We start from the raw sequence: 57,671 nt of genomic DNA, 5'->3' as shown, positions 1-57,671 counted from the left end.
GGTATAAGCAACCCTAGAGAACTTATTAAACCTTGCATCAGTTGACCTAAATGTGAAACAAACTCTGGTAATATCTTGCTAAGTCCATGAAATAAAAATGGGTCCAGTATTTTAAAACCTTCAGTTGCAATCTCGTATAAAACAATTATTCCTACAAAAATCAGAATCATGCCTAATCTATCTTTAATAAATTTTTTCATGCCACCGCTCCTTATTGAATTATTCTATTGGGATTTAAAAAGTTCATGTAAAAGATAAGCTTGGTATGCAGCTGCATACCAAGCTTATCACAGCTGATTATATAATTAAGATTTACAGATTATTTTTATTAAAAGCCTCCAATTTCTTCTTGAAGAAGTCGCTATTTGGATAGTCCTTAATCAAAGAATCTAACGCTGCTTTATAATTGTTGGTTTCGATATGATCTTCAACTTTGACTTTAGGATCAGTTATGTATCCAAAAGACTGCATCTTTTGCCACATTTTTATTATGCTGTTTTTATATGGATCTGTATCATACTTCATGTGTGGACTAAGTAAAAAGCTTTTTGCTGTTTCAGGAGACATATCCAACTTTTTAGTTGTTAATTCAACAACTCTATCCATACCCCCATCTTTCTGCATCGCTTCTTCAGCTCTCAAATATGCACGAAGTAGCTTTTGTATCGCTTCAGGATTTTCTTTAAGCCAGCTTGTTTTTGCAATCATACGACAGCAAGAGTGATTCGGCCATAGTTCATCAGGCCACATAACAACTTTCATTCCTGCTTTAGCGATTTGAAGCTCAAAACCTGTAGATACTGAACCGAAATCCGCTTGTCCAGTACGTACCGCTTCCATAACATCTGTGTTCTTTTTCATTTCAATAAAAGTAACATCTTTTTTTAAGTCAAATCCTGCATCATGTAGAATACCCTTCAGTACGATGTCAGGAGTTCCACCTCTCATAATTGCAATCTTCTTGCCGCGGAAATCTTCTACGCTTTTATATGTTGTATTAGGATTTGCAAAAACAGGAGTTGCACCAATAATCATATAGCCACCGAACATAGTGAAATCTTGACCGTTTGCAATCTGAATCAAAGGTCCCCCGGTGCCATATGTGGAAATAACATCTACCTGACCTGAACTTAAGGCTTGAAATGCATCTGACCCGTTATTAATGTAAGTAAGCTCAACATCAACACCTTCCTCTTTTAGGTATCCCTTGTCCTCAGCAAGGAATTGAAATACTTGGCCAGAGGTTGCCTGTGCTGCTAGTTTAATCTTATGGGTAGTCTTTTTATCAGAACTAGTTGTAGTACTTGTGTTTGCAGATTTTGTGGAACAAGCTGTTAGAGAGAATAGTGTTAGCGTTAATAGTGCTACAGTTTTTATAATTTTCTTCACTTTCATACCTCTTTTCATATTTTATTATTGGTTTTTAGTTCTATCTCATTATTGATGATTTTTATTAGTTCATATCGCAACTGCATAGCCTGAGGATCATCATATATTGTTTTTCTATTAAGTTTTTTTTCATTATTAAAGGAATATTTGTAAATGATTTTACTCGGCGATTGGCCTAATACAAAAATGTCAGTTGCTAGAAGTAACGCCTCATCCACATCATGAGTGACAAAAAAAATCGTTTTTCGGTTTAAAGTCTCTTTCTTCCATAAATCTAAAATCAAATCTTGTAGTTTGGCTCTTGTTACTGCATCCAACGCACCAAAAGGCTCGTCCATCAAAAGAATTGGTGGGTCAATGCTAAATGCCCGAGCGATTGCGCAACGTTGCTTCATACCACCGGAAAGCTCTTTAGGGAGCTTATCAAAGTTTGACTCGGCTAGCTCCACATCCTTCATCCTTCTAAGTGCTTCAGCTTTTCGTTCCTCTAAATTCATATTTTTAAATTTTTGTTTAAGTGCTATCGTAATATTTTCTCCGACACTCATCCAAGGAAAAAGGCCATAGTCTTGAAAAACCACACCTCTCTGCAGACCTGCTTTTGTAACTGGTTCATTGTCCACAAGAATTTCTCCAGAGTTCGGTTTTTCCAAACCTGCAAGCAAACGAAGAAGTGTACTTTTTCCGCAACCAGACTGGCCAAGCAAGCAAACAAAGGCTCCAGCTTTAACCTTCATATTGATATCACCTAATATTAATTCACTGTCATAAGAAAAACTTAAATCTTTTACAGATACATCCAGCATAAATTTCCTCCTTCTTCTGATGTTGTTTACAGCGTGATAATTTATGCAAGTTTTTTATGTATAACTTAAACCGGCGTTTGCATAAAAAATACTATATTTATTAAGATTTAAATGAATGAATTGACGTACTTAAGAGCTAATACTACACTATATCAATAAAACTTATGAATATAGCAAAATGTCAGATTTAAAACAATGACATGTCAATATACGGGTTACGCGGATTAATTTTATCACAATTTCAAGAAAATTGTCTAATTCATAATATTTATGCAAAAACTTTTCTCTATTTGTTTTTCCAATAAGTATCTTTAAAATTATTGTTTATTTATAATGGAAATTGAACTTTTTATATAACTTCTACTCCAGAATCTCCAAAAAACACTAAAAGCCCTTGAAATTTTCAAGGACTTTCTATTGTATCAATATTATAGTTTATGTATGGTGGAGGTGAAGTGTGATCTTTGAAATCCACTACGAATATGACATATATAATTATCTATCTACATTTCCAATTCAGTTCATAGTGTCAATTATTTCTCATTTATATCTAATCTTCTTATACATTTTTTTCAATTACTCCATAAATAATTGCACCGCTTTTTTTGCCACCATAATATTTTTCTATTCCTAGCTTTTCAAACTCATTAGAGCCTTGTCTTTCTTTAATAACAACTCTTTTTTTACATATTCTAAGTGCTTCCATTAAAATCTCTTTTGTTAATCCCTTGTGATCTGCAAAATCCCTAAAGGAATTTATTGATGCTGACTTTCTATTTGGTTCTTTGAACATAGGATCAAAATATACCACATCAAAACTATTATCACTTTGCTTTAAAATATAATCTTCATATGATTCGTTAACGACCTTTATATTATCTATAGCTTTACCATCAACATCATTATAGCTTTCTAATCCACATTTACTTAAATAAGCTATATACTTATTAACTTCTGTCCCTACTACATACCCCTTTTCTCCAACAACTGCTGAAAAGACAAGAGAATCACCTGCAAGACCTAATGTACAATCTAATATACTATTTCCTTCTTCTAATTTTGTTGCCTCTATTATAGCTTCTTTATTGCCTTGTCTTATTAATTTAATCTTAAGTTCTGACATATTAGGATGCCAAAACAGTGTACTATCTTCTCCCTTTATAACAATCTTATCTCTTTCAATCACTAATAAATAGTCAAAGCCATCCTTCAAAATTGTTTTTTTGATACTTAAATTATCTCTTTTTATATATGGTATATTTAAATCTTTAGATACACCTTTTGCTTTATAATTTAAACTCTCATCTGCATCTCTTGTAGTAGTAACTGCAATCTTCATTTTTTCTCTCTATCTTTCTTCATAATATATTGCAAAAATAATTGTTAATTTATAATTGCAGAATTTATAGTTAATCTTTTGTTCTCGTAAAATTTATTGTAGTATTTCTCAATTATATTGTCATATCCTTATTTTCTCATCTATTATTCCTTTGGAAGCTTTATATTTTCCTAGCTACGCTCCCTTTACATTCTAACAAACATTATACTATATTTCAGTTGAAATATGAGTTTTATTTATAAATACTGAAATATAATAGGAGAGTGTACACAAAAAACTCATAGTATTCTATAGCGTTATCGCACTAAATAATTAAAAATATTCTTCCGTAATAAAAATTGACGATATTCAACTAAACTTCTAGTCGCAGAACTTGGTTTCTATAATGAATTTATATCTATAAAATGAAAAACCCACGAAAATCCAACTTTTAGATTTTCGTGGGTTTCATGGTGGAGGTGAGGGGTGTCGAACCCCTGTCCGAAAGCAGTAATACCTAGGCATCTCCGAGTGCAGTCCTTATTTTAACATTCCCTCTGCCAGCCGCCCAAGGACAGGCTTCTGGTTTCAGTAGCTTCATAAATCCCGTTTCTAGGTCAAAGCTTTCCTAGACTCGTTTCACCGCTGTCGACGCCCTATCCTAAGCCGCGGTACTCAAAGGTAGAACGTAGCAGACTAAGCTGCTAATGCAAAATTATCGTTTGCGTTTATCTTTAATCCCATAGTTTTTTAACGCGGGCCCACAGGTTCCCTCGACTCGCTTCCTAGACACAACAAACCCCCGTCGAAACCAAGTACACCCCCATGTCATTAAATACAACACTTCGGTTAGTAAGTGTATCTCCTAAAATATATAAACGCATTTTCATATTAAGTTTTATTATTAAATTGTACCATTTAAGACTCTCATCGTCAAGGACTTTTAACCACCTGACAGTTATTATAATACACTATAAGTTGTGAGTTATCAATAGTATTATTAACTCCAACTGAGTAACTTATTTCCTAAAAGTCATGACCTTGCTCTTAAATATAGAACAAGGTCTTTATTTTAGATTAGAAACATTGCTACTATAGTCGTAACAACTAAGCCAATAACAACTGGCTTAATATTTCTTTTAGCTAATTCAAAGGCATCAACTCCGCATATAGCTGCTACAGGTATTACTGCCCAAGGAATTATAGTTCCTCCACCAACCCATATTCCAGCTATCTGTCCTAGTGCAGTCAATGTTTCTACACCGCCACCTAAGGCTGTTGAGAATAGGTTTGCTATAGAACCTACTAGGGATATTCCTGAAAAACCAGAACCATCTAAACCGGTAATGGCTCCTACTGCAGTAAGTGTTCCAGATGCTACAACTGAATTTAGCGGTACTGAATTAGCGAGAGCTACTCCAAGGTCGTTAACTATACCATGGGAACCAGATGGAAGTATCTTTCCGAATATCTCTGTGAAGGCTGAATCTCCAAGGTAAAAGAAAGCTGCTATAGGAATAACTACTCCAAATATCTTAAATCCAAATTGTAATCCCTTAATAAGATCACTAGTTATCTTTTCTAATGACTCTTTTTTATAGGAAATTACAGATATTAAGCTTAGTATAAACACTGCAGTTCCTCCTATTAAAGCTGTTGCATCTCCCCCCTGTAGCTTGGCAATATACATTATAAATATATCTACTGCAAATAATCCTAGAGTAAGTACGCCCAAAAACTTTCTAGCTTTACTTGATGGGATTAAAACAGGAGCCTTTTCCGCCGCAATTTCCTCTTCTCCATTATAGTCTACGGTAAGCTTTCCATTCTTAATATCTTTCCTAAGTAAGTAAAATGCTGCTGCTGTAGTTACTAAACCCATAGTTATTGTTAGAGGTACACTGGCAGAAATAACACTGGCTACTTCTATTCCTGCTGCATCTGCTGTAAGCTTAGGTGCTGCTTGTATTATATAATCACTGGACAATGCTATACCATGTCCGAACAAGTTCATAGATATAGCCACCCCTATAGCTGGAAGTCCTGCCTTTTTAGCTATAGGTAGAAATAACGCACCTATAAGTGCTACCGCTGGCGATGGCCAGAAAAACCAGGATAGTATCATCATTACTATACCTATAACCCAGTATGCAATCCAATAGTTCTTAATAATCGGTTTAAAAGGAGATATTAGTTCTTCATTGATTCCTGCTGCTATTAAAACGTTACTCATAGCAGTTATGATAGAAATGATAAATATGGTAGGCATTAGTTCTTTTGTTGCATAAACAAAGCTGTTAAATACTCCCATGGTAGACTTATATATGGAGCCTGTCCCTATGAGACCAAGCAAGAATATACCTACTATACATATGAGGGTTATATCTTTTTTTCTAACCATAGCTGCAATAATTATTAATATAAAAATTAAATAAATGTAATGTAGAGAAGTTAATGTAATGCTCATTTTTTGCCTCCCTATAAAATTATTATGATAATAGATTATGCAGCATAGGTGGCTATGGTGATAGTTTATTGGTTGTTTAATAATAGTTATTCCATAAAAGCATGTTTTATTAGAAAAACCGCTTTCACCTTATCAAATTAAATATAATCTCATTCTGCATCTATTTACACAGCATCATTCAAATCCATCAAAAAATAAAAAGGCTGCAAAGTTACAGCCTTATCTTAATCTTTCTTTCATTTGTCTATCAATATCTCTTTTTGCTGCTTTTTCAAGCATTGCGTCTCTCTTATCGTAATCCTTTTTACCTCTAGCCACCGCTAAATTTACTTTTACTCTACCATTTTTAAGATAAAGTGATAGCGGTATAAGTGTATATCCCTTTTGAGTTGTATATCCTAATAATCTAGATATTTCGCTCTTGTGAAGCAGCAGCTTTCTGTCTCTCAAAGGATCTCTATTAAATATATTACCTTGCTCATAAGGACTAACGTGCATATTACGAATAAATATCTCTCCATTTAAAATATCTGCATAGCTGTCTCTTAAATTTGCCTTACCAGCTCTAATAGACTTTACCTCTGTTCCTACAAGCTCTATGCCTGCCTCCATACTTTCTTCTATAAAATAATCATGTCTTGCTTTTCTATTTTCAGCTAGTGTTTTATTTCCAGTCTGTTTCTTCATATCAACACCTACTTTTTCTTTATATAAGATATTTTATTATATTACAGATATATCCAAAAGTCAATATTTCTAAGAGCTGCTCTGGGAGAAATAGTTACTTTCCATTATAGCAAGGGCAACAGCACCTATAACACCTGCATCTATTCCTAAGGCTGCTGGTACTATCTTAGTACTTTCCGCCATAGCTTTAAAACATCTCTCGTTAACTACTTCTTTTACTCTTTCAAATACTATGTTTCCACCCTTTGAAACTCCCCCTCCGATTATCACCATCTCTGGATCAAAGGAAGCAATTACATTAGCTACACATATCCCAAGATAGTTTAATGCTTTATCAAGAACTTTTTTAGCTATCTTGTCACCTTTTTCTGCTTCTTTAAATACCTCATAGGCTGTTATATCTTCATATGCTCCTAAAGATGTATCTACTCCCTTTGCAACCTCTTCTCTTGCTGCTCTTCCTATTGCAGTACCTGATGCTAATGCTTCTGCACAGCCATAGTTGCCGCAGTTACAAAGAGGCCCATCCTTTTCTAAGGTTGTATGTCCTATTTCTAAAGCGTTTGAAGTATTCCCTCTATAGATTTTTCCGTTTAATACAGCTCCTCCACCTATTCCAGTAGAAACTGTTATAAATACCATGTTATTTGTTCCTTTACCTGCTCCAAATACATATTCACCTATTGCCGCGGCATTGGCATCATTATCTAGGTAGACAGGAATATTAAACTTATCCCTTAAAGGGTTAACCACATTGAAATTCTTAAAAGGAAGATTAGGAGTAGTTATGATTTTTCCCTCCTTTGCGTCTAGAGGTCCTGGAGAACCTATACCTATAGCTGCTATTTTATCTATATCTACTTTAGAATCTAGTATTACTTTTTCTATTACAGATATTATTCTTTGTAGTACTGCCATTTCCCCCTCTTCTGCTTTCGTAGCAAGAGTGTACTTAGAAAATATATCTCCATTAAAGCTTGCAACAGCTCCACTTATCTTAGTTCCACCTAGGTCGATTCCTACTACAAACTTACCTTCCATGGTAACTCCTCCTTTGCATAATACTCTATTTAATTATACACTATATACCATAGCTACCACAAATACTCATCTATATCTTCTAAAGCAGCTGAATTTTTATTAACTAAGCTGTAAGTATTTCAAGAACATCTTAAAAAATTAAAAAGACGAGATTGCAAAGCTTGCATCCTCATCTTTTTTGTTTATCATTGATTGATTTCTATTCCTCTAACCCTATCTAAGCTTTCTTTGAAAATTCTCTGCAAGAACTATCTCTGAAGTTTTAGAGTCACTTTTCATCTTTAAATCATTTCTGTTTAAATCCCTATTTCCAATCCCATCGGTAGTGTAATCTTCAACTGGTGCTATAGATAATTCGCTAGAGTTTTCCTCAAGATTTCTAGGTATGCTTACTTCCTCTGAAGCCATTGTTGGTTGTGGCAGTTCTCCATAAGCTTCTTCTATTCTGGCATTTTCACTGTTTAAGTCACCATTACCTATTCCATCTGTTGTAAAATCTCTTTTTTCTCCACTTTCAGCCATATCTTCCTCATCTCCTTTTACTAATTCAAAGTAAATCTCATGAGAGAACATATCAACCTTTAAAACTCTAATTCTTACATCATCGCCTAGTCTGTATATATTCTTAGTTCTTTCTCCTATGAGACTTAGATGCCTTTCATCATAAACATAATAGTCATCATCCATAGTACTCATATGCACAAGACCTTCTATAGTATTTGGGAGTTCTACAAACATTCCAAAGTTAGTAACGGAAGATATTATACCATCATACTCTTCTCCAATTTTTTCACTCATATATTCAGCTTTCTTTAAATCATCTACTTCTCTTTCTGCATCTTGAGCCAATCTTTCCATATCTGAAGATTGCTTTGATGCAGCTTCTACTTCTGCTGTTAATTTTTTTGTTCTCTTATCATCTATTTTACCATTTATAAATTCCTTTATTATTCTGTGAATAATAAGATCTGGGTATCTTCTGATAGGTGATGTAAAGTGGCAGTAGTATTTTGCCGCTAATCCAAAGTGTCCTACGCACTCTGGTGAATATCTAGCTTGTTTCATGGAGCGAAGTAAAAGTGTACTAACAACTGTTTCTTCCTTCTTACCCTTGATCTTTTCAATTACGTCCTGCAGTGCTTTAGGATGTAGTTCCTGTCCCCACTTTATTACATATCCCAAATTATGAATAAATTCTCCAAAGTGTTGAAGTTTTTCTTCATCTGGATCTTCGTGTATTCTATATACAAATGGCATATTAGCCCAGAACATATGCTCAGCTATAGTTTCATTACATACCAGCATAAATTCCTCAATTATTCTATTGGCTATTGCTCTCTCATAAGGCTTTATTTCTATAGGTTTTCCTAATTCATCAAGAATTATTTTGCATTCTTCAAAGTCAAAATCTATAGCACCACGGTTAAGCCTTCTTTTGTTTAATACACCACAAAGTTCTTCCATAAGCTTAAAGGTATCAACTAGATAATCATATCTTTCCATGACCTCTGGATCTTTGTCTCTAAGTATCTTTGTAACATTAGTATAAGTCATTCTCTCATTAGTTTTTATGATACTTTCCATTATTTCATGATCAACTACTTTACCAGACTTATCAATTTCCATAAAACAGCTTAGTGTAAGCCTATCAATCTGTGGATTTAAGCTGCATATACCATTTGAAAGTTTCTTAGGAAGCATTGGTATAACTCTGTCTATTAAATATACAGATGTTCCTCTGTTTAACGCCTCTTTGTCTAATGGATTTTTTTCTCTTACATAGTGAGATACATCTGCTATATGTACCCCTAGATAGTAGTTTCCATTTTCTAATTTTTCTATGGATATAGCATCGTCTAAATCCTTTGCATCCTCTCCATCTATTGTAACTATGGTTAAGTCTCTTAAATCTTTTCTTCTTGAGTACTCTTCTTCTGGTATTTCTTCTGGTATTCCGTCTGCAAAGGAGTCTACCTTTGGCGGAAACTCTTCAGGCAGACCGTATTTCTTAATTATAGTAAGTATATCTATTCCTTTTTCGCCTTTCTTACCTAATATCTCTACTACTTTTCCCTCAGGATTTCTTCTTTTGTCCGGCCAAGAAGTTATTTCTGCTATAACAATTTCTCCAGTTTTAGCTCCTTTTCTAGATTCCTTAGGTATAAATATGTCTTGATATATTCTTTTTTCTTCCGGTACTACAAAGCCAAAGTTTTTACTGTCTTCATAGGTACCTATAACAGTTTTATTGGACCTCTCCAGTATTCTTATTATTTCTCCTTCTCTTTTCTTGCCTCTATTTTCCTCTCTTGTTACTTTAACCACTACTTTGTCACCATTCATTGCTCCATTCATGTATGAAGATGGTACAAACACATCTGGTGTCTGGTCATGTGGTATTACAAAGCCAAAACCCTTTTGATGACCTTGAAGCTTTCCAACAGCAAGACCCATTCTTTCTGGAACTCCATAATGTTCAGTACGGGTTTTTACTATTTCTCCGTCCTTTTCCATGTCATTCAATATCTTCTCAAAATCTTTTCTGTCTGCTTTTCTTATACTGAAAACTCTTTCTAATTCTCTTAAATCCATTGGTTTATATGCTTGTTCTCTCATAAAGCTTATAAGGGTTTCTCTAATATTCATATTTCTCACCTCGTAGTATTTTAATGTTATAATTCATCCTTCCTACATATTCCAAATACGTCTATTTAAATATATGTAAATTCTTACGCTTTTACCTGTAGAATTATTTATTATTATCTTTGTACTATTACCTTAAAAATATTCATATTAGAATATTTTTATAGCCTTATATGGTATTTTTGAAAGGTAATTGTTTCTATATTGTAACCTTAATAATATAGCAAAATTATCCATCAGTCAAATCGGTATATATTATTTGAAACAGATGTATTTAAACTCAATTATTATTTTATAAAATAAATAGAGCGGTACAAGACCGCTCTATTTATGTAAATCAACCTATTGTATTATATTCTGCACCATGCATAAAATAGCGAATATTATTCCACATATAACTGTAACCCTTGATAGCATTGCCTCTGAAGTTCTTGACTTATTTTTTGAATAGAAGGATTCACTTGTTCCTCCGGAGACTAATCCACTTAATCCATTAGTCTTGCTTGGTTGTGCTAATACAACCGCTATTAATATAATAGCTACTATAGTCTGAATAACCATTAAAACAGTACGCATGCATTCACCTCCTGGCACTTTCACAAATTTCATTTTAACATATTAACCGGGTCATTACAATGACATAATTAACATGCTAAAATACTGCAGCCTTACTGTATGTAAAGCTGCAGTGCTTAATTTACACTAACTATCTTTTAATATTATAGAAGGCTTTTAAACCTCTGTATTCACCCATCTCATCTAATTCTTCTTCTATTCTAAGAAGTTGGTTGTACTTAGCAACTCTTTCTGATCTTGCTGGAGCACCAGTCTTTATTTGTCCTGCGTTTACTGCAACAACTAGATCAGCTATAGTTGTGTCTTCAGTTTCTCCAGATCTGTGAGAAACAACAGCAGTATAGCCTGCTCTTTCTGCCATTTCTATAGCATTTAATGTTTCTGTAAGTGTTCCTATTTGGTTTAATTTTATAAGTATAGAGTTTGCAACTCCCTTTTCTATACCGGTTTTTAATCTAATTGTGTTAGTTACAAATAGGTCATCTCCTACTAACTGAACCTTATCACCTAATTTTTCGGTTATTATCTTCCAGCCTTCCCAGTCCTCTTCTGCCATACCGTCTTCTATTGAGATTATTGGATACTTATTTACTAAATCTACATAGTAGTTAGCCATTTCTTCAGGAGTTAAAACTTTACCTTCACCAGCTAAATTATATTTTCCACCTTCAAATATTTCTGATGAAGCTGGGTCTAGAGCTATGAATATTTCTTTTCCTGGAGTATAGCCAGTTTTTTCTATTGCTTCAACTATAACTTGAATTGCTTCTTCATTTGACTTTAAGTTTGGAGCAAATCCTCCTTCATCACCAACACCAGTGTCATATCCCTTTGACTTTAATAGAGATTTTAATGCATGATAAACTTCTGCACACATTCTCAAAGCTTCACTAAAGCTTGGTGCACCTGCAGGCATTATCATAAATTCTTGTAGATCTACATTATTATCAGCATGCTTTCCACCATTAATTATATTCATCATCGGTACTGGAAGAACCTTTGCATTTACTCCTCCAATATATTGGTATAAAGGAAGTCCTAAATAATTAGCAGCTGCACGAGCACAAGCTAAGGACACTCCAAGCATAGCATTAGCTCCAAACTTCCCTTTGTTATCTGTTCCATCAAGTTCTATCATAGTTTTGTCTATTGCAACTTGATCAAATACATTCATTCCTATAAGTTCTTCAGCTATGTAGTTATTTACGTTATCTACAGCTTTTAGTACACCTTTTCCGTTGTATTTAGTCTTATCATCATCTCTTAACTCTACTGCTTCAAACATTCCAGTAGAAGCTCCTGATGGTACTGCTGCCATTCCTATAGTCCCATCTTCTAAAACAACTTCAACCTCTACTGTTGGAAATGCTCTTGAGTCAAGAATTTGTCTAGCTAATACGTCAACAATTTCTACATAATTTTTCATGTTATACATTCCTCCTGTTTTTTATCAGCATAAATCAAAATTTATGCTAATGTTATAAATTTTTCGTCAATTTGAGGTAAAAATTTTTAAATTGGGAGCAGGAAAGTTCCTATTCCCAATTTAAGATTATTTTATAAGGCTTTTCCCAGTCATTTCTGTAGGCTTATCTAATCCCATAACTTGAAGCATTGTTGGGGCTATATCTGCTAGTATACCGCCATCTCTTAATGGTTTAGCTTCTGCTGCTACATATAGGAATGGAACTGGATCTGTTGTATGAGCTGTCATTGGCTTACCTGTAGAGTAATCTATCATTTGCTCTGCATTACCATGATCTGCAGTTATAAATGCAGTTCCGCCCTTCTCTAATATTTTATCCACTACTTTTCCTAAACATACATCTACAGCTTCTACAGCTTTTTTAGCTGCTTCAATTACCCCTGTATGTCCTACCATATCTGGATTTGCATAGTTACATATAATCATGTCGTATTTATCTTCATCAAGTCTACTTAATAATTCCTCTGTAAGCTCATAGGCACTCATTTCAGGCTTCATATCGTAAGTAGCAACCTTTGGGGATGGTATAAGAGCTCTATCTTCATTTGTATTTGGCTCTTCAACTCCTCCATTAAAGAAGAAAGTTACATGAGCATATTTCTCTGTTTCAGCTATTCTCAATTGATTTTTCCCTAGTTTACTTACATATTCTCCTAAAGTATTTGTGTAACTTTCGTTTCCAAAGGCTACATCTACACCTTCTAAAGTTATATCATACTCAGTTAAGGATACAAAGGTAAGATCTAGAGTTTCTCTTTCAAAACCATCAAATACCTTATCATTTATAGCTCTTGTTATTTCCCTAGCTCTGTCTGGTCTAAAGTTAAAGAATATTACAGAGTCCTTATTCTTTATAGTGGCCTTTGGCTTTCCGCCTTCCACTATTATTGATGGAAGTACAAATTCGTCTGTTTTGTTATCATTATATGATTTATCAACAGCTTCTATAGCACTTGCTGCTTCCTCACCTTTACCAAGAACCATTGCATTGTATGCAAGCTGAACTCTTTCCCATCTCTTGTCTCTATCCATAGCATAGTATCTTCCTGATACTGTTGCTATTTCTCCAGTTCCAAGCTCTTTCATAAAGCTTTCTATATCTGATATATATTCTTTAGCTGAAGCTGGAGGAACATCTCTTCCATCAAGAAATCCATGAAGATATACCTTTTGAACACCTTTTTCTTTTGCTAATTTTAGAATGCCTTTAAGATGATCTGTGTGTGAATGGACTCCTCCTGGGGATAAAAGTCCCATTATATGAAGTGTTGAATTGTTTTCTTTAGCGTTTTTTATAGCCTTATTTAGAGCTTCATTTTCAAAAAAGTCTCCATCCTTTATTGACTTAGTTATTCTAGTCAACATTTGATATACTACTCTTCCTGCACCTATATTTAAGTGCCCAACTTCCGAGTTACCCATTTGTCCTTCAGGTAGTCCAACACTCATGCCGCTAGCCCCTATTTCTGTATTAGGGTAGTTGGCGAAATATCTATCATAATTTGGCTTATATGCTGCCTTAACTGCGTTTCCTTCTACTTTGTCTGAAATTCCGAATCCGTCAAGTATGATTAATGCTACTGGTTTCTTACTCATTTCTACCTCCAAATTTGTAAGTTGAAAGTTAAAAGCTAATAGTTTGGGCACCTATCAATTCTTAACTTTCAACTGTTCACTCTGAATTAATAGTTAACTATTGCTGCGAAATCTTCTGCCTTTAAACTAGCTCCGCCCACTAATGCTCCATCTATGTCTGATTGAGCCATTTGAGCTTTTATTGTAGATGGCTTTACAGAACCGCCGTATTGAATTCTTACTTTGTCAGCTGCGTCTTTTCCGTACATTGAAGTTATTACACTTCTTATATATGCTATAGTTTCGTTTGCTTGTTCATCTGTAGCTGTTTTTCCTGTTCCTATAGCCCAAATTGGCTCATAAGCTATAACTACTTTTTCAACTTGCTCAGTTTTAAGTCCTGCTAAATCTAGTTTTATTTGTCTTCCTAAAACTTCTTCAGTTACATTTGCTTCTCTTTCTTCTAAAGACTCACCGCAGCAAACTATAGGTACTAAGTTATGCTCTAATGCCTTCTTAGTCTTTTTGTTTACAGTTTCATCTGTCTCATTGAAATATTGTCTTCTCTCACTATGTCCAATTATTACATATTCCACTCCCATTTGTGCAAGCATTGCTGGTGCTACCTCTCCAGTATATGCTCCACTTTCTTCAAAATGCATATTTTGTGCTCCAACTTTTATGTTAGTTCCCTTTACTGCTTTTAAAACTGCATCTAATGCAATAAATGGTGGACAAACTACTACATCACCTTTTGCATCCTTTACTGCAGGTATTAATCCCTCAACTAACTTTAATCCTTCTTCTATAGTATTGTTCATTTTCCAGTTTCCAGCTATTATAGATTTTCTCATTATTATCTACCTCGATCCCTTTATTTATTTTAGAGTCAGGGATAATTATTATTTATAAATAAATTATATCACATATGTGTCATATTTTAAAATTTTTAGTCTTGATTATTTATTAATAATAACTTCCCTATTTCTTTTTATTTTATATGTAAATATTTTCATCTTTTTAATTTAAATATATTCTAAATTTTTTAGTTAACATTTTCTTTTATAAATTAAATTGACTAAGATATATGAATTCAATCTAAACAATTCTAATTGAAAGCTAGCTTAAAATATGATTAAGGTATATATAGTTAATCAAGTATTAAAATTTACTATATATACCTATCTACATCTTAAGTTATAATCCTATTTATCGTTAAGTGCAGTAATCCCTGGTAATTCCTTACCTTCTAGGAACTCAAGAGAAGCTCCACCACCTGTTGATATATGAGTCATCTTATCTCCAAATCCTAGGTTGTTAACAGCTGATGCACTGTCTCCTCCTCCGATTATTGTGGTAGCATCTGAGCTAGCCATAGCCTCTGCAACAGCATAAGTTCCTTTTGCAAAGCTTGGGAATTCAAATACTCCCATCGGTCCGTTCCAAACAACTGTTTTAGCTTCCTTTACTGCTTGAGCAAATAATTCTGCGCTCTTTGGTCCTATGTCTAAACCTTCGTGATCAGAAGGTATATCTCTTCCTTCTGAAACTATAGGAGTTTCATCTTTTCCAAACTTTTCAGCGTAAGTTACATCTACTGGAAGCAGTAATTTAACTCCTTTTTCTTCCGCTTTTTTCATCATTTCTTTTGCATAATCAATTTTGTCTGCTTCTAAAAGTGAATTTCCAACTTCATGGCCTAGAGCCTTTAAGAATGTATATGCCATTCCTCCACCTATTATTAAAGTATCTACTTTTTCTAATAGATTGTTTATAACTCCAAGCTTATCTGAAACCTTTGCTCCACCAAGTATTGCTACAAATGGTCTTACTGGATTTTCAACTGCATTTCCTAAGAACTTTAATTCTTTTTGAATTAAATATCCACATACTGAAACCGGTAAGAATTCAGTAACTCCAACTGTTGAACAGTGTGCTCTGTGAGCTGTTCCAAAAGCATCGTTAACAAAAACTTCTGCAAGTGATGCTAATTCCTTTGAAAAGTTCTCTTCATTCTTAGTTTCTTCTTTTCTGTATCTTGTGTTTTCTAGTAGTACAACATCGCCATCTTTCATTTCGGCTACTGCTTTCTTAGCATTTTCTCCAACAACATTGTCATCAGCAGCGAACACTACTTCTTTTCCAAGCATTTCTGATAGTCTATTAGCAACTGGTGCTAATGATAACTCTTTCTTTGGCTCTCCCTTTGGTTTTCCAAGATGCGAACAAAGTATTACTTTTGCACCATTTTCAACTAAGTACTTTATAGTAGGCATTGCACCTACTAATCTATTTTCATCAGTAATTTTTCCATCTATTAGCGGAACATTAAAATCACATCTCACCAAAACCTTTTTTCCTTTTACTTCTACATCTTCAATTGTCTTTTTGTTAAAAGCCATTTATAACACTCCTTTTCTTCAATTGGGAATTTCGAATTGGGAATAGTGGGTCATTTTCACTCCCAATCCCCCATTCCCAATTATATATCAGTTTCTATCATTTGCCTAACCAATTACTTCCAAACATTAATCCTATCAAATAGCTTAACTTATTAAAAAGGGTCTGGCCTTATAGCCAAAACTACAAAACCAGACCTATTTTATTAATATATGAAACTCCTCATCGTTACCTCTGAGGAGTAAGCGATTCGCACTAAATCACAGATTTAGGCTCTCTGCTTATAGTCTATCAGCAACGTATTTAGTTAAGTCAGCTAGTCTGTTTGAATATCCAGCTTCGTTGTCATACCATGAAACAACCTTAACCATGTTTCCTTCGATAGCCATTGTTGACATAGCATCGATGATTGATGATCTTTCATCTCCTCTGTAGTCGATAGATACTAATGGCTCTTCACTGTATCCAAGGATACCCTTCATATCAGTTTCTGATGCTTTCTTTAATGCAGCGTTTACTTCATCTACAGTAACGTCTTTTCCTAATTCAACAACTAAATCAGTACATGATACTGTAGGAGTTGGAACTCTTAATGAGAATCCGTTTAATTTTCCTTTTAATTGTGGTAATACTAGTGCAACAGCCTTAGCAGCTCCTGTAGTTGTTGGAACCATTGACTCAGCAGCAGCTCTAGCTCTTCTCATATCTTTGTGTGGAGCATCAAGTAATCTTTGGTCTCCAGTGTATGAGTGAACAGTTGTCATTAATCCTTTAACTATTCCAAACTCTCTATCAAGAACTTTAGCAAATGGTGCTAAACAGTTTGTTGTACATGAAGCATTTGATATTATGTGGTGGTTAGCTGCATCGTACTTCTCTTCGTTAACTCCCATAACTATTGTTATATCTTCGTTTGAAGCTGGCGCTGATATAAGAACCTTTTTAACAGTTCCTCCAAGATGAGCGTTAGCCTTTGTAGCATCAGTGAAGAATCCTGTTGATTCTATAACTATTTCTGCTCCTACTGAATTCCAATCTATATTCTTTGGATCTTTTTCAGCAAATATCTTTATTTCTTTTCCGTTAACTGCAATTGAACCCTCTTTAGCTTCTACAGTTCCGTCAAATTTTCCGTATAATGAATCGTATTTTAATAAATGAGCTAATGTCTTAGCATCTGTTAAATCATTTATACCTACTATTTCTAATTCATTAGCATAGTTTTTTACTAATGCTTTAAATACATTTCTTCCTATTCTTCCAAAACCATTGATACCAACTTTAATCATGTAAAACTCCTCCTAAACAATTAAATAATTTATATATATGATAAAATTTATTGGCTATTTTAAAAGTTCCATTATTTCTCTAGCAGCACCTTCATCTGTTACTAATACACTATTATGGTAGTTTTTTTGTATAGAAATAATTGCTTCTGCTTTTTCTTTTCCACCAGCTACAGCTATCAATGTATCTATTTTCCCTATCTCTTCATTTCTTATTCCTATACTTGGTGTAGAGTACACAATTTTTCCTTCTTCATCATGGTAATACCCAAAGGCTTCTCCAACTGCTCCAGAGTTCTCTATCTTCTGTATTTCTTCTGAAATTAATCCCCTTCTTCTGGACATTTCATCCGCTCTACCAATACCGTATATTAAAATGTTAGCATTATATACAGTGTCTAAAATGTCTTTAACATCTTTTTCTTGAATTATAGTGCTCATAGCTTTATCACTTAGGTTATCAGGCACATGAAGTAATCTATAATTCCCCTCTAGTTTGCTGGCAAGTTTTTCAGCAAGGGTGTTCGCCTGAGTCTCTATATTTCTTCCCATTCCGCCTCTAGCAGGCACCACTAAAATATCTTTAAAACTAGACATTTTAGGCATGTTATCAATCAGTTCTTTTATTGTAGAGCCACCGGTAATTGCAATTATGCTCTTATCTGCTATTATGCTCTTCAAATAACCTGCTGCAGCTCTTCCAATTTCATTTACTACTGTTTTATCTTCATCAAGATTTCCAGGAACAACTATTACCTTTTTTAACATTAGGCTGTCCTTAATAAACTTTTCTATTTCAGACAATCCTTTCATCGCATGTATAAAATCTTTCAGCTTATCAATTATTTCTTCGCCCTCTTTAGTTATTGTCATGCCTGGTGTATTTATTTCTATAAAATTCTGACCTTTTAAAAAGTTAATTTCAGTTCTTACAATTCTTTCTCCAATTTCTAGGTTGTTAGCAAGTACCCTTCTACCAATGGGCTGATTGTAATATATTGTTCTCAGAATGTTATACCTTTTCTCAAGTAATTCCACAAGCTCTGGTACTATCTTCTGTTGTAATTTTAGCACATCTTCCACTTACAATACCCCCTTGGTCATTTAATGTCCCAGTGCACTTTTTCTTGTCCCACTTATATTATAAATTAAATAAAAAATTTTTTAAATAGTATTTTCAAAAAAAGTATGAACAAATTGTGAACAATGGGGAGAATTAGAATCTCTTTCTCCCCTTAGATGACTTTATTCCCATTTCCTCTCTATATTTTGCTACAGTACGTCTGGAAATATTCATTCCTTCTTTATTTATTAAATCACATATAACCTGATCAGAAAGCGGCTTTTCTTTGTCCTCTTTGTCCACAAGTTCTTTTATGGTCTTCTTAATAATTTTTACTGATACATCTTCTCCTGTTGAGTTAGAAGATATTGCTGTAGTAAATAAATCCTTTATCTTTATAGTGCCTTTATGTGTATATATATATTTATCCCTAATTGCTCTACTAATTGTAGATTCATGCATCTCTAGCTCTTCCGCTATTTCTTTCAGTGTCATAGGCCTTAAATATTCATCACCAAAATCAAAATAATCCCTTTGTTTTTCCAGTATCTTTTCTAAAACTCTATATATTGTACTTTTTCTATGTTGAATGCTCTTAATTAAGAATATAGCACTGTTTAATTTTTCTTTTACATAATCTACTGCATTTTTATCGTTTTCATTAGTAATTATTTCTTTGTATATTTCATTTATTGTAAGCTTTGGTATAATATCATCATTCATTATTATGTAGTACTCATTGTCGATTTTTTTTATATAAGCATCAGGAGTTATGTACTTAACTTCCTCACCTGTAAAAAATCCTCTGGAAGGTTTCGGTTGAAGCGACTTGATTATATCTCCATATTCCTGTGCTTTTTTTACATCTATACCGAGAGACTTTGCTATAGAATTATATTTGTTTTCTGCCAGCAGTTCTAGATGCTCGTCTATTATTTTAAATATATTTTCATCCTTTATACCTTTTTTATCAATCTGTATCTTTAGACACTCCCGTAAGTCTTTAGCACCAATTCCATCTGGTTCAAGGGATTGAATTACTCTTATACAATACTTTATAATCTCTTCTTTAATTTTCAGTTCTCTACTTATTTCATTTTCCTTTATTGATAGATACCCTTTTTCATCAATATTTTCTACCAAGTATAAACATATAGACTTAATATAATCCTTTTCATTTAGATCCCTAACCTGTTCTCTTAAGTATTCCTTCAATGATTTTTTCTCAGATATAAAGTTAAAGGGTGATATTTCTTCTTCATCACTTTTTTCATAACTGTGATGACTGTAGTTGTCAAATTCAAAGTACTTGACCAATTCTTTGTAATCAACCTTATCCTTGTCTTCTTTAGCGGAAGATGGTGCTTTAGAATCAAGTACAGGATTCTCTTGAAGCTCTTTTTCTACATATTCTTGCAGTTCAAAGCCTGACATCTGAAGAAGTTTTACAGATAACTGCATTTCTTGAGTCATTATAAGTTTCTGTTCTTGAGTTAAACTTAAACTAAAATCCATATTCATGTTAACACCCCATTTCTACGCCCTATTATTTTGCTCATTTTATTATATCATTAACAAAGAACTTATAAAATTAGGAATGAAAAATTGGGCATGGGAAATAACTGTAGATTTTTCTTTTAAGTGTATATAACCTAAATTATCTGGATATACAAAAGAGAGTTTGCTGAAGCAAACTCTCTTTTATCTCTGTCCCTTTTCGTATGGAACTCCATCTGCTGCTGGTGCAGTAGTCTTTCCGACAAATCCTGCCAAAGCAAGCATAGTTAATATATATGGTATCATAGTATAAATTTCAGTAGGTATATTTAGAGCAAGGCTCTGTGCATTTATCTCCAATGCGTTACCAAAGGCAAATAACAAGCAAGCCCACATAGTTCCCTTTGGATTCCAATTACCAAATATCATAGCCGCTAAAGCTATAAAACCACGTCCTGAAACCATTCCTTCTTTGTAAACAGGAGTCATTCCTATAGACAAAGCTGCTCCACCAATACCTGCAAGCACTCCGGAAAGTATTACACATAAATATCTTGTTTTATAAACACTTATTCCTAAGGTATCTGCTGCACTTGGGTGTTCTCCTACAGCTCTTATTCTTAGTCCTAGCGGAGTTTTAAACAATACAAAACTTGATACAAATACAAGTATTAAAGCCAATATTACAAACCAGTTTAACCCTCCTATTAATGGGCCTATAAAAGGAATTTCTTTTATAGCTGCTGGTATGTTATATGAAAGTCCTGTTACTATATCTGTCTGACCGCCCTTTTTAAATATTTTAAATATAAGAAAGCTAGCAAAAGCTGTTGAAAAAAGGTTAATAGCGGTACCAGATATAACCTGGTCAGCTCTTAAGTGAATACTTAAAAAAGCATGAAGTAAAGCTAAAAGTCCACCTGCTATTGCAGCAAATAAAATTCCAACTAGGGGGCTTCCTGTAATGTAGGAACCGAAAACTGCAAAAAACGCACCTATTGTCATCATTCCATCAAGACCAACGTTTACAACACCAGCTCTTTCTGAAAACACACCGCCAAGACCTGCAAATATAAGTGGTGTTGCCATTCTCAAGGTAGATGCTATTATTATAATAATAAGTCCTGCATTATCCATTTACTATCGCCCCTTTCTTTCTTCTTTTGTTTTCAAAGTATTTTACTATGTAGTCTGTAGCAACAAAGATTATAACAATTGATTGTATTAAATAAACTATTTCTTTAGGTATTGAATTTAACTGAAGCATTCTTGAACTACTGTTTAAAGCTCCAAACAATATTGCTGCCGGTATACATCCTATAGGATTACTCTTGGCCAAAAGAGCAACAGCTATACCATCAAATCCGTATCCTATAAAACCCATTAAATCTGTACTGCTGTACATTACCCCTGCTAAGTGAGATGCTCCCCCAATACCTGCAATGGCACCGGATAAAACCATTGTTAGTATAGTATTTCTTGCAATATTTATTCCACCATACTCTGCTCCAAAGGCATTTATACCTACTGCTCTTATTTCATATCCCACAGTAGTTTTCCAAAGTAACCAGTATATAAGTAGTGCGCAAATAACAGCAAATATAAGTCCTATATTAGCTCTGCTGATTGTACTAAATTTAAGAAATTGGGCACTTTCTTGTATTGTTGGTGTAGAGGCTTTTGATGCAACACCAATAGGTGTTCTAAGTACAATTATGTTAACTACATTTATACTAATATAGTTCATCATAATTGTATTAATAACTTCATTGGTACCAAATTTAGCTTTTAAATATCCTGGAATTCCTGCCCATATTCCTCCACCTACTATACCTGATAAAATTATTAAAGGAACATGTATCCATGGACTTAATCCTGGAATTAAACCAACTATAGCTGCACAAATTAATCCCAATGTAAACTGTCCCTCAACTCCAATGTTAAATAGTCCACACTTAAAAGCTATAGCATGGGCAACCCCTGTAAATATTAAAGGTGTTACAAAAACCATAGTTTCCAAAGTCTTTGCAGGATCACCGAAGCTTCCATTTACGATTACAGTTATTAAATCGCTTAAGGCTGTAAAATATTCAGTAATTGAATATTCCTTTGCCCACATTACGAAAAATACAGCAACAAATAATGACACTATTATTGAAAAAAACGGAAATGCAAGGCTTTTCAAAGCATCTGTTACTATATTTCTTCCGTTATTCTTATTGTCTCCTTTGCTCACCATCATTCACCTCTTCTTTATTCTCCAAGGATCCTCCTGCCATAAGTACCCCTAGTTTCTTTTCATCTGCATCCTTTCTATCTAGTATATCCACTATTCTTCCATCGTACATAACTGCTATTCTATCTGAAAGAGCCATTATCTCATCTAGTTCAAGGGATACTAGTAAAACAGCCTTTCCTTTATCTCTTTCTGCAACTAATCTTTTGTGAATATACTCTATAGCTCCTACGTCTATTCCTCTTGTAGGCTGTGAGGCAATTATAAGATCAGGATCCTTTGCAATTTCTCTTGCTGCTATTAACTTTTGCTGATTACCTCCTGATAATGCAGATGCTTTTACCTCGTCATTTGGTGTTCTAACATCAAACTCTTCTATTAATTTCTGGCAATGCCTACGTATTTCTCCGTAATTCATCACTATACCATTGCTAAAAGGCTTTTGATGATATGTTCCTAGTACCGAATTCTCAAAAAGAGAATAACCTAGAATCAATCCCCTCTTATGTCTATCTTCAGGAATGTGGGATAATCCACTATCTGTAATCTGTCTTGGGCTTTTACCAAAAATGTCTTTACCTTCTAAGGTTATCTTTCCAGACTCTGACTTTCTTAGTCCTGTTATAGCTTCTATTAATTCTGTTTGACCATTTCCGTCAACACCAGCTATACCCACAATCTCTCCAGCTTTAACAGCTAGACTTACCCCTTTTACTGCTTCTACACCCCTGTGATCCTTAACTACAAGATTTTCTACATTAAGTACCTCACCTGCCGCCTTAGCTTCAGCTTTTTCTACCACTAAGTTTACCTTTCTTCCAACCATAAGCTCTGCAAGCTCATCTATATTAGTCTCCTTAGTTTTTACAGTTCCAGTTACCTTACCTCTTCTTATTATAGTTACTCTATCACTCATTTTCATAACTTCTTTTAATTTATGAGTTATTAGAATAACTGATTTTCCCTCTTCCTTTAGATTGTCTATAATAACTCCAAGCTCTTCTATTTCCTGAGGAGTTAAAACTGCTGTAGGCTCATCTAGTATAAGTATATCCGCACCTCTGTATAAAGCCTTTAAAATTTCAACCTTTTGCTGCTGACCAACAGATATGTCTTCAATAACAGCCTTTGGATCTATATTAAATCCATATTTATCTGCTATACCTTTAACATCTTCCTCGGCCTTCTTTATATCAATTCTAAGCCCTTTTTTTGGCTCTATTCCCAAAACTATATTTTCTGCTACTGTGAAATTGTGAACTAACATAAAGTGCTGATGTACCATTCCTATACCAAGCTTAATAGCATCGTTAGGGTTAGTTATTTTTACTTCTTTCCCATTTACACGAATCTCACCCTTTTCCGGCTGATAAAGGCCATAGAGTATATTCATAAGTGTAGTTTTTCCCGCACCATTCTCACCTAGTAAAACATGAGTTTCACCTTTAAGCAATTCGAAGTTAACGTTGTCATTAGCTATAGTCCCTGGAAAAACTTTGGTTATTTCCAGCATTTCGATTACCTTTTCCATTTTTAACCTCCTTAGTGTAAGCTTCCTGGCTTTCTGTAAAGAAAAAGCTAGGTCTATGCCTAGCTTATGCATAGTATACCTAGCTTATTATATTACTTTATTAATATTTTAGTAAAGATTTTTTTTAGCTAATTTACTAGATGTAAAGTTACATACCTAGCTTAAAATACCTATACTAAATTTAGATTGCTGGTGCTGTAAATTTAGCTGCATCTTCCTTTGTAGCTGGAACAGTTATTTTTCCATCTATTATAGCTTTTCTATACTTTTCAACTAAATCTAAAACATCTTTTGGAGTATTCTTATTTGAAGTTGCTGCTATATCAACACCTTGCTCTTTTAATCCAAATACTATGTTTTTTCCACCTTCAAATTTTCCTTGAACAACTGATTTAGCTGTATCATAAGTTGCTGTATCAACTCTCTTTATCATACTTGTTAGAATAACATCTGCATATTCTGGAACAGTAAGAGATTGATCCATGTCAACGCCTATAGCCCATATCTTCTTATCTGCTTTAGTCATAGCTTTTGCAGCTTTAAATACACCTAATCCAGTACCACCTGAAGCATGGTATATTACGTCACAACCACCATTGATCATTGATGTTGCTAATTCTTCACCTTTTGTTGGGTTTGCATAGTCAGCAGCATATCTTACGTCAAATTGTACACTTGGATTAACAGCTTTAGCTCCAGCCATGTATCCTGCTGCAAATCTATTTATTAATTCAAAGTCTTTTCCACCTACGAAACCTAATTTATTGCTCTTAGTCATTTTTCCAGCAATAACACCTGCTAAGAAAGAACCTTCTTGCTCTTTGAAGTTAAGTGATACAACGTTCTTTTCTTTAACTTCTGAATCTATTATAGCAAACTTTTTATCAGGATATTTCTTTGCCATATCAGTCATAGCATCTGCCATCTGATATCCTACGCCGAATATAATTTCGGAACCGTTATCAACTAAAGCTTGAAGATTTGGTTGGAACTCATCCTTTTTCTTTGATTCAATTGGTTTATAGTCTATGTTCTTAAACTCACTTTGAGCTTTTTTAATACCTTCATCTGCTGCTTGGTTGAAGGACTTGTCATTTAATCCACCTTCGTCTGTAGCAAGACCTATTTTTACTTGTTTTGCCTCAGTTGTTCCTGATCCACCTTGTTGTTTTTGGCTACCACAGCCTGCAAATACTGATACTGTCATTATTGCTGCTGCAAGTAGTGATACTACTCTTTTTTTATTCATTAAAATTTCCCTCCTATAAAGATATAGTTTTTCTTTTTATATGATGTGTCTGTACCAAATAAAATATTCTACAAAAGGTCCTATTTTCCTTCTAGATTTTAAATAATATTTTTAGAGAGTACAACCCCCGGCAATAACTGATTTGCCGAGGGTGTAACGTTTTCTACTTAAAACCCTTATTTGTCAATATCTCTGCTGCTTTTTCTCCTACTTCCTCTGGTACAAGAATAATTGGTCCTGTACATCCCATACCACTTTCTGAATAGATACCTTCCTTCCATAATGCTTTGCAAGCATTTTCAAGTTCTAGTATATCTATTCCAGGTATTGCATAAGTAACTACCTGCTTTGGAGGCATTTTTACTTCTTCCTCTTCTGCTGCAGCTGGTTTATCCTTTGCTAATATTTTTCCTACTATTGTATCTAAGCCTGATTCCTTAGCTTTCTTAAATTCTTCTTTAGCTTTAGCTAAAACATCATTCTTAGCACAAGTTGCGCAGTATCTTAAAGCTTCACAGATAAGTGGTGCACCGGATGCTCTTGATACTATGTTCACTAACTTGTCATAGTTTTCTCCTATTCCTGGTCCATATCCATAACCTAAAGTTTCATAGTTTCCACCAGTTGTAAAGGAAGCAAATATTTTAATTAAAAGATTTCCTGTTAGAGAATCACAAACCATAACATCTGGAGTTCCTGCAAGTAAATCATTGCCTCTCATAACAGAGCCACCGTCAGCTCTTAGTGATTCAGAAAACTTAAAGTTGTATCCTCCAGCTTGAAGATCTTTAAGAGCTCTTTCAACTCCTCTTGCTCCATCTATATTTAATATACCCACCTCAGGATTCTCAATACCCACTGATTTAGCAACTGCAATTCCTGATATAGCATTTCTAATCATACCTTCTACTCTATGTGTAGAAGTAGTTCCTGTAGTTGTAGCAATAATAAGTTCTTTTCCCATTCCTGGTGTTACTACTCTTCCTACTGTTGAAACTCCAATCGGGAAGTCAAAGTGTTGAGTTACACAGCCATCTAACTCCTTATTTTCAAGAAGTTCTACCATTTTCTTGTGGCCTTCTTCTGCATCCTTTACTTCTACAACTTCAAAGTCGCCTTCAACCTTAGGTCCTATTAAAACTATATCAAAGTCACCGTATTTACTTTTAGCCATTTGTGCAGCCTTTACCATTTCTTCTACACCATGCTCTGAACCAAAAGTAGTGAGTCCAATTCTTACTTTTTTTCCAAAACTTCCGCTCTTTATACCATCAGCTATTTCGTTGAAAACTTCTGATATTAACTTTTTTGTTGCATCCATTAAAATCACCCCACTTACTTTAGCAGTTCTTCTGCAAATTTCTTCATACCCTCAGCTATCATGTTTTTGATTTCATCCTTTGAAATTCCTGCTGCTTCTTCTTTAGCTCCTGTGTTCTTTTCTACAAGTATAGATACTCCATCAAATAGGTTTGTCATTCTTCCTAAGAAAAGACTTCCTTTACCTATTATCATAAAGTTGTTTAATTTTCCATTCATTATATGTTCTATACCATGTCCAACTATTGGCACTCCTGATGGAATATGTCCTTGAGTTGGAGCATATCCTGGGTATCCATGAGCTTTTACGAAGTTTGGTAATTCTTTTCTATCCAATTGTCCACTCTTAACTGCTAATGCTCCTATCATCTTGTAGTTTTGAGTTGGAACATCTCCTGCTCCTGCTGGCTCTGTAATATCTGGAGTCTGCATTTCTGGAGCATATTTGTCTACATCTGTAATTTTCATACCAACCTTAGCAAGTGGCTCTGATACTAAAGCTTCGATAACAGCCTGTGGTGCAGCTCCATGTCCTATAGTATGTCTTCCAACTACATCTGTTCTTAATATTGGACTTACTCCATCATTTTGTGATACAAGTACAGCAAATCCACCAACACAGTCCTCAAGTACTGAAAGACCTTTCTTTATATGGTCTTTTCCATTCATACCAAGTTTAGCAGTACTTCCACCAGCAAATACTATTACATTTCTATATATTCCTGACTTAACAAGAGCTGAAGCTGTTATTAAAGCATGAGATGGTCCTGCACAGAAGCCTCTCATATCTGTACCAGTAGCTCCCTTAATTCCTGCAATCTCTCCACAAGCTTTAGCAACGTTTCCGCCGCCTCTTTGGTTCATATCACCTATTGCTTCTTCTGAACACTCTATTAAGTAGTCAACTTCATTTACATCTATTCCTGAGCTTTTTATAAGGTGCATTAAGGATAATACTCCTGATGCTTTTACAACTAAGTTCTCTACTATGATGTGAGAAGATAGGTTAGCGTCAAACTCGTGTGCTCTCTTAACACATCCTACTAACTTACCGCCTTCGTATAAACCTTCAGCTACTCCCTTTTCTACAAGACCTTCTATAACAGATAGTTCTTCTCCTTCTTTTAATGCTTCTACTTTTGTATTTAAAATAGGGTGGGCATTAAACTTTTCTTTAACTTTCTCTGTAAAAGATTTCTCAAGGATTACTAGGTCAAAAACGTCTGAAGCCTTTATTAATCCATAAAACTCATCTTGAGGCATTATCTCACCAAACTTACCGAATCTATTAGCATTCTCAAGCTTGCTATTGTACCAAGGTCTTGGTAATTCTCCTAATTCTTCTGGAGTTACATTACCTATATATGTTTGATTTGGAGCATAGCCTACAACTTCATCAAAGGATCTTAAATGGTCCTTAATGCTTTTTAAGTATTCTGAATCTGGGTTTGTCTCCCTTTCTAACATTTGAGTAGTACCATTATGAATTATCATATCTGGTGCATTAACTAATACATATGATGCTTTTTTAATAACTGGAAAACTCATTATAAAACCCTCCTTAAATTTTGTTGAGAATTGAGAGTTGAAAATTGAAATTTAAAAGTAATTTTCAATTCTCAATTCTCAACCTATCTTTAAACTTTTTAACTATGTATAAAAACAGGGAATTGAAAATAGATTTTTTCAATTTTCAATTCCCTATATATTCACTTTACCTAGTGACAGTTTTAATTACTTATCAAAAACTGTTTGATCTTCAACTTCAGTTGAAAGTGCATTTAATGCCTTTTCTACTAAGTGATATCTTAATTCATACTCATCCTTAGATTCCAATGATGGGTTTCCAAGTGGGTGAGGTATTGCTATTGTTGGAACTATTCTGTTAGCTCCTACTGTTAAGGATATTGGAACTACTGTACACATATGAACTACTGGAAGTCCTCCACGTTCAATTTCTTTTACAAGTGTTGCACCGCAACGTGTACAAGTTCCTCAGGTGGAAGTAAGTATAACTGCGTCAACTCCATCAGCAATTAACTCTTTAACTATAGTCTCACCAAATTTCTTTGATGAAGCAACAGCTGTTCCGTTACCAACTGTAGTATAGAAATATCTGTGAAGTGATCCGATTTTTCCTTCCTTCTCCATTTGTCTTAATACGTCAACTGGAAGTACTCTGTCTGAATCAGTATTAGCATAAGTTGGGTCATATCCGCCGTGTGCAGTTTCATATGTTTCTGCAGTTAAGTCCATTACACCTTCTATATCATATTTACCGAACTTAGAAGCATTTGATGATTCTATGTGATCTGGATTTGTCTTTGGTACTATACCACCAGAAGTAACTAATGCTATCTTAGCTTTTGATATATCTTTTACAGCTGCATTTGGAGCAACTCTGTCGAATACAGGCATTTTGAATTCTGTAACAAACTCTTCGCCTTTTAACTTTTTAACAAGCATATCAACAGCTCTTTTTGATCCTCTTTCAGTAGCAAAGAAGTTCTTTCTTATTCCTCTTTCGATGTAGTTATCTTCTGAAGGTAATCCGATTTCTTGTCCCTTAGCAAGCTTTAATGCTAAAGCAGCAACCTTAGGAAGTGCATCTCTCATACCTGCTGCACTATTCTTAGTTTCAACGATGTAAAGATATTTTTTGAATAAGTCTGCACCTGGGTTTTCAATATACATAGCTGTAAGTACAGGTATTCCTAATTTCTCTTCAACTTCTTTAGCGATAGTTCCGCAAGCTACACCATATCTTCCAGCGTTGAAAGCAGGACCTGCTATAAATAGATCTGGGCTATATTTTTTAACCATATCTATAATTTCTGCTTTTGCTTCTTCAGTGTTCTCATTGAAATAAGAGTCTCCACAGATAACTGTAGCAACTATTTCAACACCTTCCTTGCTTAATAATCCGTTAAGTCCCATACCAGGACCTACAAAACCTTCTCTAACCTCTGGTTTTATATCTGCTTTTTCTTCTCCGCCGATACCAGCGTAGAATTGATTTATATAATGAACAACTTTAATCATTTCAGCATTTCCCCCCTTTTAGGAATTTAAACATATCAACTATTAATATTTTGAGTATTGAGTTCTCACGTTCTTAACTTCTTCGATGATAGCATCTACATCAAGAACCATTTCCATCATTCCGCACTGCTCATCGTAAACAGCTGCATCACATTCATCCTTTATTTCTGGCTCAACTACATGATAAACAGCTAATCCTAATGCTATTCCAGCAAGTGGACCTGCAAAAGTTGGGTCTCCAGCAGCTACAGTTTCAGCTGAAAGTCCTGAAGCTTCAGCTTCTGCTCCTCCGATTACTACAACAACGTTTTCTGCACCATGCTTATCAGTTAAGTCTTTTACTCTTTGTTGGATCTCCAGATCCATAGCACCAGCGGCTGTTCAGACAAAGCACTCTGTTGATGCAAAAACAACTTCTGCTCCTGCTGATTTAACGCAAGCTTCAATAGCTGGTCCTGGTATTCCGTCTCTATCTCCTACTGCTATAACTTTTTTTCCTTGTAACATCTATATCATCCTCTCTTTCAATCCACATAGTATAATGCACAATTACTTCTTTGTAATATCACTTATTATAAAATCTAAGCTATTTTAAAACATTTATATTTTTATATTAAATATTCTAACAATTCATCCTAATTTTTTACTAATTAGAATCCTTTTGCTGATAGATAGTTGAATCCTACTTCACTTGTAGCTCCAGTTATAACCTGAATCTCAGCTTCTATAGTACCATCTTCTCTTAAACTTCCTACGTGTCCTCCTGCTATTATATCAGCAGCTTCAACGTGTCCTATTACCTTCTTCATTACAGGAAGTATAACAACTTCATTAGCATTTCCACCTGTAACTACTGCATCACCCTTTGGTGTTGAGTCTGCAAGTGACTGAGAAGCTCCATCTTGTCCTGCATATTCATCTGTAATTAATACAGTTTTTATTCCCTTATCAGTGATTTTGTTGCAGTTCATAACTAAGTCAGCATCTGGATTACCGAATCCTTCTTCTGATATTATTACTGCATCTGCTCCTACATACTCAACTAACTTAGCAGTCATGTTTGATGATCTTTCTTTATCTGCAAGATAAACGTTTTCGTTTGTAATTACACAACCTAAGAAGTTATAGTCTTTTCCATGTCTTTCATATAAATCTTCAATAACTGGGTGATTCATATGAACATAGCTTGGGTTTTTATCACAAGCTGAAACACAGTTTCCACTTACAACAGCTCCATCAAATACTTCTGTTGGATATAAGAATGTTGGTATAATCTTCTTAGCATCTACTCCATATACATAAGTATCATGTAAAAGTCCTTGAGTTTGAAGCATGTATACGTATACTACTTTAGGAAGATTTGGATACTGTTCAACCTGTTTTAATAGTGGTAAAGTTTCATAAACTTTTACTTCATCTGGCTCAACGTTTCTTCCTGCTTCTCCAAGGTAAGTAGCAGCCTTAAATCCAACCATTCTTACAGCTTCTTCATGCTCGTGCTGTTTAACTCCTGCCTTTGGCTCACAAATAATAACTAAGTTATTTGTCTTTGAGAATGGAGTATACTTAGCTCCCTCTCCGCTCATGTCTATAATACCTTCTTGGAAACCAACTATTTTACCTGTAGTAACTACAGCTGCTCCCTTTAATACATGAGTTCTTCCTTCTCCAACCATGTCAACCTTGCTTATGAATCCTGGGAATATTCCGCCTTTTCCTTCAACCTTAACTCTTGGCTCGATAACATCCTTTACAGGTATTATTCTTGTTTCTTCACCTGGTTTTGCGATATCAAAGTCTATGCTCGCAAGTCTCTCATCTCCACTAACTGTTGCTAGTAACTCTTCTTTGTTTACATAAAGAACTCCATTTTCAACCTTTGTTTCAGCTCCAAATTGAATATCTTTTATGTTGATTTTTCCTAACTCTAAACGCAAAGTGTTCACCTCCAAATTTATTTGGATTGAGAGTTAAGTATTTAACTCCCAATCAATATTTAATACAATTTTCTAGGTTTATGAGTAATTATTTATTATTTAATAGCATAGAGTCTGCTGTTTAGTTAACTTATTTTGCAAACTGCCAACTCTCTACTATTAATTAGTAACTATTAAAGTGTTTCGTAGTAAGCTTTTATAAATCCTTCTATATCATCTAATGAAGCAATTTTATCTGCAGTTATTGAAGTTGCCTTTTCTCCATCCTTGTAGATTATCATTGTTGGTAATCCAAGAACCTTTTGTGATATAGCTAGTCTTCTTGCAGTGCTTGTGTTTAAGCTAGCAAACTTTATCTTGTCACCATATTTTCCTTCAAGGTCATGTACTCCTGGCATAAGCTGTTTACATATTTCACATTTATCTCCCCAGAAATCTACGAAAACTGGCTTTTCAGTATAAGTTAAAACTTCAGCTTCAAAATTCTCTTTGTTTAATTCTATCATTTCAAAATCCTCCTACTACCAATTTTTATTTACTATGTTCTGCTATATAATGCTCAGCAGCTGTTGCAGCTATAGCTCCATCTGCTGCTGCAGTTATAACCTGTCTTAAAGTTTTCTTTCTTACATCCCCTGCAGCAAATACTCCAGACATGTTTGTTCTCATGTCTTCATCTGTTACGATATATCCGCCTTCCATTTCTAATTGTCCATCGAACAATTGGGAAATTGGGTCATATCCAACAAATACGAAGCATCCATCTACTTTTAATTCACTAGTTTCACCAGTCTTTAAGTTTCTTACTACAAGACCTTCTAATATTTCATCTCCTAAAGCTGCATCAACAGTTGAATCCCAGATGAATTTTATCTTAGGATTTGCAAAAGCCTTTTCTTGTAATGACTTAGCTGCTCTTAAAGAATCTCTTCTGTGAATTATAGTTACACTCTCAGCAAACTTTGTAAGATATATTGCTTCAGTTATAGCTGAATCTCCTCCACCGATAACTGCAATATCTAGTTCTGTAAAGAAGTCTGCATCACAAGTAGCACAATATGATACTCCCTTTGCTCTTAGTTCTTGCTCTTGTTTAAATCCTGCAAGTCTTGGAGTAGCTCCTGTTGCTACTATTATAGTCTTTGCTCTGTAAGTTTCATTTTTTCCCTTTACAACCTTAACATCGCCCTCTAATTCTACCTCTGCGATATCATCTTTTCCGAAGTTAACTCCAAACTCCTCTGCTTGCTTTCTCATTCTTTCGATAAGACTTGGACCTGTACAATTCTCTATTGATCCTGGATAGTTTTCTAATTCATCTGTAGTTGAAGTTTGTCCTCCAAATTTAGCTCTTTCAATAAGTAATGTATCCATTCTTGATCTTGCAGCATAAAGTCCTGCTGATAATCCTGCTGGTCCACCACCGATTATTATAGTGTCGTAAATGTGTGACATTTTCATTACCTCCTACTATCTCTAATTAAACTATTACTGATAAAATTTGCTTAGAGCTATTCGCCCTTATGACTAAACCTTAATTTTACAGGATAACAATAAGTTTTTCAATTCCTGTACATTCTACTTAAAAGGGTGAACTATAATCTTTATTAAGCTACATTAATATAAGGCATGATAGATTAAATCATAATCTATCAACTGAAAGTCTTCTAAAACCTGTTCACTCCAATTAGGAATTCCAAACTTATTAGTGAACTTTTCAGTTGAACTTATTCCTTCTTCTATGTACTTTAAGGAGTCCACCTCTACAGCTTTTTCTCTATTTTTTGATATAATAACTGTTCTATAAGGCGTCTCATTTGGTTTTATACTACTCATTAAAGGATGAGTAAGAAGTTTATGACCATTATGAATATAGCTTCTTACCTTCTTAAATACATCTATGGTAGACCCATCTATAAATTCAGTTACATATTTACTGCTTAAATTCTCTTTGCTCATGGGATTATTTGTTACAACTATTATAGGTTCTATCATACTAACTCTCCTTTATAGGCTTTAAGCGCCATACATATATTTCCAACTAGACACACAAAAAAACAGAGATAAAAGCCTTCAGCCTTTACCTCTGTCTATTAACCTGAGAGTTTTACTCCTTCGGTGCATATGCTTTCCAGAGACTTGTCCATTTTCGGTCCTTTTGCCTGAGAGCTTCATACTATTTCGCTTATAGTACTTCCTCCTTCGGCTATCCACTTAAGGATGTCATATACCTAAAATTACTTTTTTAGATATATAACTAAGTAAATTCGCATTAACTGATTGTTAACATTTCTACTTAATCTCCCGAAAATTTCATCCAACATTATTGAATTTTGTTATGTTTTTGTTATGTTATTGTTTACATTTATTATTATATATTATCAAGTGCAAAAATTCTATACTTTTCTGAAATATTAATTATTACATTTTCTAATAAATCATATTCGAATTGCTGATAATATCACCCATCATTTACCAATATGGTTACTAAAAAATGAATTTATGTATATTTTTTCAATGAACTCTAACAAAATACGCTAATTTGTAACTTAATAATCTAAATTTATACAATTTTCGTCATTTTCTTTTAAGTTTTTATATTTTGACCCAATTCAACCATTGATAATTCATTAACAACCCAGTTGTGGAATTATGAACTATTTTTTAACAATCATTGATAAAAAAAATAAGCCGCACCTATTACAGTCAACTTATTTTAAACAAATTTTAAACAAAAGCAATAAGGTAAGCTTCATTCTAATTTAGTATGTTGTTAATAAATTAATATACAAGAGCTTCCTAGACTGTCGATGAAGTGAAACTTAAGTCAGATGAGTTTTTACCTCTATTGACCCTAGTTACCGAATAAAAGTGATTTAAAAATCTTCTACAAAGAATATGCCACAGGCATCTGGTCCAGCATGAACTCCAACTACACACCCAACTTCGCATTCAATAAAAGCATTTCCCCTAAGCTTCAACTCTTCTCTTAATGAACTAACATCCTTACTAGCTATTTCTAACAGTATAACATCTTCTCCTTGTTTTATTCCCTTTTTATCTCCATAATCTAAAATAGCCCTTATAGCTTTCTTACTTCCACGAACCTTATCAATAACAACCATTTCTCCATTTTCTACCGCTAATATAGGTTTTATACTTAATATATTTCCTATAATTCCTGCTGTTTTGGACAACCTCCCACCTTTAACGAGGTTGTCCAAACTATTAAAAACCAACGCACTTTTTATATGAGGTATTATCTTTAACAGTTCTTTTTCTATTTCTTCTATATTAAGTCCCATATCTTTCAACTTAGCAGCCTTTAGCACTAAGAGCCCTAATCCTGATGTGACATTTAAACTATCTATGACAACTATATTTTCTGTTTCCAGCGTTTCTTTCGCAATACAAGCTGATTGATATGTTCCGCTCATTTTTGAGGAGAGGTGAATGGAAACTACCTTATATCCCATATCTATATATTTTTTATAGCATTCTATAAATCTTTGAGGTATTACCTGAGCTGTTTTTGGAAATGTATCTGAGCTTGCCATTTTAGCTAAAAGGGTATGGGTGTTTATATCTATTCCATCCTTATAGCTTTCCTCATTAATACTAACTAAAAGCGGGAGTACCTCTATATCATGCTTTTTTATAATATAGTCTGGCAGGTCTGCGGTGCTATCTGTTATTATCTTTACCTTTTCCATCACTTCACAACCTTCCTACTTATTTCATATTAGGGAAATCCATCTGCCTCAGTGCCTCATATGCAACTATAGATACGGTGTTAGATAAATTTAAAGAACGAGTAGTAGTATTTATCATTGGTACTTTTATACACCTCTCAGGATCACTTTCCCTTATTACCTCTGGCAAACCTGAGGATTCTCTCCCAAATACTACAAAGTCCCCCTCCTTATATTCTACTTGATGATAGAAATTTTTAGCGTGAGTAGTTGAAAAATAAAAAGTAGAATTCTTATATTTTTCCCTAAGTTCCTCATAGGACTCATATATTGTAAGGTCTAAGTACTGCCAGTAATCAAGTCCTGCTCTTCTTACCTGCTTTTCATCCAAGCTGAATCCTAAAGGCTTTATTAAATGTAATTTAGAGTTGGTAAGAACACAAGTCCTTGCTATATTCCCTGTATTTTGTGGTATTTCCGGTTGGAATAATACTATATTTAAACTCAATGTTTTTTCCTCCTTTGTACTTTGCAATTAAGAAATAAATTCCTCCTATAGCAAGGAGGATTTCTAACTATTTGAAAAACTTCATTAAATATATTACTCTATAATATTCTAATAGTAAAGTACATATAGACCTTATTCCTATATTTTATAACTCATGTTTCGGATTTCAGATTGTAAATATATTTTTTCCTGAAAATTTTTGCTTTGTAGAACACTAACTTCCTTAAGTTATATTATTCCACTTTTAACCAAAAATATTCTCTAGTTTCCTTCACTTTCATTGAGATATTTAATAATTCCCCTTGAGATGTTTTCAGATATATTCCTTAACACCTCCTCTTTTAGTAATTTTTCTCTATCTTCTTTGTTAGTTATAAAACCACACTCTACTAAAGCACAAGGGATCTCACTATATCTAAGCACCGCTAGATTTTGTGTTTTTATTCCTTTATCTTCCCATCCATCACTTTTTACAACTTCTTTTTGTATTGTTTTTGAAAGCTTTACCCTTTCATCTTTCTGGTATCCCTCTGGAGCATAATAATAAGTAGTCATTCCTTTATAGCTAGGGTCCTTAATTGAGTTTATATGTATAGAAACAAAAACATTTCCTTTTGCAGCGTTAACTATATTACCTATTTCCTTTAGTGGAAGTAGCTTGTCCTCGTTTCGTGTTAATATTACTGTATATCCTTTAGACTTTAAAACAGTTTCTGTGTATTTAGTAATTTTAAAAGCTATATCCTTTTCGTTTATATTTTGATAACTTGTCCCCTTGTCAATGCCTCCATGGCCTGCATCAAGTATTACAATATATCTCTTCTTATTTTTTAATACTGCGTTATCATTTTTACCTAATTCTTTTGCTTCTGGTGATGAAGTTACTTTAAAAACCTTCCCTTCGCTAAATACAATTTGGTTTTTTCCAATTATTAACATCAACAAGGTAAAAAAAATACAAGAAAGCGTAAATCTTTTCCTATTAGCAATTCTCATATTACAATCCCCTTATAAAGTTTTTGTTTTTTATGGTGCGGGTAACAGGACTTGAACCTGCATAAAGTCGCCTTCACTAGAACCTGAATCTAGCGCGTCTGCCAATTCCGCCATACCCGCAAATTACATTTACAATTATATCATATTTTACCATATATGTGAATATAATCAGAAAAAAATTAGGAACAAAGAAGCCTTTGTTCCTAATTACTTTTTAGTGCCTCGCTTTATGACTGCATCTACAGGCTTGTAGAAATCATTTGCTATCACTTCTTCACTTATTACTTTTCCATTTTGCTTAGTTCGTTTTGTGACCTTAACCTTAAAACCAGTAGAAGGTGCCTGAGTCTGCTGAGTTTGTCCAACAGGTAAAGTAGGATCATCAATGTATTTTACTCCAGGCTGTATTGTTTCATAAACCTCTGAAATTACCTCTGTAACTATTCCAGTAAGGGAACTATTTGAATAGATATTAAAGGTAACATTTCCTCCTGAGGTATCTCCTTCGATATATATAGGATAATCTAAAGTATTTTTAAACTTGTAATCTAAATTACCATAGTCAACAGTAGCATCCAGTCCCAAAGGTACATAGTGGGATGGAAGTGTATGATGGGCTCTTTCTACTGACTTTATATTTGCTCTTAAAATCGCATTATATAAAGTAGTAGAAACTTGACATATTCCGCCTCCTAGTCCTGAGTCCACTTGATTTCCAATAATTACAGGTGCCGCCTTATATCCTTTTCCAGCAGTTCTTTCTCCAACAACTTCATTGAAGCTAAAGGTATCTCCTGGAAGCATCACTAGGCCATTTATACTTCTTGTAGATAAAACTATATTATTTGCTCTTTCAGCCGAGGATATCGAGCCATAATTTGTTGTAAATGTAGCAATCCTCGAGTTTATAGTAGTTAACTTATCTGAAGTAATCCTAGCAGTAATAACTTCTATAGGGGCTTCTATGCTAATATCTGGTCCCTTATCGCCATTTAATTTAGAACTTATCTCTTTTTGAAGCTTATCTTTCTGCAGCTTTCTTCCACTTTCTTCAGGAACCGCTGTAAAGCTACCGCCATATCCCTTTAACCTTGCATTTACCGGTTCTTTATTAATATCTTTTTCTATGTTATTTAAAAGCTCTGTTATAGGCTTTGAATCATAAGTAAAACCTAATTTATACTGCTTTCCTTCTTTGCTTTTTATAAGTCTATATTGTTTAAATAAGTTTAAATTCTTACCATATTCATAAGCTTCCTTAACAACCTCATCCACATTATGCTTAGGGTTTATTTTAGAATAATCTAATGTATAAGTCCTGTCTGGAGTAACTATATTTAATTTCTTTTTCAAGACCGCCGCTCCATGTCTCTGTTCTACAATCTTTTTTGCTTCTTCTTTATTCCTTCCAGATAAATCTTCGCCTTCAATCTTAATGCCAGGGTATATTATATTGTCCCAAGCCTTTACTTTATTATGCATATATAACATTCCTGATATAATACTAAGTAATAAGATTCCGCCTGTTGTCCAAACTCCCATCCGCAACTTCTTCTTTTTACTTCTTTTTTTCCTTACCATCGGTACCACCTCTTCACCTAAAATAACGCTAGCCAACATTAGTGTCTTCTATACATCACTAGGATATAAGCACTAATTATCCTTCCGCTAAAGCATTAATTAGATATACGCTTTAGTATGATAAAATTAGGCATACTGCAATATGACATAATTCAGCTTCATACTTAATTATTATACTATATAGAACAAACTATTTGAATTGTTTTCTTGCTGACACATTGGAGTACAGAACAAATGTCACATTTCCACCTGAAGTATATGCTTGAATGTATATAGGATACTTGAAGTTATTCTTGAACTTATAGTCTATATTCCCATAATCTACTGTAGCATCCATGCCCTCTGGAACATAATGAACTGGCAGAGTATGATGAGTCCTTTCTAGTGAAGACATTCCTGAGCTATATACTGCATTATATAAGGTAGAAGAGACCTGACATACTCCTCCTCCTAAACCTGATTCTAGTTTGTTATCAACAATTACCGGAGCTGCCTCATATCCTTTTTTTTCAGTTCTTTCTCCTACAACATCATTAAAACTAAATACATCTCCCGGCATTAGCACTTTTCCATTTATGCTTTTAGTAGCTATAACTATATTATTAGCTCTTTGAGGAGATGATATGGCCCCATAATTAGTAGTGAAACTTCCTATTGTTGCATTTATATCTTTTAGCATGTCCCCTTTAATTTTAGCCTCAGTACTTTTTATAGATGCTTTTAGATCAATATCTCCTGATCCATTCTGCTGAACTTTTTCAGCAATCTCTTTTTGGAGTTTATCGCTCTCAAGCTTTATTCCACTTTGTTCTGGTATTACGGTAAAGTTAACACCATCGGTGTTTAAAGTTGCATTCACAGGATCTCTATTTATATCATTTTCCACAGTTTTTATAAATTCTTTTACAAAACCCTCATTATAAATAACCTTAAGCTTATAATTAACTGGCTTGGGGTCTTTTAACAAAAAGTACTTACTAAATAAGTTGACCTTCTTTCCATATGAATAAGCTTCCTTTACAGTCTCTTCAATATTGTATTTAGGACTCAATTTTGAATACTCAATATCATAATTCTTATCACTAGCAGTAATATTTATCTTTCTATTTTTTAATTGTTCTTCAAAGATATATTTTAATGCTGCTACTGCCTCTTCTTTTGTTTTTCCTGATAGGTCTATCCCCTCTACTGTAACCTTAGGATATATGTAATTATTCCAATACTTTACATCGTGATATTGATATGTTATATAACCACTGGCAATACTTAATAGAAGAACTATGCATACCAACATCCCTATAATAAAGTTCTTTTTAGAGGTATTTACAACCTTTTCTACTTCCATCTCAAATCCCCCTTTTTTCCTACAATGCTATTATACTATACAGCTGTTAATTTTTATATGATAGCTTACTTAATTATTATATTTGTGTCATTTATTAAATATAATAATTAAGTTAAATCATTAGTAAATATTTGTTTAAAGTAGTATATAATTAGAATTAGAAATTGGAATAAAAGACATCTTTATCTCTTATTTTCAATTTTTAATTCTGGACAGTTGGAGGTATAAATCATGAAATCTGAGATTATTTGTGTTGGAACAGAACTTTTACTAGGAGATATAGTAAATACTAATGCTCAATTTTTATCAAGAAGGTTGGCTGACTTAGGTTTTTCTATTTACCATCAATCTGTAGTTGGTGATAACACAGAAAGACTAAAGAAAGAATTAGAAGAATCCTTTAACAGAGCAGATCTAATAATTACCACTGGAGGTCTTGGTCCTACTCCTGATGACCTTACTAAAGAAACTGGAGCCGAATATTTTAACAAGAAAATGATAATAGATAAGAATTCCCTAGATAAGCTTAACTCCTACTTTTTAAAGAATGGTAAAGGAGAAATAAAAGGCGGTAATATGAAGCAGGCTTACTTTCCTGAAGGAGCAATTATTTTCCCAAATGACTATGGTACAGCTCCTGGCTGTGCTATAGAGGAAAATGGTAAGGTTCTTATTGTCTTGCCAGGACCTCCTAAAGAAATGAAACCTATGTTTGAGAATTATGTAATTCCCTTTCTAAAAAAATATAGTAATGGGGTTTTAAGCTCTAAAATCTTAAGAATCTGCGGCATAGGAGAGGGTATTATGGCTGAGCAAATTTCTGATATTATAAATCACAGTACGAATCCTACAGTTGCCCCCTATGCTAAGGAATGGGAAGTTACGTTAAGAATTACTGCTAAAGCAGATACAGAAGAAAGTGCATCTAAACTTATCGCCCCAACAGAAGAAGAAATTCGCAGAAGACTAGGTGACAATATCTACGGTGAAGGAGAAACCTCTCTTGAAGAGGTTATAGCTAAACTTCTTATTTCTAAGAAACTTACTATATCTACTGCCGAATCCTGTACTGGTGGCCTAATAGCATCAAAGCTTGTAAACTACCCTGGAGTTTCTTCAGTCTTTATGGAAGGTGCTGTTACATATAGCAATTATGCTAAAATGAACCGTCTAAATGTAAAAGAAGAAACCTTAGAAAAGTTTGGAGCTGTCAGTGAAGAAACTGCTAAAGAGATGGCAGAGGGTATCGCTAAAACCTCTGGAACGACTATAGGGTTATCTACTACTGGTGTAGCAGGTCCAGGCGGCGGCACTGATGAAAAACCAGTAGGGCTAGTCTATATAGGCCTTTATATCAACGGAAATGTTCAAGCTAAGAAACTTGAGTTTTCTGGAAGCAGAGATATGATTAGAAGAAGAACTACCATAACTGCACTAGATTGGCTGAGAAAAGAGCTTATCAAATAGTAAAAAATTGAAAATAGAGGATTTTTATAAGACTGCTCCTAAAAAACCCTCTATTTTCTGCTTAAACTCTCGCTACTCCCATTTCTCTAGCTATTCTTTTTACTTCTTCAGTTACAGAAGCACAGACTCTTTTATCAAAAACACCTGGAATAATGTAGTCTTCTCTCAATTCTTCATCATCAATTAAGTTAGCAATTCCTCTTGCAGCAGCTAATTTCATTTCATCATTTATTACTTTAGACCTTACTTCTAACGCTCCCCTAAATATTCCCGGGAACACCAATACATTATTTATTTGATTTGCAAAATCTGAGCGTCCAGTAGCAATTACTCTTACTCCTGCCTCTTTTGCAACATCTGGCATAATTTCTGGTGTTGGATTAGCCATTGCAAATACTATACTGTCTTTGCTCATTGAACTTGCCATTTCCTTTGTAAGAGCTCCTGCTGCAGAAACTCCTATGAATACATCCTTACCTTTAATTACATCCTTTAATGAACCTTCTTCTTTATCTCTGTTGGTAACCTCTGCAATTTCCTTTTGAGCTTGGTTTAAATCTTTATTCCCCTCTACTAATGCTCCTGCTTTATCACACATTATTATATTCTTTGCTCCTGCCTTAAGTAGAAGTTTGCATATTGCAATTCCTGCAGAACCAGCTCCATTTATAACGATTTTTAAATCTTCTAGTTCTTTCTTAATAAGCCTTGCTGCATTATATAGACCAGCAAGTACCACAATTGCAGTTCCATGTTGATCATCGTGAAAGACTGGGATGTCCAACTCTTTTTTTAACGTTTCCTCTATATAAAAACATTCCGGCGCCTTTATATCTTCTAGGTTTATTCCTCCAAAAGTAGGTGCTATAAGCTTTACAGTTCTAATTATATCTTCAGGGTCTTCACTATCTATACATATTGGAAAAGCATCTATTCCCCCAAATTCCTTAAATAACAATGCCTTTCCTTCCATAACAGGTAGTCCAGCTCCAGCACCAATGTTTCCAAGCCCAAGAACAGCTGTCCCATTTGTAACTACAGCTACAGTGTTTGCTTTAATAGTGTAATCATACATAGCATTATTATCTGCTGCTATCTCTAAGCATGGTTCTGCAACTCCTGGAGTGTATGCTATAGATAAATCTTCTCTTGTTTTTAATTCTACCTTGCTTTTGATTTCTAACTTTCCCTTATTCTCCTTATGTACTCTTAGTGCTTCTTCTCTAATGTTCATTAATGTTTCTCCCCTCTATAGTTTTTTAAAATTTTATCCACATTTATAATTAAACTTTATCCACATATTCAGAATAGAAAAATATACTTTGGGGGATAACTAGATCCCCCAATACTATTTTTTCTCTTCAACTAAGTTATTAAAAAACTCACAATAAGGTGCAACGGGGCAATTATCACAGTTAGGCCTTCTTGCCTTACATATTTGCCTTCCATGCCATATTAAATAATGATGGGTATCACTCCACATATCTCTAGGTATGTTTTCCATAAGTCCTTTTTCTACTGCATCAGGAGTATTCCCCTTAGAAATTCCCAGTCTATTTGATACCCTAAATACATGAGTATCCACAGCAATAGCAGGTACTCCAAAGGCATTAGACAGTACTACATTTGCAGTTTTTCTTCCAACGCCAGGCAGTTTTATAAGTTCCTCCATAGTATTTGGTACTTCTCCATTATGTTCTTTTAGTATAGTTCTAGTTGCACCTAATATATTCTTACTCTTGTTTTTATAAAATCCGCAACTCCTAATCTTCTCACCTAGTTCCTCTTCTGTAAGAGATATAACTTTTTCTGGAGTATTGTACTCTTTATATAATTCCTCTGTAACTTGGTTGACTCTTACATCAGTACATTGTGCTGATAATATAGTAGAAACTAATAATTCATAAGGAGAATTAAAATTAAGAGCACATTTCGCCTCTGGATAGGTTTCGCTTAATATCTTTATTACCTCTTCTATGTTTTCTTTTTTCAACCATATCACCTACGCTATTTTTTTATTATATTATTTAATAATAATTTTACCATAGAAACAACCTAATACTACAAAATTCATCATAAAAACAAAAAATGTTCTTATGTTTTATATTGTAACACAAGAACATATCTATTTATTCTTAGCTTCTTAATTTAAAGAAATAACTTACTTATAGACTCCCCTATACTCTTCCGGTAAAAGTTCAGCAATTCTTTTCATCAAAAAGTCTGTGGCTCTATCTTCATACTCTCTTTTATCTTCTTCTTTATCTTTCTCTGGTAAGATTACCTGCTTTCCAACATTTATAGTAACCTTAGCATTTTGAAATTTTTCCTGACCCATATCCTTCTCATTAATAGGCAGTAGCTTTTCACTTCCATATATCCCAAGAGGAATAATAGATGCCTTAGTTAACTTTTGTATTAACACTACTCCTTTTTTTGCTTTAATCAAACTACCTGTTCTACTTCTTGTTCCCTCTGGGAATATAAGCACATTGTTGCCATTCTTTAATGTTTTTACAATCCTAGATATAGCATCTTTATCTGCAGAGTTAGGTTTTATAGTTATAGTCTTTGTAATATTCACTCCTATACTTGTTAGAGGGTTATCTGATAGTTTAGCCCCAGCCACAAAGGTTATATCTTTATCCTTAAATACCTTATTCAGGACTAACCCATCTGAATTACTTAAGTGATTACATATGAACAATATAGGGTTGTTTACATCTCTTAAGTTTTCCATTCCCCTAACTTCAATATCAGCATATTGTTTTAAGTATCTATCTACAATTCTCTTAGACAGATATTCAACTAATCCTTTAGGAAGATAGCCTATAATCTTGGCCACTCCAGGAGAAATCATAATAATGCCCACCTTTCATTATATAAATACTAAGTTTAATATATAATTAAAGCCTATCACTTATCAAATAAAATGTATAATACAAAAATATACTTTACTATATAAATTATAATTTGAAAAGCTCTAAAAGTCTATTATAATAATTTTTAACATAAGGCGAGCCAATTTCCTTTGGCTTTAAATCTTTACTTAAAGCCATTGCATTAATCAACGCATTTCTCTGAAGTATGTTTTTCCCCCTCCATCCACAGGAGGTTCCGCTATACTTCTCCTTAAATACTTTTTTATCTATATTTATAAGTTCCTCTAGGTTAACCTTATCCATAAAGTCCTTTGGCCTAAATTCTTCTATGGTAGAAAAAGCAGCATTTTTATTATAGGGACAAACTCTTTGACAAGTATCACAGCCGAACATTCTACCCTTTAGCTTAGAAAACCACTCATCTTCTATGTCTTTCTTCTGAGTTATATAAGAAAGACATATGTTAGGGTTATTTTCATTTTTGATAGCCCCTGTAGGACAACTAACTTTACACAACTGACAGTCCCCGCATTTATTTTCTAAAGGCCTATCACTTTCTATCTCTAGGTTTGTAATTATCTCTCCCAAGAATATATAGGAACCATATTTTTCCGTAATAAGAAGATTATTTTTACCTATAAAGCCTACTCCAGATTGAGCTGCAATATATCTTTCTGGCAGCGAATTGCTATCTACAAAATAAATAGCTTTCCCTCCTAGACTCTCTATAAAGCTGCATATACTTTTTAGATAGCCAGAAACAACAAGGTGATAATCCTTTCCTCTTGTGTATTTAGAGAAGCTTATTATTTCTTTAAAATCGCCGTCAAATAAATATGGGAAAGCAATAGAAATTATTGTTTTCCCGTCTTTCATGTATAAAAAAGGATTTATTCTTTTTTCTATATTCTCTTCTTCAAACTCATTCTCCAGTTTTCTTTCCTTTCTATCTTGAAGATAGGACTCTAGTTCACTAAAAATTCTACATTCAGTGAATCCAACAATATCTAAACCTAATTTGCTGCAGTAACTTAACACTTCTGATTTATAATTCAATGTAATCACCACGCTTTTTACAATAAAGGAATCAGTGTTATTAAATAAAATAGTTCAGGTTTTTATTCTATTTCAATTATATCATATCACCATCTCATTGTAGATACTCTTTTTTCTTCCTTTATAATCCTTTATTTCTATTACAGCTGGAGCAGAATTTCTGTGTATAATCTTTGCTGGTATTCCAACTGCAGTACAGTCAGAAGGTACATTTTTTAAAACCACTGAATTAGCGCCAATCTTAACATTGTCTTCAATAACTATAGGTCCTAAAACTTTAGCACCACTTCCTATTACAACATTATTCCCTACAGTAGGATGTCTCTTTCCAGTGTCCTTTCCAGTACCTCCTAAGGTTACTCCATGATACAAGGTTACGTTATCTCCAATTTCCGCTGTTTCCCCGATAACTACCCCCATACCGTGATCTATAAATAATCCCTTTCCTATAGTTGCACCAGGGTGTATTTCTATACCTGTAAAAAATCTAGCGATTTGTGATATTAATCTAGCCATAAAAAAAGCTTTTCTTTTATAAAAAAAGTTAGATATTCTGTATGCAATTAATGCGTGTATACAAGGATATAGAAGGAATACTTCTATTGGATTTCTTGCCGCCGGGTCATTTTTCATAGCACTTTTTAAATCATAAGCTAATAATTTAAATGGATTTTTCATAACTCTATCCCCCTAATCAACTTAATGGTGGGTCTAAATTTTAGACCCACAGTTTTTTTAAACTAGTCATATAATCCCATTGATAAATACTTTTCTCCTCCATCCGGTGCAACAGTAACTACCTTTTTACCTTTTCCAAGTTCTTTTGCTACTTTTATCGCTGCCGCTATGTTAGCGCCAGAGGATATGCCAACTAATATACCTTCTTCTGTTCCCATAAGTCTTGCATATTCAAAAGCTTCTTCATCTGATATAGTCATAACTTTATCTATTAGTTCCTTTTTGTATATATCAGGTACGAACCCTGCTCCTATACCTTGTATTTTGTGAGGACCAGCCTGACCTCCTGATATAACTGGGGACTTTTCTGGCTCTACTGCTATAACCTTTATATTCTCATTATGCTTCTTTAGGTTACCACCAACTCCAGATATAGTTCCGCCAGTACCAACTCCTACTACGAAAACATCTAAATCTTCTACATCCTTTAATATTTCATTAGCAGTAGTTTCATAGTGTTTTAATGGATTTGCTTCATTTGTGAATTGCTGTGGTATAAAGTATCCTTCTTTACCATCACCTATTTCTAGTGCTTTTTCTATTGCACCTTTCATACCCTTTACACCATCAGTAAGAACAAGCTCTGCTCCATAAGCCTTCATCATAGCTCTTCTTTCCACGCTCATAGTTTCTGGCATAACTATTATTACCTTATAGCCTTTTAATTTTCCTATCATCGCAAGAGCTATTCCTGTATTACCACTAGTTGGCTCAACTAGTGTATCGCCTGGCTTTATAAGTTCTTCCTTTTCAGCTTTTTCTATCATTCCAAGAGCTGCCCTATCCTTAACGCTTCCACCTGGATTAAATTTTTCTAGCTTTACATATACCTCTGCCATATTTTCATCTACCATATTTTTAAGTTTTAATAAAGGTGTTCCACCTATCATATCTAATGCGTTATAAAATATCATTTTACTACCTCCAATTTTAATTTTATAATTATAATTCCCTATTTTGACGTCAAAAAACCCCGTCTCTAAAATTTTAGAGACGGGGTGTAATCCGCGGTTCCACTCTAATTAGATTCTAATATTACTTAAAATCTCAACTCACCTTTCAAGCACAGCGCTATGCTCTACCACTGTAACGGGTGGTCCCGATGTAGCCTACTTAGTTCGGTACATAACTCCAAAGGGCACTTCACATAAAATTCGTTTAGAAACCTCCCAGCAAATGGTTCCCTCTCTGCAAAACTCTTTTTAAGTTACTTTCCTTTTTCAAAGTATTTCTGAGTGTTTTACTATGAATTGTATATTAATATTATATATAATAGCTTTCTAATTTGTCAATATATTTTTAATACTTTATTAAATAAATAATCCCACCATTATAGGTGAGATTATTATCACTTAAATCCATATTAATTTCTAGATTTCTATCTGCAAAATCTATGCTTTCCTATAACTTTAATAAGTGGTCTGGACCATATCCATTTGTTAGTTGATGTAGCTGGATTAAAGTAATACACCGCACCACCAGAAGGATCCCATCCATTTAAAGCATCTCGTGCAGCATTTATGGAGTTCTGTTCCATATTGGCATGTATTTGACCATCTACTACTGCTGTAAAAGCTCCTGGTTGATAAACAACCCCTGCTATGGTACTTGGAAATCTAGAATCTCTCGTTCTGTTCAAAATTACTGCACCTACTGCTACCTGCCCTTCATAAGGTTCTCCTCTTGCCTCTCCATTTATGGCTCTTGCAAGAAGCATTACATCTTGGTTATTTGTAGTGTACTTGCCAGGATTAGAGTTATTTGTAGTACTCGCCTGATTGGCAGCATATTGACCTGCATTAATTCCTAAGGCATTAAGAGTTCGATCTCCAGCTATTCCATCTACAGCTAAACCATGCTTTGCTTGAAAACTTCTCACACCAGTATAGGTTCTATAACCGTATATAGCATCTAAATCTCCATCATAATATCCCCAAGCCTTAAGTCTCCTTTGTATCTCTAACACAATATTTCCTCTATCGCCATAATTATATGCTATAGCCCTCGCTGCATTATTATAAGGAGCTACACCTATAGATGTGATAATGTATGTAATCATAATAGCAAGTACGCATACTATTTCCTTCTTGAACTTAGCAACCTTCTTCTTCATAGAAACACTCCTTACTATAGTATAAGATTATGATTTCATCCTTCAGACTTAGTGTGCGCACAAAACAGTAAAAAATACACTTAAAGCTGTAATATGAATATTGGATTTATAATAGAAAAATACAACAAATAAAAATAAAATTGAATTGAGATCTACTAGTTTTACTTGTAAATCCCAATCCAATTCTACTATAACAATAGGTTAATTTTTAATTATATAAAATTCGAAGCAAAAGCTATAATTGTTAACGCTATTATAAGTACTACTGTTGACTTTGCTATAAAGTTTTGTACTGTACTGTTAACATGGCTTCCCATAACTTCTACATCATTCACTAGACTTATCATAAATATTAATACTATAGGACATAATATACCAGCTAATTGCTGAGTAACTAAAATTATATTAATTAACGATATACCAGGTATGAGTACTATTAACCCACTTACAACAATCATAAATAGAAATAATCCAAAAAACACTGGTGCTTCTTTTATCTTGTTATCCATTCCACTTTCAAAGCCAAAGGCTTCACATATTGCATAAGCAGTGCTTAATGGTATTATGCAACAAGCTAAAAGTGATGCTCCGAAAAGCCCTATTCCAAATAGAACAAAGGAATAGTTACCAGCTAAAGGACCAAGGGCTGCTGCTGCATCCTGTGCAGTATCTATACTTATCCCAGCTTTAAACAAGGTCTCAGCTGTACACACCGTTATAAATAGAGCTATAAGCACACCAAAAATGGTACCAATATAAACGTCTAATTTTTCATAACTATATTCTTTTATTGATATACCTTTATCTACAATAGAGGATTGTAAGTAAAACTGCATATAAGGAGTTATAGTTGTACCTACCATTCCTATAAGCACTAAAAAATATCCCTTATCTAACTTAGCCTTTGGAGTTACTATACTTGTAAATACATGACTCCAATCAGGCTTTACAAGAAAAGCAGTTACAATATAACTAACAAAAGTAATAGTAAGCGCTAGAAATATTTTTTCCGCCCTTGAGTAATCCCCTCTTGTTAGTAAAAACCATATAAAAACTGTAAGTATTGGAATTGATATATATTTGCTTATACTAAACAGCTCCAAACTAGCTGCTATCCCTGCAAAATCCCCTATACATACACCTAAGTTTGCTATAAGTAAGGTAACCATGGCAAAGAAAGCCCACTTTACGCCATATCTTTCTCTTATTAGATCTGAAAGCCCTTTACCTGTAACTACCGCCATTCTTGCATTCATTTCCTGAATCACTGCAAGCCCTATGGCAATTACTAAAAGTCCCCAAAGCATAGAATATCCATAATGAGCACCGATTACTGAGTATGTAGTAACTCCACCGGCATCATTGCCGGCATTAGCAGTAATGAGTCCTGGTCCTATTATACTCAGCATTAATAATAATCTGTTTTTATTTTTCAACACCTTCTACCTTCTTCCTATCCTACCTTTTTAAATCTTTTTCTCCAAGTTGGTATTAGTATGTCCTCGACTATGTCACTCATAATCACTATACCACAGAGCCTTTCTTTATCATCTATAACAGGAAGGGAAAGAAGATCGTATTTAACACTCATTTCAATTGCATCATCTACATTCTCACTATCTTTTATTCTCGCTATGTTTTCAAACATGATCTCTCTTAACTTACTCTCAGGATTAGAAAGCAAAAGATCTTTAAGCGATACTACTCCCTGCAGCCTCTCTTGCTCATCTACAATGTATATATAATGAGACACCTCATCCTCTGGCTTTATTTCTCTCAAAAGTTCAATTGTTTCTTGAACAGTTATACTTATATTAAAGGATATAAAATCCTTATTCATTATGCTTCCAACAGTCTCCTCTTCATAATTCATAAGAGATCTAATTTCATCTGCATCTTCTTTTTCCATATCGAATAGAATTTTTTCTGCAGTTTCTTCGTCTACTTCATCCAATATATCCGCAATTTCATCATTAGGCATATTCTCTAAAAGTTCTTCTCTTTTTTCCTTGCTTAAGTTTTCTAAAATATCTACTTGAATATCTGGCTCTATTTCTTCTAAAATGTCCGCAGCAAAGTCTTCATCTAAACTTTCAAAAACTTTTTTTCTGTAGTTTATATCCATATCTTCAAGAATATCCGCTAAATCTGCTGGATGAAGCTTTGATAGTTTTTTGTAAGGAACAGATAGCTTTAAGTTAGCATTTACCATTTCAAGAGATTCTACATTGTCCCACACTATAAGACTGTCATCTGGCATCTTGTGAAAAAACTTATAACAACTCTTTACTAGTTTTTCCACCCCAAGTCTTCTTCCAAGGGCGAGAACGCCAGCATCTACCGCTACAACTCTATATTCACCTGCTATTTCTGCAATTCTCAAATCATTAACCCTTACAAGCTTTTTACCATTTATATCAACAATCTGTCTGTCTAACAAGTGTTTAGATAAAGCATAAGAATATTTTTGGAGAATTATTTCTCTGACTCCTTCTCCTTTGACAATAATCTTATCATCTTCCTCGTAGACAACAATATTTTTAAATTCGCAATTAATTAATTCTCCATCCTTTTTAATCTGATAGCCTATAGCCCTCGGAAAACCGCCTTCAGTACTTACATAGACATCACAAAGCTTTCCTATAGGCTCATTGAATTCATCATAAATCTTTCTATAGAGAACTTTACTTAAGAAGAAACTGGACAACTTTTTCATAAATATTCCTCCTTCTCAATATAGAGGAATATTTGCAACAATGATAAGAAATACCGGAAATGAATAAAACTAAAAGGTTAAACTTCTTTATCTATTGAACATAAATGTTCCCCTATATAATCCATTATTTAATTTTTCTCTGAAACATAATCGACCACTAATAGGGCCAGCATCCATTTAACCACACCACCTATATAAAAATAAAAAGAGCCTAACAAGGCTCCCATTATAAACTAAAACTTGTTGTAGTCCGAGTTTTAGCACTATACAGCTTTAGACTTATTAAAGTCCAGCTACATTAAGTAAAACCTTGATTTCGGTAGTACCTGTTGACCCATTGGCATCTCTCGATGTTTCCGGGCAGTAGCGTATATCCATATAGGAGCCTCACCTAACATTCATAAAAAATTTTCAAATTCCTTTTACATAATTATTATATTACAAATTCGCTAAAATGCAACTATAAAATACTATATTTATTTAAATTTAACCTTTACAATATGTTATTTCTATATTCTTTCAATTTACTTCTGATTTTGCAGAATTTTATTCATTTTCTCATAGTTGTGCTATATTATAAATATTTACTTTCAGTAGTTGGAAATCTAATATTAATATGAAGATTACTTTCTTTATTCTCTAAGAAAAGTTTTCCCTTTAGCTTATTAAACAAAACTCTGTTAACATGTTTTTTTCATAAAAGACGCTGTCCTAGAGTTTTAATTTAACTTTATATTTCCCTTTCATTATGCTAATATATAATGTACTCTAAACTTTATAAGAATGGAGAATTCAAATGCAAATAAATAATAAATTTTTACCTGTAAGTAAACAAGAGCTAAAAGCTCAAGGAATAGAACAATTAGATTTTATACTTATCACTGGAGATGCTTATGTTGATCATCCTTCCTTTGGTACTGCAATCATTTCTAGGATTTTAGAAAGCGAGGGCTTTACAGTAGGGATAATAGCTCAACCAGATTGGAATAACGTTGAAGAATTCAGAAGACTTGGCAAGCCGAAACATGCCTTTTTGATAAATTCAGGAAACATTGACTCTATGGTAAATCACTATACTGCTTCTAAAAAGAAAAGAAGTGATGACCTTTACTCACCAGGAGGAGAAGGTGGGCACAGACCGGATAGAGCCGTTATTGTGTACTGTAATAAAGCCAGGGAGGCTTACAAAGATGTGCCAATTATAATTGGTGGAATAGAAGCAAGTCTTAGAAGATTTGCCCACTATGATTACTGGGATAACAAAGTGAGAAGAAGTATTCTTTTAGATTCAAAGGCGGATCTTTTAATATATGGTATGGGAGAGAAGACTATTGTACAAATAGCTAATCTTCTTAAGTACGGAATGAATGTTAGCAAAATTACAGATGTAAGAGGTACTGTATACTCAGTTAAGGATTTAGATTCTTTAAAGAATTTCGTAGAAGTTCCTTCTTTTGAAGAAGTTTCTAAAGATAAAGATGCCTATGCTGAAAGTTATAAACTTGAATATTATGAGCAAGATGCTATTAGAGGAAAAACCTTAGTACAAAAACATGGAGATAGATATGTAGTTCAAACTCCACCTCAGTTCCCTCTTACACAAGAGGAAATGGATATGGTATATAATTTACCTTATGCAAGAACTTATCATCCAATGTATGAAGCTAAGGGCGGTATACCGGCGATAAAAGAGGTTAGTTTCTCTGTAACTAGTCATAGAGGTTGCTATGGTGGTTGTTCTTTCTGTGCTCTTACCTTTCACCAGGGAAGAACAATTCAAAACAGAAGTCAAAGCTCTATCTTAGATGAAATAAAGCTTATGACAACCTTAGATGATTTTAAAGGTTATATACATGACATAGGTGGGCCAACTGCAAACTTTAGACATAAAGCCTGCAAAATCCAGGAGACTGCAGGGGTATGTAAGAATAAACAATGTCTTTCACCTAAGCCTTGTAAAAACCTTATTGTAGATCATAAAGAATACTTAAGTCTATTAAGGCAAGCTAGGGAAATTCCTGGAGTTAAGAAGGTATTTATTCGTTCTGGAATAAGATATGATTATCTTACTTACGATAAAAACCCTCAATTTTTAGAAGAACTTTGTAAACATCACATAAGTGGTCAGCTTAAGGTAGCACCAGAACATGTAAGTGATAAAGTTCTAAAACAAATGGGTAAACCTACCAGAGAAGTCTATGATAGGTTTACAAAAAAGTATTTTGAGGCAAATAAGAAGTTAAAGAAAAACCAATTTCTTGTTCCTTACCTAATGTCCAGTCATCCAGGCAGTGATTTGCACGCTGCTATAGAACTTGCTCAATACATTAAAAGTATGGGGTATACTCCAGAACAGGTTCAGGATTTCTACCCTACACCAGGTAGCTTATCTACTACAATGTACTATACAGGTATTAATCCTCTAACTGGTGAAAAAGTCTATGTACCAAAGGAACAAAAGGAAAAGAATATGCAAAGAGCTCTTATGCAGTTTTCCATTCCTGAGAACTACAAACTTGTAAAAGAGGCCTTAATTAAAGCTGGAAGAGAAGATCTAATAGGCAGAGGGAAAGATTGCTTAATTCCTGAGAATCCTCCAAGACTTAAAAATCGAGGCAATAGTAAGTTTAGTGGTAAAACTAGCAGTAACCATAATAAGAAAAAACATTAAAACAATAAGGGAGATTTTCTATGCTCAGTTATAGAAAATCTCCCTCTACTTACTTTACAGTCTTTTTTCTAAACCTGCTTAATCCATATACTAGAGTTGTAACCCAAAACATATCTCCAACTACTCTTTCTAAAGGATATGTAATTCCAACAAGCCAGATTACTAATTCTAATATAGTTGCAAATGATGATAAGATAACAAGATACATTCCTGTCTTATTTAAATTCTTTTGTCCCATAAGTAATATGGTTAAAAATAATATTATTGTATTTAACATTATATAAATCCAATATATATACATGCTTCTATAGAAGAACATAGTATATCCAATAGAACTTGAATTGTACAATAAACTTGGACACTTATAGATACATAATGCATATAAGCCTATTAGTACTGCTGCTGCTATAAAGATGTATGAAAAATTAATATTATCTTTCCTAGTAAAAATATATAGTGCTGTTAGTGCTAATAATGGTACTGCAATTAGATTTAAAAAGAAAAAAACTTTAAGTACATATAAATACTTTATATTACTTGATAAATAAAATATTAATAGTGAAACATATCTAAAGAGCATACAGAAGACAATAAAAACAGTAATAACTCTAATCTTTTTAGGTGTAAATTTGCTTAAGTATATCCCTATAATTATTAGTGTAAGTATGACAATTAATAAATAACCATAGTAGTTAACCATATTTTCATCCCCTTATATTACTACTACTTATATTTATTATTACAATTGCTGTTATATTACTAGTTTTTTTACTATTTAAATATAGAAAACCTTAACTTACACTAGTCTTAATACTTGTCATAGCTATAGTTTCTTATAAAACAAAAAGATGCCCTTTCGCATCTTTATTGTTAGTCACGAATACCAAGAACTTCAATTCCTTCTTTAACACACTCTATTACAAGTGGGAAATCTGGTCCTCTTTCTCCGTCTATATCTGTTACTATGTTTTCATGACATTCCACTTCTATCTTTTCTGTCTTAAAATACATAAGACCTGCTGTATTTTCTAGATGTTCTCCTCTTAACATTTTAATAAAAAGAGCAATCATATCTTTTATTGGACCAGCTTTTATTATAATTACATCCAATAGTCCATCATCTACTTCTGCTTTATAGGCAAATTTAAAATTCCCTGCTGTTCTTCCATTAAAGACTAGCATTAGATACATGTCTCCATCAAAGTATGTATTTTCAGATTTAACTTTTATTTTAAGTTTTCTAAAATTCGGAAGCTGCTCTATTCCCTTTACGTAATAAGCTAATTTTCCCATAGTATTTTTTAAGTTTACATCAGTTTTTTGAGATACATCTGTAAAAAGTCCAGTGCTGGCTACATTTATAAAGTACTTATCGTTAACTTTTCCTATATCAACTTTTTTAGGCCTACTATTTAGTATTTGCTCACAGTCTGCTTCTACATTTTCAGGCATTCCAATAAACTTAGCAAAATCATTAGCAGTTCCTACTGGTAATATTGCAATAGGAAGATTAATTCCTAAGTTTTTCATATGATTTACAGCAGTATCTACTGTTCCATCTCCTCCAGCAACTAAAATATATTTGTAGCTCTCATCCATACCTTCAAATGCCTTACTCATATCATACTCAAAGCTTACTCTATAAGGTACTACTTCATAGCCATATTTCTGGTGCACTGCTATAACCTTGTCGATGTCAGTTACTATGGTATTTTCACCTGAATATGGATTATAAATAAACTTTACCTTATTCATATAAAACTCCCCTATTTGTAAATATTTTATTGTTAAATTTAACTATTATATTATAACACCTTATAGAAGAAATCCACAAGATTACTAAAAATTCTTGTGGATTTCTTCTAAATCTTATTTTTATCTATGCCTCTGGTGTACTTGGCTCCGAAATGTTACTTAAAGCTTGCTCTGCTTCTTGTTCTAATCTAGGTTCTACAGCTATGTCTCCTAGGGAAACCATACCAACTAAATTATCATTATCTACTATAGGAAGCCTTCTTATCTGTCTTTCGCTCATTATTCTAGCTGCATCATCAACTTCCATATTAGGTTTTCCAAGCACCGGATTAGAAGACATTATCTCTCTTACATTAGTAGTGTGAGTGTCTTTTCCTGGAGCCACAGCTCTTAGAGCTATATCTCTATCTGTTATGATTCCTATAACGCTTCCAGCATCACAAACTGGTACAGCACCTACATTATATTGTTTCATGATATCTGCAGCTCTTTGAACTGGAGCATCTCCATCTAGACTAACTACAGAGTCTGTCATTATATCTTTTACCTTCATAAAAAGCACCTCTCTTAAGGAAATTATTTGACAAAATTATTATTCCCTTAATAAAGATATTCTTACTTATAAATTATTTACATTTTTAGAGGACTTATACATGTACAGTGCAGTTGTTGCAATAACGATTACTACACCTATAGGTATTAAAATCTGGAAGGAAAAAGAATGACTTAAGCCTTTTCCAATTAGTGAATAAGAAACCATCTCTGGAAAAATACCAATTAAAGTCCCTAATATAAAGTCTCTATATTTCATTTTAGAAAGTCCAGCAGCATAGCTTAGAGGATCATAAGGAAAAATTACTGCTAGTCTCATTAAAAGCATTATCTTAAAACCATGCTTTTCTATCCCTCTATCTAAGTCCATGGCCTTTCCTTTAACAACTTTATCAACAAAAGACCTTCCTAGGTATCTTGATAAAAAGAATGCTAAAGTTGCTGAACCAAAACATCCAATCATACTTAGTAATAGAGCATAATAGGGTTTAAATATCATTGCAGCTAATATGGATATAAGACCTGTTGGAATAATTAAAGCTATCGGTTTTATAGAATATATAATGATAAAAGCCAGTGATGCAAATTTACCGTAGCTTAAAATGTATCTCCTCATTTTATGAATACTTAACCCTAACAAACTGTGTCTATTACTATACAAAAATACTACAATGGCAAACATTACAACTAGAACAACTAAATATTTTAAATAACTTCTACTACTTTTCATATATCACTCAACTTTCTACACTTTATAACTTATATAGCAAGTCTATTTTAACAAAAAATTTATAATTTTTCCATAAAAAAAGTTTATTATATACTTAACCATTTTGGTAAAATGAGTTATAATAGGCTTATACTATTGTATACCTTTTTATATATTCATATTACACAAAATAACAATTATTATTTAGGAGTGATTTTAATGGCTAAAATAGCTAGAAGTGCTGTACCTAATGCTTTTACTTTTGCCAACCTAGCATGTGGTGTAATGTCTCTGATGATGTCTTTCCAGGAGAATTACAAATGGGCTGGCATATTTATTTTATTAGCATGTTTAGCTGATAGATACGATGGTAGAGTAGCAAGACTTTTAAACGTATCCAGCGAATTAGGTAAAGAACTTGATTCTCTTGCAGATTTAGTTTCCTTTGGTGTAGCACCTTCTATACTTGTGTTTAACATTTACGGTTTTTCAAATTTAGGACTTTTAGGATATTTATTAGTGTTATTATTCCCGATATCTGGTGCGTATAGATTGGCTAGATTTAATGTTACACAATTTGATGGAGAGTTCTACGGAATTCCTATAACCTTTGCAGGTATGTTTATGGCTTTATACTGTTTAGTTACACTAAACTACCTTGCACCTTTAGGTGTTACAATACTTATAGTAATAGCTCTTGCTTATCTTATGGTTTGTAAACACAGATTTAAGAAATTTTAAAATAGGTGTGGAATATGTCTTTATATATTCCACACCTATTTTTTATCATTTTGTAGCTCCAATTCCTCACCTATTTCTGTTTCAATATACTCAACCTGTATTTTACTTTCTACTATTTGCGCTTTTAGCTTACAGTAATCCATATAACTGTAACTAGACTTATCTAAAACATCTATAATGTCATCAATAATATCTCCTAATTCATTTACTCTCTTTAATGCGTCCTTCACATCTTTTTTGTGAGCTAATGCAATCCCATTTAATTCTCCTGCCCCTCCTATCAAAAGTCTATAAGAGTTAACAAGCTTGCTTAACAAATCCGCAAGATTGTTTATGTCGCCATAGTAATCTTCAACAATTTTTCTGTGCGGCATCACTATCACCCTACTAAATTTCATACTATAGACTATTTATATTATAACTTTTACAAAATCATACCACATAATAATAAGCTAGGGTAATTACTAAATAAATAGCTATTAAAATTGCCCCTTCAAGCCAATAGGTTTTACCATCCTGAAACACAATATATGCCATAATAATAGAAATCAACGCCATAATTATTTGGAAAGTGGTAAAAATCAAGGTCATTTGAACTCC

The 57,671-nt window shown here is 33.6% G+C and carries 50 protein-coding genes, 1 tRNA gene, 1 other RNA gene, 1 pseudogene, 3 riboswitches and 1 other annotated feature (2 of these 57 running past the window's edge); of the genes and pseudogenes, 3 read left to right on the top strand and 50 right to left on the bottom strand.

The features are described from left to right. The 35 genes and pseudogenes from P8V03_RS06325 to P8V03_RS06155 all read right to left on the bottom strand — a co-directional run. On the bottom strand, nt 1-200 hold the start of the coding sequence (locus tag P8V03_RS06325) for an ABC transporter permease (RefSeq protein WP_318797326.1). It extends 559 nt beyond the left edge of the window; 200 of the gene's 759 nt are visible here — the first part of the coding sequence; its start codon is at nt 198-200; its stop codon lies beyond the left edge, outside the window. A 112-nt stretch (nt 201-312) separates the two neighbouring features. Beyond that, nucleotides 313-1,395, bottom strand: coding sequence for an ABC transporter substrate-binding protein (locus P8V03_RS06320; RefSeq protein WP_318797324.1), 1,083 nt, complete (start codon nt 1,393-1,395; stop codon nt 313-315). 8 nt (nt 1,396-1,403) lie between these two features. Beyond that, on the bottom strand, nt 1,404-2,195 hold the full coding sequence (locus P8V03_RS06315; RefSeq protein WP_318797322.1) for an ABC transporter ATP-binding protein: 792 nt from the start codon (nt 2,193-2,195) through the stop codon (nt 1,404-1,406). A 559-nt stretch (nt 2,196-2,754) separates the two neighbouring features. Continuing rightward, nucleotides 2,755-3,534 (bottom strand): class I SAM-dependent methyltransferase, encoded by a 780-nt coding sequence (locus tag P8V03_RS06310; protein ID WP_318797320.1) that lies wholly within the window; start codon nt 3,532-3,534, stop codon nt 2,755-2,757. Between the two features lie 450 nt (nt 3,535-3,984). Then, nucleotides 3,985-4,338, bottom strand: a transfer-messenger RNA (tmRNA) gene (gene ssrA / locus P8V03_RS06305). A gap of 247 nt (nt 4,339-4,585) precedes the next feature. Next, a complete protein-coding gene (locus P8V03_RS06300; RefSeq protein WP_261670599.1) occupies nt 4,586-5,980 on the bottom strand; it encodes a hypothetical protein in 1,395 nt (464 codons plus the stop codon). Between the two features lie 219 nt (nt 5,981-6,199). Then, complete coding sequence (gene smpB / locus P8V03_RS06295; protein ID WP_261670598.1) at nt 6,200-6,667, bottom strand: SsrA-binding protein SmpB; 468 nt, start codon at nt 6,665-6,667, stop codon at nt 6,200-6,202. Between the two features lie 69 nt (nt 6,668-6,736). Further along, nucleotides 6,737-7,708: an ROK family protein gene (locus P8V03_RS06290; protein ID WP_318797317.1), complete on the bottom strand. Its 972-nt coding sequence runs from the start codon at nt 7,706-7,708 to the stop codon at nt 6,737-6,739. A gap of 513 nt (nt 7,709-8,221) precedes the next feature. Next, a pseudogene (gene rnr / locus P8V03_RS06285) lies at nt 8,222-10,354 on the bottom strand (ribonuclease R); the annotation flags it as partial. A gap of 339 nt (nt 10,355-10,693) precedes the next feature. Beyond that, on the bottom strand, nt 10,694-10,927 hold the full coding sequence (gene secG, locus P8V03_RS06280) for a preprotein translocase subunit SecG (RefSeq protein WP_261670596.1): 234 nt from the start codon (nt 10,925-10,927) through the stop codon (nt 10,694-10,696). A gap of 130 nt (nt 10,928-11,057) precedes the next feature. After that, nucleotides 11,058-12,353 (bottom strand): phosphopyruvate hydratase, encoded by a 1,296-nt coding sequence (eno, locus tag P8V03_RS06275; protein WP_318797315.1) that lies wholly within the window; start codon nt 12,351-12,353, stop codon nt 11,058-11,060. A gap of 126 nt (nt 12,354-12,479) precedes the next feature. Continuing rightward, complete coding sequence (gpmI, locus tag P8V03_RS06270; RefSeq protein ID WP_318797313.1) at nt 12,480-14,009, bottom strand: 2,3-bisphosphoglycerate-independent phosphoglycerate mutase; 1,530 nt, start codon at nt 14,007-14,009, stop codon at nt 12,480-12,482. Nucleotides 14,010-14,095: 86 nt separating this feature from the next. Beyond that, nucleotides 14,096-14,842 carry a triose-phosphate isomerase gene (gene tpiA / locus P8V03_RS06265; RefSeq protein ID WP_261670593.1) on the bottom strand — a complete coding sequence of 249 codons (747 nt, stop codon included), beginning with the start codon at nt 14,840-14,842 and terminating at the stop codon, nt 14,096-14,098. A gap of 351 nt (nt 14,843-15,193) precedes the next feature. After that, the gene (locus tag P8V03_RS06260; protein WP_261670592.1) at nt 15,194-16,390 is read right to left on the bottom strand and encodes a phosphoglycerate kinase; all 1,197 of its coding nucleotides are present in this window, start codon (nt 16,388-16,390) and stop codon (nt 15,194-15,196) included. Nucleotides 16,391-16,669: 279 nt separating this feature from the next. Beyond that, nucleotides 16,670-17,677, bottom strand: coding sequence for a type I glyceraldehyde-3-phosphate dehydrogenase (gene gap / locus P8V03_RS06255; RefSeq protein ID WP_261670591.1), 1,008 nt, complete (start codon nt 17,675-17,677; stop codon nt 16,670-16,672). Between the two features lie 54 nt (nt 17,678-17,731). Beyond that, the gene (locus P8V03_RS06250; protein WP_261670589.1) at nt 17,732-18,757 is read right to left on the bottom strand and encodes a sugar-binding transcriptional regulator; all 1,026 of its coding nucleotides are present in this window, start codon (nt 18,755-18,757) and stop codon (nt 17,732-17,734) included. A gap of 133 nt (nt 18,758-18,890) precedes the next feature. Further along, nucleotides 18,891-20,252: an RNA polymerase factor sigma-54 gene (rpoN, locus tag P8V03_RS06245; RefSeq protein WP_318797393.1), complete on the bottom strand. Its 1,362-nt coding sequence runs from the start codon at nt 20,250-20,252 to the stop codon at nt 18,891-18,893. Nucleotides 20,253-20,438: 186 nt separating this feature from the next. Continuing rightward, nucleotides 20,439-21,371: an ABC transporter permease gene (locus tag P8V03_RS06240; RefSeq protein ID WP_261670587.1), complete on the bottom strand. Its 933-nt coding sequence runs from the start codon at nt 21,369-21,371 to the stop codon at nt 20,439-20,441. After that, entirely contained in the window at nt 21,364-22,470 is a 1,107-nt protein-coding gene (locus P8V03_RS06235) for an ABC transporter permease (protein WP_396125087.1), read from the bottom strand. The genes P8V03_RS06240 and P8V03_RS06235 overlap by 8 nt, the downstream gene beginning before the upstream one ends. Further along, entirely contained in the window at nt 22,451-24,001 is a 1,551-nt protein-coding gene (locus P8V03_RS06230; RefSeq protein ID WP_318797307.1) for an ABC transporter ATP-binding protein, read from the bottom strand. Before P8V03_RS06230 ends, P8V03_RS06235 begins: the two co-directional genes overlap by 20 nt. Nucleotides 24,002-24,182: 181 nt before the next feature. Beyond that, nucleotides 24,183-25,250 carry a BMP family lipoprotein gene (locus P8V03_RS06225; protein ID WP_261670584.1) on the bottom strand — a complete coding sequence of 356 codons (1,068 nt, stop codon included), beginning with the start codon at nt 25,248-25,250 and terminating at the stop codon, nt 24,183-24,185. A gap of 163 nt (nt 25,251-25,413) precedes the next feature. Then, the gene (gene grdD, locus P8V03_RS06220) at nt 25,414-26,571 is read right to left on the bottom strand and encodes a glycine/sarcosine/betaine reductase complex component C subunit alpha (protein ID WP_261670583.1); all 1,158 of its coding nucleotides are present in this window, start codon (nt 26,569-26,571) and stop codon (nt 25,414-25,416) included. 14 nt (nt 26,572-26,585) lie between these two features. Further along, entirely contained in the window at nt 26,586-28,118 is a 1,533-nt protein-coding gene (grdC, locus tag P8V03_RS06215; protein WP_261670582.1) for a glycine/sarcosine/betaine reductase complex component C subunit beta, read from the bottom strand. A gap of 186 nt (nt 28,119-28,304) precedes the next feature. Next, nucleotides 28,305-29,612, bottom strand: a complete 1,308-nt coding sequence (gene grdB / locus P8V03_RS06210; protein ID WP_261670581.1) for a glycine reductase complex selenoprotein B — start codon at nt 29,610-29,612, stop codon at nt 28,305-28,307. 42 nt (nt 29,613-29,654) lie between these two features. Then, nucleotides 29,655-30,119 carry a glycine/sarcosine/betaine reductase complex selenoprotein A gene (grdA, locus tag P8V03_RS06205; protein ID WP_261670580.1) on the bottom strand — a complete coding sequence of 155 codons (465 nt, stop codon included), beginning with the start codon at nt 30,117-30,119 and terminating at the stop codon, nt 29,655-29,657. 143 nt (nt 30,120-30,262) lie between these two features. Next, on the bottom strand, nt 30,263-31,549 hold the full coding sequence (locus tag P8V03_RS06200) for a glycine/sarcosine/betaine reductase component B subunit (protein ID WP_261670579.1): 1,287 nt from the start codon (nt 31,547-31,549) through the stop codon (nt 30,263-30,265). Nucleotides 31,550-31,722: 173 nt separating this feature from the next. Beyond that, on the bottom strand, nt 31,723-32,055 hold the full coding sequence (locus P8V03_RS06195; RefSeq protein ID WP_261670578.1) for a thioredoxin family protein: 333 nt from the start codon (nt 32,053-32,055) through the stop codon (nt 31,723-31,725). Between the two features lie 25 nt (nt 32,056-32,080). Beyond that, the gene (gene trxB / locus P8V03_RS06190) at nt 32,081-33,004 is read right to left on the bottom strand and encodes a thioredoxin-disulfide reductase (protein WP_318797301.1); all 924 of its coding nucleotides are present in this window, start codon (nt 33,002-33,004) and stop codon (nt 32,081-32,083) included. A gap of 162 nt (nt 33,005-33,166) precedes the next feature. Then, the gene (locus P8V03_RS06185) at nt 33,167-33,544 is read right to left on the bottom strand and encodes a GrdX family protein (protein ID WP_261670576.1); all 378 of its coding nucleotides are present in this window, start codon (nt 33,542-33,544) and stop codon (nt 33,167-33,169) included. Nucleotides 33,545-33,633: 89 nt separating this feature from the next. Beyond that, nucleotides 33,634-33,686, bottom strand: a riboswitch (glycine riboswitch). Nucleotides 33,687-33,689: 3 nt separating this feature from the next. Continuing rightward, nucleotides 33,690-33,792, bottom strand: a riboswitch (glycine riboswitch). 633 nt (nt 33,793-34,425) lie between these two features. Beyond that, nucleotides 34,426-35,262: a DegV family protein gene (locus P8V03_RS06180; RefSeq protein ID WP_318797298.1), complete on the bottom strand. Its 837-nt coding sequence runs from the start codon at nt 35,260-35,262 to the stop codon at nt 34,426-34,428. Between the two features lie 19 nt (nt 35,263-35,281). Next, a complete protein-coding gene (locus tag P8V03_RS06175) occupies nt 35,282-35,749 on the bottom strand; it encodes a tRNA (cytidine(34)-2'-O)-methyltransferase (RefSeq protein ID WP_261670575.1) in 468 nt (155 codons plus the stop codon). A 261-nt stretch (nt 35,750-36,010) separates the two neighbouring features. Continuing rightward, nucleotides 36,011-36,745, bottom strand: coding sequence for an N-acetylmuramoyl-L-alanine amidase family protein (locus P8V03_RS06170; protein ID WP_261670574.1), 735 nt, complete (start codon nt 36,743-36,745; stop codon nt 36,011-36,013). Nucleotides 36,746-36,778: 33 nt separating this feature from the next. Continuing rightward, nucleotides 36,779-36,865: transfer RNA gene (locus P8V03_RS06165), tRNA-Leu, on the bottom strand. Between the two features lie 87 nt (nt 36,866-36,952). Next, on the bottom strand, nt 36,953-38,287 hold the full coding sequence (locus P8V03_RS06160; protein ID WP_261670676.1) for a VanW family protein: 1,335 nt from the start codon (nt 38,285-38,287) through the stop codon (nt 36,953-36,955). A gap of 229 nt (nt 38,288-38,516) precedes the next feature. After that, nucleotides 38,517-39,671 (bottom strand): VanW family protein, encoded by a 1,155-nt coding sequence (locus tag P8V03_RS06155; RefSeq protein WP_261670573.1) that lies wholly within the window; start codon nt 39,669-39,671, stop codon nt 38,517-38,519. Nucleotides 39,672-39,902: 231 nt separating this feature from the next. Here P8V03_RS06155 and P8V03_RS06150 point away from each other — a divergent pair, with 231 nt between their 5' ends. Next, a complete protein-coding gene (locus tag P8V03_RS06150; protein ID WP_318797294.1) occupies nt 39,903-41,138 on the top strand; it encodes a competence/damage-inducible protein A in 1,236 nt (411 codons plus the stop codon). A gap of 61 nt (nt 41,139-41,199) precedes the next feature. On the opposite strand, the gene P8V03_RS06145 is transcribed toward P8V03_RS06150, so the two are convergent. The 9 genes from P8V03_RS06145 to P8V03_RS06105 form a co-directional block, all read right to left on the bottom strand. Beyond that, nucleotides 41,200-42,372 carry an NAD(P)-dependent malic enzyme gene (locus P8V03_RS06145; protein WP_318797292.1) on the bottom strand — a complete coding sequence of 391 codons (1,173 nt, stop codon included), beginning with the start codon at nt 42,370-42,372 and terminating at the stop codon, nt 41,200-41,202. Between the two features lie 114 nt (nt 42,373-42,486). Then, on the bottom strand, nt 42,487-43,131 hold the full coding sequence (gene nth, locus P8V03_RS06140; RefSeq protein ID WP_318797290.1) for an endonuclease III: 645 nt from the start codon (nt 43,129-43,131) through the stop codon (nt 42,487-42,489). A gap of 168 nt (nt 43,132-43,299) precedes the next feature. Then, the gene (locus tag P8V03_RS06135; protein ID WP_261670569.1) at nt 43,300-43,998 is read right to left on the bottom strand and encodes a lysophospholipid acyltransferase family protein; all 699 of its coding nucleotides are present in this window, start codon (nt 43,996-43,998) and stop codon (nt 43,300-43,302) included. Between the two features lie 106 nt (nt 43,999-44,104). Next, nucleotides 44,105-45,076, bottom strand: coding sequence for a tRNA epoxyqueuosine(34) reductase QueG (queG, locus tag P8V03_RS06130; protein WP_318797287.1), 972 nt, complete (start codon nt 45,074-45,076; stop codon nt 44,105-44,107). A gap of 81 nt (nt 45,077-45,157) precedes the next feature. Next, entirely contained in the window at nt 45,158-45,754 is a 597-nt protein-coding gene (gene epsC, locus P8V03_RS06125; RefSeq protein WP_261670567.1) for a serine O-acetyltransferase EpsC, read from the bottom strand. A gap of 62 nt (nt 45,755-45,816) precedes the next feature. Further along, nucleotides 45,817-46,728 carry a cysteine synthase A gene (cysK, locus tag P8V03_RS06120; protein ID WP_318797283.1) on the bottom strand — a complete coding sequence of 304 codons (912 nt, stop codon included), beginning with the start codon at nt 46,726-46,728 and terminating at the stop codon, nt 45,817-45,819. A gap of 72 nt (nt 46,729-46,800) precedes the next feature. Beyond that, nucleotides 46,801-47,047 (bottom strand) — a binding site (T-box leader). Between the two features lie 145 nt (nt 47,048-47,192). Then, on the bottom strand, nt 47,193-47,927 hold the full coding sequence (sleB, locus tag P8V03_RS06115) for a spore cortex-lytic enzyme (RefSeq protein WP_261670565.1): 735 nt from the start codon (nt 47,925-47,927) through the stop codon (nt 47,193-47,195). Between the two features lie 212 nt (nt 47,928-48,139). After that, a complete protein-coding gene (locus tag P8V03_RS06110) occupies nt 48,140-49,336 on the bottom strand; it encodes an Nramp family divalent metal transporter (protein ID WP_261670564.1) in 1,197 nt (398 codons plus the stop codon). Between the two features lie 44 nt (nt 49,337-49,380). Next, nucleotides 49,381-50,643, bottom strand: coding sequence for a magnesium transporter (locus P8V03_RS06105; RefSeq protein ID WP_261670563.1), 1,263 nt, complete (start codon nt 50,641-50,643; stop codon nt 49,381-49,383). Nucleotides 50,644-50,877: 234 nt separating this feature from the next. Then, a riboswitch (M-box (ykoK) riboswitch) is annotated at nt 50,878-51,049 on the bottom strand. A 390-nt stretch (nt 51,050-51,439) separates the two neighbouring features. Between P8V03_RS06105 and P8V03_RS06100 the strand changes: the two genes are divergently transcribed. Then, on the top strand, nt 51,440-53,314 hold the full coding sequence (locus P8V03_RS06100; protein WP_318797279.1) for a YgiQ family radical SAM protein: 1,875 nt from the start codon (nt 51,440-51,442) through the stop codon (nt 53,312-53,314). A gap of 49 nt (nt 53,315-53,363) precedes the next feature. Here the strand turns inward: P8V03_RS06100 and P8V03_RS06095 are convergent, their stop codons facing one another. The 4 genes from P8V03_RS06095 to P8V03_RS06080 all read right to left on the bottom strand — a co-directional run bounded on the left by P8V03_RS06095 (nt 53,364) and on the right by P8V03_RS06080 (nt 56,351). After that, complete coding sequence (locus P8V03_RS06095) at nt 53,364-54,014, bottom strand: LTA synthase family protein (protein ID WP_318797277.1); 651 nt, start codon at nt 54,012-54,014, stop codon at nt 53,364-53,366. A gap of 170 nt (nt 54,015-54,184) precedes the next feature. Then, nucleotides 54,185-55,069, bottom strand: a complete 885-nt coding sequence (locus tag P8V03_RS06090) for a YegS/Rv2252/BmrU family lipid kinase (protein ID WP_261670560.1) — start codon at nt 55,067-55,069, stop codon at nt 54,185-54,187. 124 nt (nt 55,070-55,193) lie between these two features. Continuing rightward, nucleotides 55,194-55,622, bottom strand: a complete 429-nt coding sequence (locus P8V03_RS06085) for a CBS domain-containing protein (protein WP_261670559.1) — start codon at nt 55,620-55,622, stop codon at nt 55,194-55,196. A 66-nt stretch (nt 55,623-55,688) separates the two neighbouring features. Beyond that, a complete protein-coding gene (locus P8V03_RS06080; RefSeq protein ID WP_318797272.1) occupies nt 55,689-56,351 on the bottom strand; it encodes a TVP38/TMEM64 family protein in 663 nt (220 codons plus the stop codon). A gap of 198 nt (nt 56,352-56,549) precedes the next feature. Between P8V03_RS06080 and pssA the strand changes: the two genes are divergently transcribed. Beyond that, entirely contained in the window at nt 56,550-57,071 is a 522-nt protein-coding gene (pssA, locus tag P8V03_RS06075) for a CDP-diacylglycerol--serine O-phosphatidyltransferase (protein ID WP_261670557.1), read from the top strand. A 35-nt stretch (nt 57,072-57,106) separates the two neighbouring features. Here the strand turns inward: pssA and P8V03_RS06070 are convergent, their stop codons facing one another. Both P8V03_RS06070 and cax read right to left on the bottom strand, forming a co-directional pair. Next, nucleotides 57,107-57,445 carry a hypothetical protein gene (locus P8V03_RS06070; protein WP_318797270.1) on the bottom strand — a complete coding sequence of 113 codons (339 nt, stop codon included), beginning with the start codon at nt 57,443-57,445 and terminating at the stop codon, nt 57,107-57,109. 58 nt (nt 57,446-57,503) lie between these two features. Then, nucleotides 57,504-57,671 carry the end of a calcium/proton exchanger gene (cax, locus tag P8V03_RS06065; protein WP_318797268.1) on the bottom strand. 876 nt of this gene lie beyond the right edge of the window, so only the last 168 of its 1,044 coding nucleotides appear in the window; the start codon falls outside the window, past its right edge — the gene reads right to left on this strand; it ends in the stop codon at nt 57,504-57,506.

Source organism: Clostridium tanneri, assembly GCF_033659955.1.
Lineage (GTDB): Bacteria > Bacillota > Clostridia > Clostridiales > Clostridiaceae > Clostridium_AM > Clostridium_AM tanneri.
The sequence above is the reverse complement of the archived record's forward strand: the minus strand, read 5'-3'. Positions and strand labels throughout refer to the sequence as shown.

Excerpts from the sequence above, each read along its gene's own strand:
- P8V03_RS06320 (WP_318797324.1), bottom strand. The coding sequence starts at position 1,395 with ATGAAAGTGAAGAAAATTATAAAAACTGTAGCACTATTAACGCTAACA.
- P8V03_RS06315 (WP_318797322.1), bottom strand. The coding sequence starts at position 2,195 with ATGCTGGATGTATCTGTAAAAGATTTAAGTTTTTCTTATGACAGTGAA.
- P8V03_RS06310 (WP_318797320.1), bottom strand. The coding sequence starts at position 3,534 with ATGAAGATTGCAGTTACTACTACAAGAGATGCAGATGAGAGTTTAAAT.
- P8V03_RS06300 (WP_261670599.1), bottom strand. The coding sequence starts at position 5,980 with ATGAGCATTACATTAACTTCTCTACATTACATTTATTTAATTTTTATA.
- smpB (WP_261670598.1), bottom strand. The coding sequence starts at position 6,667 with ATGAAGAAACAGACTGGAAATAAAACACTAGCTGAAAATAGAAAAGCA.
- P8V03_RS06290 (WP_318797317.1), bottom strand. The coding sequence starts at position 7,708 with ATGGAAGGTAAGTTTGTAGTAGGAATCGACCTAGGTGGAACTAAGATA.
- secG (WP_261670596.1), bottom strand. The coding sequence starts at position 10,927 with ATGCGTACTGTTTTAATGGTTATTCAGACTATAGTAGCTATTATATTA.
- eno (WP_318797315.1), bottom strand. The coding sequence starts at position 12,353 with ATGAAAAATTATGTAGAAATTGTTGACGTATTAGCTAGACAAATTCTT.
- gpmI (WP_318797313.1), bottom strand. The coding sequence starts at position 14,009 with ATGAGTAAGAAACCAGTAGCATTAATCATACTTGACGGATTCGGAATT.
- tpiA (WP_261670593.1), bottom strand. The coding sequence starts at position 14,842 with ATGAGAAAATCTATAATAGCTGGAAACTGGAAAATGAACAATACTATA.
- P8V03_RS06260 (WP_261670592.1), bottom strand. The coding sequence starts at position 16,390 with ATGGCTTTTAACAAAAAGACAATTGAAGATGTAGAAGTAAAAGGAAAA.
- gap (WP_261670591.1), bottom strand. The coding sequence starts at position 17,677 with ATGATTAAAGTTGGTATCAATGGTTTTGGAAGAATAGGAAGAAATGTA.
- rpoN (WP_318797393.1), bottom strand. The coding sequence starts at position 20,252 with ATGGATTTTAGTTTAAGTTTAACTCAAGAACAGAAACTTATAATGACT.
- P8V03_RS06240 (WP_261670587.1), bottom strand. The coding sequence starts at position 21,371 with ATGGATAATGCAGGACTTATTATTATAATAATAGCATCTACCTTGAGA.
- P8V03_RS06230 (WP_318797307.1), bottom strand. The coding sequence starts at position 24,001 with ATGGAAAAGGTAATCGAAATGCTGGAAATAACCAAAGTTTTTCCAGGG.
- P8V03_RS06225 (WP_261670584.1), bottom strand. The coding sequence starts at position 25,250 with ATGAATAAAAAAAGAGTAGTATCACTACTTGCAGCAGCAATAATGACA.
- grdD (WP_261670583.1), bottom strand. The coding sequence starts at position 26,571 with ATGGATGCAACAAAAAAGTTAATATCAGAAGTTTTCAACGAAATAGCT.
- grdC (WP_261670582.1), bottom strand. The coding sequence starts at position 28,118 with ATGAGTTTTCCAGTTATTAAAAAAGCATCATATGTATTAGTTAATGCA.
- P8V03_RS06195 (WP_261670578.1), bottom strand. The coding sequence starts at position 32,055 with ATGATAGAATTAAACAAAGAGAATTTTGAAGCTGAAGTTTTAACTTAT.
- trxB (WP_318797301.1), bottom strand. The coding sequence starts at position 33,004 with ATGTCACACATTTACGACACTATAATAATCGGTGGTGGACCAGCAGGA.
- P8V03_RS06185 (WP_261670576.1), bottom strand. The coding sequence starts at position 33,544 with ATGATAGAACCTATAATAGTTGTAACAAATAATCCCATGAGCAAAGAG.
- P8V03_RS06180 (WP_318797298.1), bottom strand. The coding sequence starts at position 35,262 with ATGGAAAAGGTAAAGATAATAACAGATAGCACCGCAGACCTGCCAGAC.
- P8V03_RS06170 (WP_261670574.1), bottom strand. The coding sequence starts at position 36,745 with ATGAGAATTGCTAATAGGAAAAGATTTACGCTTTCTTGTATTTTTTTT.
- P8V03_RS06160 (WP_261670676.1), bottom strand. The coding sequence starts at position 38,287 with ATGGGAGTTTGGACAACAGGCGGAATCTTATTACTTAGTATTATATCA.
- P8V03_RS06155 (WP_261670573.1), bottom strand. The coding sequence starts at position 39,671 with ATGGAAGTAGAAAAGGTTGTAAATACCTCTAAAAAGAACTTTATTATA.
- P8V03_RS06150 (WP_318797294.1), top strand. The coding sequence starts at position 39,903 with ATGAAATCTGAGATTATTTGTGTTGGAACAGAACTTTTACTAGGAGAT.
- P8V03_RS06145 (WP_318797292.1), bottom strand. The coding sequence starts at position 42,372 with ATGAACATTAGAGAAGAAGCACTAAGAGTACATAAGGAGAATAAGGGA.
- P8V03_RS06135 (WP_261670569.1), bottom strand. The coding sequence starts at position 43,998 with ATGATTTCTCCTGGAGTGGCCAAGATTATAGGCTATCTTCCTAAAGGA.
- epsC (WP_261670567.1), bottom strand. The coding sequence starts at position 45,754 with ATGAAAAATCCATTTAAATTATTAGCTTATGATTTAAAAAGTGCTATG.
- cysK (WP_318797283.1), bottom strand. The coding sequence starts at position 46,728 with ATGATATTTTATAACGCATTAGATATGATAGGTGGAACACCTTTATTA.
- sleB (WP_261670565.1), bottom strand. The coding sequence starts at position 47,927 with ATGAAGAAGAAGGTTGCTAAGTTCAAGAAGGAAATAGTATGCGTACTT.
- P8V03_RS06110 (WP_261670564.1), bottom strand. The coding sequence starts at position 49,336 with ATGCTGAGTATAATAGGACCAGGACTCATTACTGCTAATGCCGGCAAT.
- P8V03_RS06105 (WP_261670563.1), bottom strand. The coding sequence starts at position 50,643 with ATGAAAAAGTTGTCCAGTTTCTTCTTAAGTAAAGTTCTCTATAGAAAG.
- P8V03_RS06100 (WP_318797279.1), top strand. The coding sequence starts at position 51,440 with ATGCAAATAAATAATAAATTTTTACCTGTAAGTAAACAAGAGCTAAAA.
- P8V03_RS06095 (WP_318797277.1), bottom strand. The coding sequence starts at position 54,014 with ATGGTTAACTACTATGGTTATTTATTAATTGTCATACTTACACTAATA.
- P8V03_RS06090 (WP_261670560.1), bottom strand. The coding sequence starts at position 55,069 with ATGAATAAGGTAAAGTTTATTTATAATCCATATTCAGGTGAAAATACC.
- P8V03_RS06085 (WP_261670559.1), bottom strand. The coding sequence starts at position 55,622 with ATGAAGGTAAAAGATATAATGACAGACTCTGTAGTTAGTCTAGATGGA.
- P8V03_RS06080 (WP_318797272.1), bottom strand. The coding sequence starts at position 56,351 with ATGAAAAGTAGTAGAAGTTATTTAAAATATTTAGTTGTTCTAGTTGTA.
- pssA (WP_261670557.1), top strand. The coding sequence starts at position 56,550 with ATGGCTAAAATAGCTAGAAGTGCTGTACCTAATGCTTTTACTTTTGCC.
- P8V03_RS06070 (WP_318797270.1), bottom strand. The coding sequence starts at position 57,445 with ATGCCGCACAGAAAAATTGTTGAAGATTACTATGGCGACATAAACAAT.